A 57,671-nucleotide genomic window follows, 5' to 3' on the forward strand; every position below is an offset into this window, starting at 1 on the left:
GGAACCACCGCTCCAACTGCACCGCCCCGGCCGGCAACAACGCGTGCACCTGACTGCCCTGTGGCACGCCGGCGCGCGGTCCGTCATCGGCGTCCGACACGTCACGCTCGACCACGATCACCTCGTCGGCGTGGTCGCTGAGCACCCGTGCCGCCAACAGACCCGCGATGCTCCCACCGAGCACCACCGCCCGCCGCATGACCACGCGCATCCCCGACGGTGGCAGGGGCGTGGCGATCTCGTGGAAGAGCTGCGCCGACGACAACCGCACGAGTCCTCCTCGAACGCCCGGGACGACGCACCCGCCGCTCCCCTGTGCCGAGCATATGCGCCCGACCCCGACGTCGGCCACGTTCCACGACCGGCAACGCGCCACCGAAACCAACCAGCGCACGTGCGCCGTCTGCCAGGTCCACTGTGGAACCGGCGGCAGGTGGGCATCGTGGTCACCACCAGGTACCGCTGAGCAGGTGCCTTTCACATTCGTTCCCTACCTACGTACGGCGCCGTCGCCGGTCGTTGCGGTCCGGTTCACATCGCGGTGTGCGCCACGTTCACCTGGGCTCACTTGACTCGAATCGGGATCGACGCAGTGCAGTCCGGGGACCGGGATCGGTTGCAGTGGAAGGAGAGCAGCGTGGATCGTCGTACATTCCTGCGCACGGCCGTGGTGGGCACGGGCACTTCGGTGGCGTTCGGGTTCACCTTGTGGCCGGAGGCGATGGGGTACCCGGCGCGGACCGGCCCCAGCCCGTACGGTGCGCTCCAGTCCGCGGACGTCAACGGGATCATGCTGCCGCAGGGCTTCACCAGCCGGGTGGTCGCCCGTTCCAGCCAGACCGTGCCGGGCACGAACCACGTCTGGCACAGCGCTCCGGACGGCGGGGCGTGCTTCGCGAACGGCACCGGCTGGGTCTACGTGTCGAACGCCGAGCTGAGCAGCGGCGCGGGCGGCGTCGGCGCACTGCGCTTCGACAGCAACGGCAACGTCATCGGCGCCTACACCACCCTCTCCGGCACCACCCGCAACTGCGCGGGCGGCGAGACGCCGTGGAACACCTGGCTGTCGTGCGAGGAGACCGACCGCGGCTACGTGTTCGAGACCGACCCGTTCGGCGTAAAGCCCGCCGTGCGCCGTGACGCGATGGGCCGGTTCAAGCACGAGGCGGCCGCGGCCGATCCGGACCGCAAGGTGATCTACCTGACCGAGGACGAGAGCAACGGCGGTTTCTACCGCTTCGTGCCCACCACGTGGGGTGACCTGTCGGCCGGCAGGTTGCAGGTGCTCAAGGAGGTCAACGGCGTGCTGTCCTGGGCGAACGTGCCCGACCCGGACGGCGGCCCGACCCGCACCCGCAGCCAGGTCTCGGGCATGAAGGTGTTCAACGGCGGCGAAGGCTGCTACTACCGCAACGGGACCTGCTTCTTCACCACCAAGGGCGACAACCGCGTCTGGGCCTACAACGCGGTGACGAACACCATCGCCATCGCCTACGACGACAACCTCACCAGCAACCCGCCGCTGACCGGCGTGGACAACATCACCGGCGCCGCGGTGGGCGACCTCTACGTCGCCGAGGACGGCGGCAACATGGAGATCTGCGTCATCACGCCCGACGACGTCGTCGCGCCGTTCGCCCGGGTCACCGGCCAGAGCTCCTCGGAGCTGTGCGGCGTCGCGTTCAACCCGGCGGGCAACCGGCTGTACTTCTCGTCCCAGCGCGGCACGTCCGGCACCAGCAGCGGCGGCATCACCTACGAGGTCACCGGGCCGTTCCGCACGTCCCTGTGAGCTGACACCCGCACGGGGGCTACGGACCCAGGTGCAGGTGGGCGGCCCAGGTGTGGGGGTTCCGCGGATACCGTTGTCGCATGTGGATGGTCGCGCGGCGCACGGCGGCGGACACGTCGTCGGGATGGGTGGCCAGGTCCGCGTAGACGTCCCTGGCCACCTGCTCGGCCAGGTCGTCGGCGATCGGCCACAGCGTCCCGATCACGTGCCGGTAGCCGGCCAGTTGGAACGCCGACGACAGGTGGATCGCCTCGTCCACCAACGCGCCGCCGCTGGCGGTTTCGCACGCCGACAGGTACGCCATCCGGGCGCCCGCCGCCCGGATGGCGCCCAGGTCGAGCACGGACAGCGGACCGTCGGACAGCGCGAGGCAGCTCGCCGACGGGTCGGTGAACTCGGAGGTGGCGTGGCAGGCGAAGTGCGCGACGGACGCGCTGGGAAGTGCCGCCAGCACGGCCTCGCGGGTCGCTTGCGGACCGACCAACGTCATGGCGCGGCCCGGGATCGCGGCGGCGACCATCGCCGCCTCGGCCTCGGCGTTGGGCAGCGGTGGCAGGCCGTCGGCTTCCGGGACGGCGATCGCCAACGCCGTCGCGCGGGAGGGATCAGCGGGTCGGGCACGTGTCGCGGCCAGTGCGCGCAGCGTGGACACGGTCGACGACACCGCGAGGTCCAGGACGCCGTGATGGCGGCCGGTGGCGTCGTACGTCCCGGCCGCGTGCAACGGCAGCACGGTGAGCGGACCGGTCGGCAGCCACCACAGGCGTGGTGGTGTCCCGGCTCCAGCGCGTATGTCCAAATGGGACAGAACAGGTTCGGCGACCACGTTCCACAACCACGTCAGCACCTCGCGGAGGTCGGCGGCTGAGCCTTCGCCGCCGGGGCGGGTGGCGTCGATCAGCTGGTTGGCCCTCGCGGTCGCATCGGCACGGCTGAGGTCGGGAAGCGGGCAGACCTCGACCTCTCCCGTCGGTGTCAGGATCAGGGCGTCGCACCGGTGTCGACTGACGTTCACCGCGATCACCGGGCCGACGACCGCGAGGGCCGAGAGCGTCGGCGGGGCAAGGAAATCCGCCATGCCCGGTCGGGTGCGGATCTCGGCGATCAGGGCGTCCAGCTCGGCGGCCAAGTGGTGCCGGGCGTCGCCGGTCAGCCCGGTCCCCGGCTGGGTTCCGGCCGGGGTGTCCAGCGCGTCGCGCAGTTGTTCGAACCGGGTGGCCAGGACCGGATCGGTGTCCCGCAACGCACCCAGCTCGCCGGGCAGGTCCAGACTCCGGCCGAGCACCACGCCGCGGCCCTGCTCCAGCAGGCGCAGCGCGCCGGCCGGATCGCCCCGCCGGATCGCCACCGCCGCGGCGTCGCAGCCCACGCCGGTCATCGTGGCCAGCACGCGCTGCTGGTCGGCGCGCGCCTGGTGTCGGCCGGCGAGCAGCGGCAGCGCCTCGACCGCGATCCGGTAGCCGTCGGCGGCCTCGGCCCAACGCCCGTTGTCCGCCGCCAGTCCGGCGTAACGCGCCGCCGCCTCCGCGCGGTCGGACACCGGTGCGGCGGGAACCTCGGTCGCGGCGCGGAGGCAGTCCAGCGGCCGGTCGAGGTCGTCCGCGCCGCCTTCACGTCGGTGGCGCTGGTGCAGCGTGTTGCCGAGGTTGCGCAGGAACGCCGCGAGGTGGACGTGATCGGCCGGTGTCGCCCGCACGGCGGCGTCCGCGATCGCGACGGCGCTGTCGAGGTCGTCGCCAGTCACCCGATCGCGGGCGGACAGCGCGACCGAGAGGTTGGACAGGAACATCCCCCGGTCGGCGTGCCCGTCCGGGGTCGCGCGCACGACCTCCTGGAGGGCGACGACCGCGGCGTTCAGGTCGGCCGGGTCGCCCAGCAGCTCGTGGCGCTGTTGCAGGACCACAGCCAGGTTCGACAGCCGGACGGGGCGGTTCGGGTGCCCCGCGGGGGTGTCGTCGACCGCCTGCCGTGCCAGGTCGCCACCCTCGACCAGATCGCCGGGATCGCCCGCCGTGAGGTAGCGCAGGCACAGCGTGCCGGCCAGGTTGCCGAGCAGGTCTGCCCGGTGGGGTCGCCCCTCGGCCGTGGCCGCCAGGGCCGCGCGCCAGGCGTCGACCGCCTCGTCCAGGTCACCGCGGGCGCTGCCGGTCTCGAACCGCCGTTGCAGACCCGCGGCCAGCGTGCCCAGGACGATCGCGCGATCCGGGTCGTCGTCCGCGATGTCCGCGATCGCCTGCCGGGCGACGGTGATCGCCCGTTCGAGGTCGGCCTGGTCGCCGCGCAGTCGGTGCCGGTCGAGCAACGCCCTGGCCAAGCTGTTGCGCCGGGCCGGAAGCCCGGACCGGTACCCGGTGGAGTGCTCGACGGCGGCGCTCGCGGCGGCCACCGCCTCGTCCAGGTGCGCGGCCGTTCCCTCGCGGTCGTGCCGGATCAGCAAGGCCGACGCCAGCTCGTCCAGTGCGAGAGCCTTGTGCGGATGGCCGTCGGGTAACAGCCGCTCGACCTCCCGGATGACCGCGACGCCGGCGTCCAGATCGGCGACGTCGCCGAGGTGCTCGTAGCGGGTGCGCCGCACCAAGGCCAGGTTGTGCAGGATGTCGAGCCGTTGCGGATCACCGTCGCGCGCGGTCCGGACTGCCTCCTGCCCCAGTGCGACGGCCCGGTCGAGGTCCGCCGCGTCGCCGGACGCCTCGAACCGGCGCAGCCACATCAGTGCGACGTTGGACAGCAGCCGGGGCCGCTGGTCGGCCGGTGCCGCGTCCGCCGCGTCCTGACCAACCGCGAGCGCTTCGTCCAGGTCCGCCGGCGCGTGCGTCCGCTCGTGCCGGCCGAGCAACACCACGCCGAGGTTGGCCAGGAATCCGCTGCGGTTGGGGCTCTCGGCGGGCGTCAGCTCCACCACCTGCCGGGAAAGCGTGATGACGGTGTTGAGGTCGTCGAGGGAGTCGGTCGTGTACGAGCGAAGTTGGTACGCGGTCGCCAACGTGTTGATCCGGAAGGCGTGGTCGATGTGGCCGTCCTCGGTGAGCGCCACCGCGTCCCGCGCGGCCACGATCGACTCTTCGAGGTCGTCCGGGTCGCCGGTGGCGCGGTGGCTCAGCTGTAGCGCGATGCTCAGGTTGGACAGCCAGCTCGGCAGCTCCGGGTGGTCGGCCGGTGCGCCGTGGGCGGCGTGCCGGAACGCGGCGGCGGCGTCCGCCAGCGCGTCGAGGTCGCCGGTGTGCCTGCCCTCTGCCAACCGGTCGCGGCCGTACTGCCCCACGTCCTCGCGGCTGTGCGCGTCCGGCACGCCTTCGGCGGCGAACTCACCGCGCAGTTGCGCGGGAACGTGGCTCGGATCCACCTCGTGCACCCGGCCGAACAGGTCGATCGCCAGCACCAGGTCGGCCGTGGCCCGGTCTTCCGGCAGGGCCAACGCGCGATACCAATGCGTCCACGCCACGACATTCGCCACCCGGACATCGCTGTGGGCCGCGGGCAGGAGCCTGGTGGCCAGCTCGATCGTCCGGTCCGCCAGCACGATCGCCGGATCGGCGGTGGCGACGAACCGCTCCAGCCGTGCGGCGAGTTCGGCCCGATCGGGATCGTCACGCACCACAGCCCGCCTTCCTGGTCGTGGCCGTTTTGCGCGACACTGTCCGCCATGACAGCCGCCGACGTGGTCGCCCAGTTCTGCCTACAGCTCACGAGGCTACGCCGGTTGGCACGCGACGAAGGGCGGATCGCCGACCTGGACGCCCTGGTGGCCGACGCGGTGGCGGGCGCGGACGTGGCCGACCGGATGGTCGAGCTGAGCCGGCAGATCGGCGGCCCGGAGCTGCGCACGCGGGGGGCCGACTCGGGCGTTTTCGGCGGCGGGCCGTTCGGTCCGGGACACCCGGTCGCGGGCCGGTACGTCTGCCCGCACGGCCGGTGTGATCGGGTGGAGCGCCGAACGCCCGGCGGGCCGGTGCCGGAATGCCGGCTCGCCCCGGTGCCGCTGCTCTTCCAGGAGTGACGCCGTGACGACGCTGTTGACCACGTTGGCGACGAAGCTCGCCGAGAAGTGGATGACCCTGGTCGTGCTGCCCGGCCTGCTGCTGCTGGCCACGGCGTTCGCCGGGACCATGCTGAAGCACCGCCACGCGTTGGACGTCCGGCACCTGGTCGGTGAGGTCAACCGGTTCGGCAAGGCCGCGGGCGGCACACCGGCCGCGACGCTCGCCGTCATGCTGGTCGCCCTGCTGCTGGCGTCGGCCGCGGCAGGTCTGCTGGCCCAGGCGGCCGGTGCGGGCCTGCGGTGGCTGTGGACCGTCACCCCGCGCCATCCCGACCGGCTGCCGCTCGTGCTGCTGACACGTCGGCGACGCGACCGCTGGACGAAGCTGGACCGCGACTACCGTGCCGCGCAGGACGACGTCGACCAGGCCACTGCCGCCGTGGACGACGCCCGCGCGGCGCAGTCCGACTCGGTCGAGGTCGAGGAGCGGCGCCTGGCCCACGCGGTGGACGTCGCGGCGGCGATCGCCGCGCGCCGCAACCGGATCGCGTCCGCCCGACCCAGCCGCCCGACCTGGATGGGTGACCGGCTCGCCGCCGCGGAGACCCGCGTGCGCGGCCAGTACGGCCTCGACCTGTCAGCCGTCTGGCCCCGCCTCCAACTTGTCGTGCCGGACGCGGCGAGGGCCGACCTGCGTTCCGCCGCCGACGCCTGGAACCGCGCCGGCATCGTCGCCGGGTGGGGCCTGCTGTACCTGCCGGTCACGGTCGTGTGGTGGCCGGCGGCGCCCATCGGTCTGGCCGTCCTGCTCGTCGGCCGGCGTCGCGGCCGGGCAGCCGCCGCCGCACTCGCCGACCTCGCCGAGTCCGCCGTCGACCTGTACGCGCCCACCCTCGCCGAGCAGCTCGGCGTCACCGCGCCCGTGGGCGCCGTCAACCCCGCCCTGGGCAGGCGGATCACCGAACAACTCCGCAAAGGCACCTGACCACAGGCGCCCGGTGGCCGTGAACCCGGCGACTACGGCTTGTCCGCGACCTTGATCCCGCCCTCGATGATCTGGGCCTTGAAACCTTCGAGGATGCCCTGCAACTTCGCGTCGATCCGGCCACCCGACGTGGCGTAGCCGATGCCGTTCACCTTGAGGTCGAAGACCTTCGGCAGCGAGGCCAGGTCGTTCCTCGCGGCGGCGTTGAAGAAGTCGTACACCGCCACGTCGACACGCTTCAGGCTCGACGCGACGATGACATCCCTGTTGTCCGCCAGCGTGGGCTGGTTGTACTGGTCGGCGTCACACCCGATCGCCAGCACACCCGCCTGCTTCACCGCGGAGAAGACGCCGATGCCGGACGCGCCCGCAGCGGGGTAGAGGACGTCCGCGCCCTTCTCGATGAGACCTTTCGCGGCCTCGAAGCCCTTCGCCGGGTCCTGGAAGCCCGTGAAGTCGGTGGCCGGCGTGATGTACTTCTTCTCGACCACGACGTTCGGCGCGGCGGCCTTCGCACCCTGGACGTAACCGGCCTCGAACTTCCGGATCAGCGGGATGTCGACGCCGCCGACGAAGCCGACGTGACACTTCTTGCTCTGGTACGCGGCGACGACGCCGGCCAGGAACGCCCCCTCCTGCTCGGCGAAGACCAGTGGCGTGACGTTGGCCGCGCCCTCCACGGCCGAGTCCACCAGACCGAACCGGACGTCCGGGAACTCCGGCGCGACGACCTTCAGCGACTCGGTGTACGCGAAGCCGACGCCGACGATCGGGTTGAAGCCGTCGCGCGCGAGTTGGCGCAGGCGGGACTGCTTCACCGACTCGTCCTCGTTCGGGGAGGCGGAGAGCTCGCGGGTGTTCTCCCCCTTCACCCCCATGTCCTTGATCGCCTGGTCGAACCCGGCGGCGGCGAGGTCGTTGAACGACGCGTCACCACGACCACCGATGTCGTAGGCCAGACCGATCTTCAGCGCACTTCCGTCGACCTTGTCGCCGTTGGCGGCGCTGGTGTTCGAGGCGGCGGGCGAGGTGGCGGGCGAACTGGGCGGCGGCGCGAACTCGCAAGCGGCGCCGGCGACTGCGGTCGACCCGGTGGTGCCACCGGAGTCCTTCGCGCAGGCACTCACCACCATGATGCCGGTCAGCGCGATCGCGACAACAGCGGTGCCACGGACAGGACGGCGCACGGCTCGTCTCCCTCCCTGCTCGTCGAGCAGACACTCCCCCAACGCCCGATCAGGGCTTGAGCGACGGACCGTACCTTCCAGGCGGGACCGTCCGGGTGAGCGTTCACTTGCTGGGAACAGGATTGTTCGAGGCCGTGGTGGCTTGCCGAACGCGGTCGGTGACGACGTCGACCACGGATTCCGGTTACCGGGCCGCCCGCTGCGCCGGGATCCGCGACACGCCCGCCTCGACCGCGCAGGCCGCCTCGGTCAACGTCGGGCGCACCAACAGCCGCTGATCCACCCCTGTGACCTGCAACGGCCGTAGCACGGGGCGGCTGTCGGCCACGACGGCGAATACCGTGCCCAGCCGTTCGGCACGCGTGTTCGCGGCGATCAGGGCGGCGACGCCCACCGCGCCGACGAACGTCACCCCGGTCAGGTCCACCACCAGCCCCGAGGGCGCGCTGTCGAGCCGCGTGTCCATCCTGGCGCGGAACGCCGACACCGTGCCGAGGTCGATCGGCCCCGCGATCGAACAGAACTCCACGTCCTCCTCGGCGAGGTGGACCTGGGGAATCCGGGTGGTACCGCTGAGCCGGTTCGGCATGAGTGCGCTCCTTCGGGTGCCCCGGCACAGGACCGCCGGCGGACTTCTAGCCCGTTCAGGTGTATCAAGATCGGCCATACGGGGTACGTCTCGGATGGCACGTTACGGCGCGTCCAGGAAACGCCACAAGCCCTTCACCATGGCACCATCGAGTGACCCAACCCGCGCCAAACCCGCATTTGGCAACGCTCAGTGACGCCCACGCCTACCTGCCGGGGTACAGCCCGCCACTTGCTCAAGGATTCGGGTTGCGGGAGATTGCCCGCCGTCCTCGAAACCGACATCGGTGGGTGACACTCGCCAACGAAACGGAGGAGGATGCGATGCAGGCGATTCAGAAGGTCCGCCACCGACAGGCCGAGGTCAACGGCCTGGAGGTGTTCTTCCGCGAGGCCGGACGTCCCGGCCGGCCGACGGTGCTGCTGCTGCACGGGTTCCCCAGCTCGTCGCACTCGTTCCGCGAGGTCATGCCCGCGCTGGCCGACGTCGCGCACGTGATCGCGCCCGATCTCCCGGGCTTCGGCATGTCCGCGTCACCGACCGTCGACGAGTACGACTACACCTTCGAGAACCTCTCCTGGACGATCGAGAACCTGCTCGACCGGCTCGAGGTCGAACGCTTCTTCGTCTACCTGCACGACTTCGGCGCCCCGGTGGGCTACCACCTCGCCACCCGCGCCCCGGATCGCATCCGCGGCCTGATCGTCCAGAACGGCAACGCGCACGAGGACGGCCTCGGTCCGCAATGGGACACCGCCAAGGCGTACTGGGCCGATCCGACCGACGACAAGCGCGCCCAGCTGCCGGACTGGCTGAACTTTGCCGGCACCCGCGACCAGTACCTCGCCGGATTGCCCGAGTACCTGCGCTTGCTGCACCCGCCCGAGTCGTGGCACATCGACTGGGAGCGCATGAGCCGACCCGGCAACGTCGACGCGCAGTTCGCGCTGTTCAGCGACTACGCCAACCACGTTGCCCGCTTCGCCGAACTCGCCGAGTACCACCGGGCCCACCAGCCGCCGGCGCTCGTGCTGTGGGGACGTCGCGACCAGTACTTCGACGTCGACGAGGTCCTCGCCTACCACCGGGCCCTCGAGCGCGTGGACGCACACATCTACGACGGCGGGCACCTCCTGTTGGAGACGCACGCGGCCGAGTGCGCCGAGCTCATGCGGGTGTTCGTGCTCGACAACACCTGAGCCGATACCGGAGGCGCGAGTCGTCCCATGCGATGTCGAGGGTGAGCAGGGTCAGGTTCGCGCCGGCCCGACCGCAGCGTCACACAGGCCGTGCGCGCCGAAAGGCGCCCCTCTTCCGCACCCGCCAAGTCATCCACAGCAGCGATAGCACCGTGAGCAGAGCGAGCCCGACCATCGTGCCGACGGTGATCCTGGCAAGCGTCGGGTGCGTGAGCGAGGGCTTGAAGTCGACCTGGGCGGGCCGGTAGAGCGAGTGGTCTACCTCGCCGCTGTCGAGGAAGGTGGTGATCAGCCGGTTGCCTGCTTCCGGCTGGGAGGCCCAGAAGTCCGTGGTGTGCCCGAGTTCGGCCAGCACGACCTGGCGACCGTTCGGCAGGAACGGAACCAGTTCCTCGGTCGCGTTCCCCGGCGGGGTCGAGAAGTCGAGCGTGCCGCCGATGAGGAGCGTCTCCACCTCCGTGGTCCGCACTCGGCGGTATTCCTCGTCGTCGGATGCGGTCGGCCACGCGTCGCCGAGCGTGCCGCCGCCCCAGACGAACGACTTCGGGAAGAGGAGGTCGGCGGCGAAGCAGGAGAACCAGAGCCCGCTCGGGTCACCCTCGGCCGCGGCAAGCCACGAGTCCAGCGTCGTCTGGGCCGGTATCGATGCCGCCGACGTCGAGTCGAAGAGCCCGAAGAAGGCGGCTACCCACGCTCGGTCTGGCGGTCGTGCTCGGCGGAGGTGTGATCGTCGTCCACCACAATCCCGACCACACCACCGGCCAACTCGCCTTCAGCCCGATCTCCACATCGGCGACACCACCGTCAAGACACACATCACGCACATCCTCCAAAAACTCGACCTTCGGGACCGCGTCCAACTGATCGTGCCGGCATACCGGACCGGGATCGTCGAAGCCGGAAGTGACCGGCGAACCGGGGCCTATCCCGTGATTGGAGCGTGGGTTGGATGGCAGTCCTGTCTCGGGTGATCGCGCTGGTAGCGGTCGGAGTCTTGGCCGCGTGCACCTCGCGCGTCGGCGGCGTGCCGGTGGCGGACGGCACGGTGCCGCCCGCGGCCGAGGAGTTGACCGCCGAGTCGGTGTTCGACGACTTCACGATGGTCAACCCGTGCTCGCTGACCGAACCCTCGGTGTTCGAGAACTTCGGCAGCGCCGGTTTTGGCGCACCTGAGTCGACGCTCGACTACTGCACGATCATCGTGAAACTCGCGACCGGCGCTCAGGCGACCGTCAACGTCGGCCAGTTCGGTGAGCTGGAGGCGACACCGGAGCTGGAGGGCAAGCGGGTCAGGGACGTCGAGCGCGGGTTGTGGGTTGGGCAGCACAGTGACGACCCGTCGTTCTGCACGCAGCTGCTGGTGTTCCCGGACGGCGTGACGATGGAGGTGCGTGCTTACGAGTCCGCGGGTGAGGTCGACACGTGCCCGATAGTCGAGGCGGGCGTGGACTACGCGATCGAGGTGGTCCTGAATGACGGCGTCTCGCACCGGTCACCTGCCACGAACTCGCTGGTGTCGGTCGACCCGTGCTCGCTGATCGACGACAAGGACGTCACGGCGATTCCAGGCCTGCGTGGTGTGCGCGAGCCGGCTGACTACCCGGGCAAGCACTCCTGTTACTGGGATGGGGGAAAGACCGTCGGCATGGCGGTCACGTTCGGCGCCGGCCCGAAGCCGCGCGATGACAACGCGGAGTCCGTGGCCGGGCGACCGACGGTGGTGATCCCGGTCGAGGTGGAGGCGCGGTCGTACTGCTCGGTGAGGACCGCGCACATTCCGTTCACGGAGGTGAACGGCGTGGAAGACTACTTCGAGGTGGCGAGGGTTTTCGTCCGCTTGCCGCCAGGGCAGTCGGCCGCCGCCTGCACGGCTGCTCGCGCGCTGGCGGAAGCGGTGTGGCCGAAGCTCCCGCGCATGTGACATCGACTTGGTCACCGGTTCGGCCGACGTGCCGGCCTCGGTGGACGGGTGTTCAGTCGATCCGGAAGCTGTCCAAGAAGTCCTACGCGATGTCGATGATGATGTCGACTCCATCACTACTCCGACTGGTCGACCGTGATGACGACCTTGGCACGCGCGTGCTCCAGTTCGAGGTACCGGACGGCCTCCGGCGCCTCGGGCAGCGAGTAGGTCCGGTCGATGACCGGGACGATCGCGCCGGACTCGGCCAGGCCGGCGAGCGTCTCCAGGTTCTCCCTGTTCGTGTCCGAGTTCAGCATGACGAGGCGCTGGCGGACGAACCGCGACGTCAGCACGGCCTTGATCCCCAGGCCCATCGGGCCGACCAGGCTGCCGCCTTCGGACACCCCACCACCGGACAGCACCAGTGTCCCCGTGGGTGTCAGCACTCGCCGGAGATCGGCCAGCGAGCGGTTCGCCACCAGGTCGAACACGACGTCGTAACGCTGCCCGCTCGAGGTGAAGTCCTCCTTGGCGTAGTCGACGACGTGGTCCGCGCCGATCGACCGGAGCAGGTCCGCGTTGCGCGTGCTGCACACTGCGGTCACCTCCGCGCCGAACGACTTGGCGATCTGCACGGCGAACGTCCCCACGCCGCCCGACGCGCCGTTGACCAGCAGCCGCTGCCCCGGGCGGGCCTGCCCCAGGTCCCGCACGCCGATGAGGGCGGTATTGCCCGCCAACGGCATCGCCGCCGCCTGCTCGAACGTCAGGCCGGCCGGTTTGCGCGCCACCAAACGGTCCTGGGCGCACACGTACTCGGCGAACGCCCCATCGTCGAAACCGAGGTCCCCGAACACCTCGTCACCGGGCTGGAACCGGGTCACCCGCCTGCCCACGGCCTCGACCCGGCCCGCGAAGTCACGCCCACGGATCCGCCGCTTGGGACCGGACCACCCGAACGCCGCCGGCATCACCACCCTCGCCAGGCGCGGGTCGCCGCGCATGATGTGCCAGTCGGCCGCGTTGACCGACGCCGCGTGCACCCGCACCAACACGTCGTTGTCGCCGGGCGTGGGCTTGTCCACGTCCGCCAACCGTAAGAGGTCGGACGAGCCGTACCGGTCCTGGACGATCGCCTTCATCGTGGCCTCCGTGACATACGGGTTCTCAGCGAGACAGGCCGGCCTGCCGGAAGCGTCGGCGCTGGCGGCCACGCTAGGCGAGCGACCACGGTCCGGACATCAGGGACGAACCCTAAGGGGCACACGGATTTTCACCCGGCCGTGCCGGAAGGCCTCCCTGCGGCTGCGATCAGGAGGGCCAGGAGCAGAAAGCGGCCGGAGGTCGTGTAGCTCATTCGTCGAGCGGGTCCCAGTGGTTGGCGTAGCGCAGCAGCGACCGGGCCAGGTCCGGCTGGGTCGCCGCCCAGGTGGTGTCGAACAGGTACCACTGCTGGTACCCGAACGAGTCGCCGCAGTGCATGGCGAGCTGGGCGAGGTGGTCCCCGACCTGGAGCAGGGAGTCCTGGGGGCGGCGATGGTCGGTGTACTCCCCCGCCTCGATGATCTCCACGGCCCGGCGGTGGGCGGCGACGTGCTCGTCGGGCAGGTCCGCCCAGGGCCCGGCGTTGAGGTTGAAGCCCGGCCACCGGTTGCAGCGGTCGAGGGTGGGGCCGAGGGTGTCCTCGTCGGGCGCGATAAGCGCCCGCAGCACCCGTAGCTCGGGTGCCCACTCTTCTCCCGCGTCTGCGGTGCGCAGGTGCCGGGCGAGTGCGGGCAGTGCGACGCCCGGAAACGCCGTCGGCTGGGAACAAGCCAGGCTTTCGCCGTCGTAGAAGGTGAGGAACACCCCGTAGGTGGTGGCGTCGTCGTCGCCGGACAGACCGGAAAGTGTCGTCGACACGTCAGGGGTGAACGGTCGCGGCGGGCCGGCCCGGTCCGGCAGCGGCCAGTCCTCGTGCACCAGGTAGGCCAAGCGGTCGGGTGCGGTCCGGACGATGTCGTCGTGGAGGAAGAAGTAGGCCAGTTCCACTTCGTCGTCGTCGGTCCGCACCCGCAGGCCGTGCTCGCCGAGCCGGATGTAATCGCTGCCGCCCTCGACGTACAGGTGCTCGTGCAGCAGGATGCGCAGCTGCTCATCACTCTCCGGTCGGGGCAGGTTCAGGTCCCGCGCCTTCTGGAAGATCGAGTTCAGGCCGTAGACGTCCACGCCCAACTCGTCCTCGACCCAGCGTCGTGGATCCTCACACCCCCATCCCCGTCGGAACCAGGCAAGCGCCGTCTCGTCCGGCAGCCGACGCACCAACTTGCTCAGCGGGCCTTCGTAGTGCGACCGATATACGAAATACACGACCGAACCGTACGACACCCCACCGACAAGGAACGCGGTCAGGCGCGGTCAAGGCTGGTCGGCGCCAGCGCCAGCCAGGCGATGAACAGCAGGAACACCAGCACCGATCTGATCAACCACCCGCCCACGGTGATCGTGCGGTCCGCGGTCCGGCGCATCAGGTTGATCACCGTGGCAGCGAGCAGCGCGGTCACCAGCACCACCCGAAGCGCCCGGACTCTTTCTTGACCGACTGTTCCATTAACGGCTAGGGTTGGCACGTGGCCAGGTCCAAGGAGTTCGATCCCGACGTCGCGGTGCGCGCGGCTATGGAGCTGTTCTGGCGCAAGGGGTACGAGGCCACGTCGATGCAGGACCTCGTCGATCACCTCGGCATCGGCAGGGGAAGCATCTACGGCACGTTCGGCAGCAAGCACGAGCTGTACCTGCTCGCGCTCGACCGGTATGCCGAACAGACCGGGGATGACGTGCTGGAACAGTTCTCACAGGGCGGCTCGGCACTGACAGCGGTGCGGGCACTGGTGCGGTCGTTCGCCGAGCACGCGCTGTCCGACACGGAGCGCAAGGGCTGCCTGGTCACCAACACCGCGGTGGAGTGCCTGCCGGGAGACGTGGGCCTCACCCGGCGCGTCGAGTCCAGCCTTGACGGACTCGAGACAGCCATCGCCGGTGCGCTCGTCCGGGCCCGCAACCAGGGTGATCTGGCCGAAGACAAGAATCCACGCGCGCTGGCCAGGTTGATCGTCACCCTGATACAGGGACTCAAGGTGATGGCCAAGGTGCCGGACCCGCGCAGGATGCGGGACGCCGTCGACCAGGCGTTGACACTGCTCGACTGAACCACGTTGCGGTACCACCGCTCCCGACTCCTTGTCGGCTGCGGTCAATCTGGAATGATCATTCAAGAACTCGGAGTGAACATGACGATGCGCAGAAGGACGATCCTCGGCGCAGGTGCTGTTGGCGGGCTGTTGGCGGCGAGTGGTTCGTCGCCGATGGCTTCCGCCGGCTCGGCGCCTGATGACCGCGCCCTGGTGAACTCGCTGCACGGCGGATTCCGGGAAGGCTACGCCACGGTCAACGGGGTGCGGCTGCACTTCGTCGTCGGTGGCCGGGGCAAGCCGGTGGTGCTGCTGCCCGGCTGGCCGCGTACCTGGTGGGAGTTCCACAAGGTGCTGCCGGAGCTGGCCCGCAACCACCGGGTGATCGCCGTGGACATGCGTGGCATGGGCCGTTCCGACAAGCCGGCCGGTGGCTACGACAAGAAGACGATGGCGGCGGACATCGCGGCGCTGGTGCGGTGGTTCGGCTACGACCAGGTGGACGTCATCGGCTCGGACATCGGCGCGATGGTCGCGTTCAGCTTCGCCGCCAACCACCGGGACCTGCTCCGCAGACTCGTGTTGCTCGACGTCGCGCACCCGGAGCAGGGCATGTACCAGCTCACGCTGCTACCCCGACCCGATCAGACGTCCCACCTGTGGTGGTTCGCGTTCAACCAGGTGCGCGGCCTGCCGGAGCAACTGCTCGCCGGCCGCGCCCGCGTGCTGATCGACTACCTGTGCGACAACGCGCTGGTCAACCACGACGCGGTGTCGGAACACGACCGCGAGATCTACGCACGCGCCTACAACACCCCGGACGCCATCCGCGCCGGCAACGGCTGGTACCAGACGTTCGCGCAGGACATCGCCGACGACGACACCTACACCCCGATCACGGCCCCACTCCTGGCCCTGGCTGCCGAACCCAACCACCCCTACCTCGCCCACCTGCTCCCCGCCAAGGCCACCGACTACCAACTGACCAAGGTGGAGAACACCGGCCACTACCTCATCGAAGAACAACCCGCCCAGGCCCTCGCCCACATCATTCCCCACCTGGCCTGACATTCGTCCACAGTGGACGGTGGCGCGCTATTGATCTTTGCCACTCGACGTTCGCACATGTTGCGCCCTTGCCGTACTTGGATGTCGCCGAAAAGTCGCGGTACGGTCGGGAGCGCTCCCAGATCGCTTCCTCCACTCTGCTCGAGGAGCTGAAACATGTCGCGACGGCGTTGTCGCACGGCCACCATCCCGGCCGGCCTGCTCGTTCTGGCCCTGTCCGCGTTCCTGTTGCCCTCGGTGTCGGCGGCCGGCACCGCCGCAACCGGCACATCCCACACCCGCGCGGTACCACTCACCGAGTTGACCGTGGCATCCGAACGGGTGGCTTCCGGCCTGCGGCGTCCGATCGCGATCACCGGGCTGCCGGACGGCCGGATGCTGATCGCGGAGAAGGAGGGCACCGTCCGCGCCTACCACCCCGACACCGGTCTGGCGGCCGAGCCGGTGCTCGACCTGACCGCCCGGATCGACACGTCGGACAACGAGCGCGGCCTCCTCGGTATCACGCCCGCGCCGAACTTCGCGCGGACCGGGATCCTGTACGTGGCCTACACGAGCCAACCGGCCGGCGAGCTGACCCTGGCGCGCGTGGCCATCGGCGCTCCTGAGCGGGTGCAGGTGCTGCTCACCCAGGAGCACGCCGAGTACGGCAACCACAACGGCGGACAGGTGGCGTTCGGCCGCGACGGCTACCTCTACTGGTCCCTCGGCGACGGCGGCCACGCGTACGACCCGTTCAAGGCGGGTCAGGACCTCGGCACCCTGCTCGGCAAGATCGTGCGGATCGACGTCAACCGCACGTGCGGGGCGAAGCCCTACTGCGTCCCCTTCAGCAACCCGTTCGTCCGCGTGCCGGGCGCTCGGGCGGAGATCTGGCTCTACGGGCTGCGCAACCCGTGGCGGTTCTCCGTCGACCCGGTCGACGGCTCGCTGTGGATCGGTGACGTCGGCCAGGGCCTGGTCGAGGAGATCAACCACATCCGCCCGTGGCAGGGTGGGGCGAACCTCGGCTGGTCCTGCCGGGAGGGCACCCCGGTGTTCGACCCGCAGCAGTGCCGGGCGGGCGGGCGGTACACCGACCCGGTCTTCGAGTACGACCACTACAACGGCAACTGCTCGGTGACCGGCGGCGTGGTGTACCGAGGGTTCCGGACCCCGGCGGCGTGGGGCACCTACGTCGCGAGCGACTACTGCTCGACCACTGTGTTCGCCGTGCGTCCCAAGCTCGACGGCAGCTACGAGTCCGCCACGATCGGCAACTTCCCCACCCAGCCGACCGCGATCGGCACCGACGTGCACGGTGAGCTGTACGTGCTCAGCGACCTCCCGGGATACCTGAACCGAGTGCGGTTCGAGCGGGTCCAGCCGGCCGCTGACGGCGGGGTGGCGAACCGTCGTGCCACACGCTGAGCTGGAAAGCGTCAGTGGCGGGCGTCAGTGGCGGGCGTCAGTGGCGGGCGTCAGGTTGGGCGTCAGGGAGACGGCCGGTGGTGTTCGGGGGAAGTAAGGGGGCTGGGGCGGCGCCGTGGCGGCGTTGACGTCGGCCGTACTCGGTGATGGCTTGCCACAGGTCACGTCGGTCGGTGTCGGGCCAGTAGTCGGGGGTGAAGTACAGCTCTGCGTAGGCGGCGTGCCAGGGAAGGAAGTTGGAGGTGCGCTGTTCGTTGCCGGTGCGCCACAGCAGGTCCACGTCCGGCATGTCGGGGTGCGGCAGATGGCGGGCGAAGTCGTCCGGACCGATGAGGTGGGGATCGATTTCGCCCGCTCGGGCGGCCTGGGCGAGTGCGGCTGCGGTCCGCGTGATCTCCTCGCGGCCGCCGTAGTCGAGGCAGATGGTGAGCGTCAGTCCGGTGCGGTTGCGGGTGCGGTGCTCTTCGCGCCTGATGGCGTGGACGAGTTCCTCGGGCAGTCTGTCGGGACGGCCGGACCAGCGCTGGCGCACGTCCAGGTCACGGAGGGGGCCCTCGTCGAGTTCTCGTCGAACCCCGTCGAAAATCGCTGTGACTTCCTCTGTGTCGCGTTTCCAGTTCTCGTTGGAGAACGCGTAGAGGGTCAGGTGGCGCAGACCGATCTCCAGGGCGCCGAAGACCATCTCGTGCGCGGCGGCGGTGCCGACGCGGTGGCCTTCACGGCGGGGCAGGCCGCGCTGCTCGGCCCAGCGGCCGTTGCCGTCCATGATGATCGCCACGTGGCTGGGCATCCGGTCGGCGGCGATCCGCGGGGGCCGAGCGCCTTCGCGGTGCGGTGGCGGGGGCCGGAGCCCGGTGCCGTCGTCCGCCAGGCCCGGACCGTTCACGTCCACCACGGAGGGCCGGGGATCCGGCACGGTCAGGGAGGTCAGGCTCCAGGCCAGGATCGAGCGGAGGCGGGCGGGGACCAACACCCGGGCGCGGGCCGCGACAGAGGGACGCGGGGGGCGTTTCAGCAGGGCGGGGCCGGCCGCGTCGATGGCGTCGAGTTGCAGGCGCATCAACTCGGCCGCCGTGTCGAGCACGGTGGCGACGCCGGGGTGCATTCCTCTGGTCATGGCGGGTCTGGTCACCCGTCGGCGGGCCTGGGCCGTCAGCTCGGCGATCAAGGCCGCCACGGCCGGGCTCCAGCGGCGTTGGGCCAAGTCGGCCTCTGCGCCGGGAAAGGGCTCCAGGGCTTCCAGCGGCACTAGCAGGCGCCCCTGGTCGAGGTCGGTGCTCAGGTCGGTGAGGAGGTCGGTGAGCTGGGCGCCGGCGACGAAGTCCTCGTAGTCGGCGTGCCGGTCCAACCGCAGCGTCATCGGCGCACCGGCCTGTTCGAACATCTGCCGCACTTGCTCGACCCAGGGCACGATTTCTTCGTTGCTCCAGGCCCTCAGCGCGGCCCAGTCGGCGAAGCGCAGACCGTGTGCGTCGTCCCGTGTCCTGGCCATCGCGCCTTCCAGGCTGGACAGGTCCAGACGCCACCGCCTCGCCGCGTCCACCAGGGCGTACCGGATCGGGTCGGTGCTCGTGCCCACCGCCAGATCGTGCTTCAGCGCCTTGGTCCAGGCCTCGACGCGGGCCGCACGCTGAGCCGGCTCCACGTCCGGTTGGTCCGCCAGGTCGTCGAGGACGCTGGCGGTCGCCCACAGGGCCCAGCACGCCGGGCGCAGCACGGCAGGCATGAGCTGGATGATGGCGTGGATCGCGGGATCGTGCGTTCGTGTGGTGCGGCGGCACAGCCGGTACGCCGTCCGCAGGGCGGGATCCTCGCCCATCAGCGCACGGGCGGTGGCTCGGCCCTGCCACGCGGGCGTGGCCGCGTCGAGGGGGGCGGGGGTGGGCTGCGGGTTTGTGCGCATCTCGGGATCGGTACCTCAGGGTGCTTTCGTGTCGGACGGCGAAGCCGATGGGGCGGCGCGGCGCTGCGGCCTGACCACACGTCGACGGTAGGCATGATGCACGTCCCCCCGGACCTCCACGCCCACTTCCCCCATATACTTGGACCAACCGCGGTCAAACTTCCCAACGATCACGGCGCGGGGACGATACGAGCCCCATCCCAACGGTACGGCGTCGGCGGGCGTCGTGTGCGGATCTCGTCTAATGGTGCGGTCGCGGTCCACGGCGACGTCTATTGACGCGGCATGATGACCAGCCGCGCTACCCCGACTGGCTTACCCGGGCGTGCGGCCGAACTCCCGTGTGCGGAGCGTGACGTCAGATACGGGACAGGGAAGTGCCGTGTCCATTGTGCACTCAATCCGGGCGAATCACCGCTCGCCGCTTGGGAACGGCTCGGCAGTGGTCAACCATGAGATGGACCTCGACCGACGACGAAGGACCACGGAGTGACGGCGATTGAGGAAGCGCCAAGGTCGAAGGCGGACACACCGGGCACTGCCGCGGTGATGTCGGCGGGGCCGCGCCTGCTCACGCCCAACGGCTCTGTACTCACCCCTGAGCGCGAGTTGGTCGAGTCGGCGGATGGTGAGCTCCGGAGCGGGCTCCCCGCAAACATCCGAGAGATGCGGGTGCCGGCGTCGGGTGCCAGCCGGCTCGGTCGCCCGTTCACGCAGGACGTGGACGCGCTTGCGGCGGACGTGTCCGCCCCGGAGCAACCAGCGCCGGCTGCGCGGCCCATCACGAGCGGGACATGACCGGCGCGGTCGACGTCCTGGTGGCCGGAGCCGGTCCGGCGGGCGTCGCTGCGGCGCTCGCGGTGGCCCGTGCGGGTCACGATGTCCTGCTGGCCGAGGCAGGCCGGTTCGACCGGCGGCGACCGGGCGAGACCTTGTCGCCGCTCGCGGTCCGACTGCTCGAGCGCCTGGGTCTGCCGGTGTGCGGTGTTCCGAGTTGGGCTGCCGAGTCGGCCTGGGGCGCCGCCGCGACTGCCGAGGCGTCGTTCCTGCTCTCCCCACTGGGCTACGGCATGCACGTCGACCGGCAGGACTTCGACGCCGCCTTGGCCGGCGCTGTGGAGGACGCCGGTGCACGAGTTGCGCTGGGCGCACGGGTCACCGACTGCGAGCCGACCGCCCAGGGGTGGCTGGTGACGCTGAACGGCCGGCCCGTCCGGGCCCGAGCGGTGGTCGACGCCACCGGCCGCAACGCCTCGGTGGCCCGCCGCCTCGGTGCGACGTGGACCAGGTTGGACCACCTGGTCGGCGTCGCCGGGTACTTCGCGCACGAACCGGTCGATGGCGGCACCAGCCTGGTGGAGTCCGTCCGCGACGGGTGGTGGTACACCGCCCCGGTGCCACCCTCGCAGCGGGTCGCCGTGTTCGTCACCGACGCCGATCTCTGCCGCTCCGGCCGCTACCGCGAACCCTCGGTGTGGACCGCGGCGCTGGAGCGGACACGACACGTGGCGGCTCGGGTGGCCGGCGGGTCGCGGATCGGTCCGCTGGAGGTGCGTTCGGCCGCGTCCGGCGTGCTGTCCGACGCCGACGTGACCGGTCGGTGGCTCGCGATCGGTGACGCCGCGATGGCCGTCGACCCGCTGTCGGGGAGCGGCGTCGAACGCGCGTTGCGCACCGGATACGCGGGCGGCGAGGCGATGTCGCACTGGCTGGTCGCCGACGACGGCCCGCCGAGCGACCACCGCGCGACGCTCGACCACGAGCTGACCGAGTACTTGGCCGCCCGCGCCGACTACTACCGGCTCGAACAGCGTTGGGCTGACAGCCCTTTCTGGCGGCGACGCAACGCACCTGCTCCGCCGAGCACCACCTGACCACGCCGACCAACAACTACTCCGCCGGCAAAGTGTCGTACGACAAGGCGCTGACGGAGGCGATCCTCGACGGCACTTTCGTCTGCCACATCGCGTAAGTGAAGGACGTCTGGGTCGTCCGAGCCGATCGTCGAGTCATCCGTCGTGTCGTGTCGTGAACCGCGTGCGGTAGAACGGATTGCCCAACTCGCTGGTGCCGGTCGTGCGGACCTGGACGACGTCACCCGCCGTGTCACCGGTCGTGAACGGTCCCTCCACGATGGTCGTCGGTCCACTCGTCGCGGGTCGGGTCGTGTCCAGAGACGGAACAGCGACACCGTGGGCACCATCGGCGTGCGACGCACGGGCGGTGAGCGGGGAGTCGGTGACAGCGCTCACCTCGTACGGCAACGCCGTGTCGCCGGCCGCGATCCGGACCGACCACTGGCCGGTCCTCTCGTGCCGTTGGCGCCAGGTCTCCAGCGGTAGCTCGAACTGCATTGTGGTACTGCCGTCGACGTGACGGGTCAGCGTCACGTCCTCGCTCGTCCCGTCAATCCGCACACCCCCGGGTGAGGCGAGTTCCAGGCGCGGATTGGACGCGACGGGGGTGCGAACGGTGACTTTCACGCCCTGGTCTGTCTCCGTCAGCAACAGCGGCCAGGTGTGTTCTCGACCGGGGTCGACCACGCCACGCCCGTAGAGGGCGAGGTCGGCCTCCATCAACGCCAGTTGGGTGGGGGTCCGCCATACGTCTGCCGCGCCGAACGACGCGGTTTCGGCTTCGGCAGCGGGATTCGCCCACACCTGGTCGGCGGCGGGAAGGATGGTCGCCGCCGGCGGCTCCTTGCGCTGGGTTTCGAAGTAGCCCTTGGCGGCATGGACGACGAAGCCTGCGTAAGACCAGTACTCGCGCCACGCATCTCTACCATCGATTCCGCGTTGCCAGTCCTGGTACGGCGAGAGGTCGTCCGATTGGACGCGCACCTGGTTGGGGTACGGCACGGGCCACCAGTTGTCCCGGCACAGGGGGACATCGAATTGCCAAGGGTTGTACAGCGACGCCGTCAGCTGACCGGGCGCCACCGTGTCCGCGAGCCGCAGCAACTCGTACGGCTCCTTCCAGTTCGCTCGACTTTCCACGAAGCTGCCAACCTCGACACCAGGGTTGAACGAAGCGCCGACGGCGGCGTCCAAGGCGGCGCGGTCGAGACCTTCCGGGGTGATCGTGGTGTCCGGTCGTGGGGAGTCGTCGGTCCAGTCCCGGAGGAACCTGTCTTTCCGCCACAGCGTCATGACCCGGTATTGCCGCGTGGTGAGACTGACCAGGTTGAGCTTGGGCATCTTGGTGTCGTCATGCTCTCCGGGCTTGCGGAGCCATGCGTAGATCTTCCTGCGCTCACTCTCGCCGTAGACGGGGTCCGGCCAGCGGGTGTGGTGGTAGCCGTTCGCCTCCTTGTTCACCGCCCACATCGTGCGCGCTCGTTGGAGGATCGGGTGGACGTCCTTCTCGTACGAGGGGATGTCGGTGTCGGGGAGTGAGTCGTCCGGCAGGACTTCCACGACTTCCAGGATCCTGTCCCACAGCGTGACCACGCTGTCGAGCTGAGGGGCGTACTTCGGCGGTCCGGTGACCACCCACGCGCGGAGCACCGGTGGTGTGGCCCCCGACGACGTGATCGTGACCTTCGCGGTGACCTCCCCGTCAGACGTGTCGTCGTACCTCTGCTCGTCGCTTCCGCCCGCGATTCCTTTCCCACCGAGGAACAAGAGGTTGCCTCGCTCGTCGGTGCGCAATTCGCCCAGGTAGACGTCGACGGGTTGCGTGCCGACCGTGAACTTGCCGACGATCTTCTTCGCCGCGGACGCGCCCTGACCGCGCCCGCTGATGCTCACCTTGCCCGGGTCGATGACGTGGTCGTCGCCGGCCTTCCGGTTGGCGACGCCGACAGTCCATTCGATGCCGACCTGGTCCGAGTGGGTGAGTTCGATGGATTCCGTGCCAGCCTGGTTGTACCCGAAGCACCTGAACCGGGCGGCTTGGCGTTTGATCCGGAGGCTGCTGTCCTTGAACTTGCCGTCATGAGGCGCCGGCGGAACACCGGGCAGTTCGGGGCCGATGAAGTACTCGCTGTCGCTGTCGCCGACCCTGGCGATCCCGATGGCCGGGTGAATGCGGACGGTCGCCACCTGTGAGATGTCCATGTCGTCGCCCCTATCGCACCTGTGCCCTGAATTCCGGTCCGTATACCGCGGCCTGCTTCTTCTGCTTCTCGATCAGCCGATCCGCGAGTTGTTCCAGTTTGATCATCTCCACTACGGCGTCCTTCAGCCGCGCAGGGTTTTCCGGCTTCCACAGCGCCACCACAGTGGTCAGCACGGCGTGGTACTGCTCGTTGAACGCGTCCAGTTCCGAGCGGACCGATGCGGCCGCGTCGGACCAGCCGCCTTTCGGCACCTCGGGCATGGGGTGGACCGCAGGTCGGGGGACGGGGTCACCGCTGAACGCCCACTTCCCGGGCGCGGTCTCGACGATGCGCTTCCCGTGCCACACCTCGCCGAAGCGGTAGTAGTGGGCCATCTCGGCGTACTCGCCGATCGTGGGGGAACTGGTGGTGCCCTCACCCTGCTCCGTGATGAGGTCGATGGCTTTCACCATCTGGTCACTCGTCCCGATCGCGAACACCTCGTCGCCGCCGATGCGGCCGGTGACCTGGACGCCGGAGGGCTGGGCCGGGAAGTGCTTCCGGTAGGCCGTCTTGATCGCGGCGTAGAACTTGCCTATGGTGGGGTACTTCTCGGCGCGGGCCAACGGATTTTCTGGCTTCTCGATGGTCATGAACGTCTTGAGCACGTCGTCCTGCTGCTCGGCTTGGGCGCTCACACCTTTCAGACACACGGTCAGACCCGAATGCACGTTTCCGGGCAACCCGGTCACCGGATACGCCGGCGCGTGCAGTTCAGGCGTCTTGCCCAAGTTCGTCATCAGGTTGCCGACCATCGCCATGTGGAACATCTCCTGCCACACGATGCCGCGGATCGCGTCGGCGACATCACATCGGCGGTCCTTGACCGACCACAGTGCGTACAAGTACGGCGGAATGGTGGCGTACTCAAGGTCGAACGCATGCCCCAACGCCGTCTTCAACCATTCCTTGTCGTGTTTCGCCGGGTCGACGGACAGTAGGCCGGGAATGTCGAGTTCCGCTGTCGTGGTCATGGAATTCCCTCGAGTCGGCAGGACGGGCGGCTCACGTCGCCTGTCGTTCCGATGCTCCGCACCTGGTCAAAACCGCGCAACGACCGCATGCGGACGCCACCTGACCAGGGCACGACGTTCACTCGGCGGTGCGAGACAGTTCGCTCCGATCCGGCGCGCAAACCCGACTTCTGGGCGATATTCGGCCGCAGGTCTGGAGCGGAAGTGCCGGATGTCGTCACATTCTTGCCGATATCGCCACTCGATCGTGCGGTCAGCACCGGTGAGTGGCATCGGCCAAGATCGATGTGACGTCCCGAAGCGAGCTCTGCCCGATCGAGTAGACGACCAGCTCGCGTCGGTGACACGGGTTGCCCTGACTTGCGATCAGTGATTCCAGCCGCCACTGTGGACGGTAGAGATCTTCCTCGAAGGATCGCGAGCTCAGGCGGAGAATACTCCACCCCGCAGTAGCCGACATGCATTACATCATCGACCGGCGCGACGGCTGTGGTGGACGCGGCCCTGCCGGTCGACTGTGACGCCGATGGAGAAGCGAGGAGAGGTCGAGGTGGACAAGCGGGCGAGGGCGCCTCGTCCACTTGAACTGGCGGAGCCGCTCAAGAGGTTCCGCGAGTTCGCCTACGACAATCCGGAGATCTACGTCTTCTTCATGGACATGTTCGAGCAGTTGTCCCACAAGCCGACCTCGACCGGATATCCCCGGGTCAAGTCGTTCGACGACATGTTGCAACTCATCGACAAGGTGATCAAGACTGTCCCCGAGTACAACCGGACAGGACTCGTCGGATTCCCGATCAACGGGATCCTGAACTGGGCCATGGGAACACCGGCCGGATTCGCGGCGTTCCTGGAGAAGAGGGTGAACGAGCAGTTCAAAACCATCCTGGACAGCTGGGCGGAGTACTTGGAATCGGCAGCGTCGCGCGATGGCCTGAAGACCGGCAAATGGTTGGACGAGGATGCGCTCAAGGTCATGTCGGACAAGGATGACACCGGCAAGGTGGTGGTGGAGTTCAAGGATCTCTTCACCTGCGATCCGACCAAGCCGTATTACGGCTTCACATCATGGAACAACTTCTTCACGCGGGACTTCCAAGACCCGGCAGAACATCGACCCATCGATGCCGGTGACGACGTCGTGGTGAGCGCGTGCGAGGCGTCTCCCTATCGGTTGAGCAGGAATGTGGAGCTTTACCGGAATTTTTCCGTCAAAGGGCAGCCGTATTCACTCGCACACTTGCTCGACACCGCACACAAGGGAAACGGGGAGCCCGGCGCGAGCGATTTCGTCGGCGGCACGGTCTACCAAGGTTTCCTTCAGGCGCTCAATTACCACCAGTGGCACAGTCCGGTCAAGGGAAAAATCGTCGCGTGCCGCAAGATCCCGGGCTCGTACTACTCAGCGGCGCCCTCGGCACTGTGCGACCCGGCGGCGCCGGACATCTCGCAGGGGTACATCGCCCACGTCGCCACCCGGGTGTTGATCTACATCAAGGCCGAGAACGAGAAGATCGGCACACTGTGTTTCGTCGCCATCGGCATGGCCGAGGTTTCGTCCTGCGTGATTAATGAGGAGATCAAGCCCAACGCACCGGTGGAGAAGGGGCAGAAGCTGGGCGAGTTCCGGTACGGCGGCTCGTCGCACTGCCTCGTCTTCAATCCCGAAGTCAAGCTCAAGTTCATCGACAATGTCGAGAAGATCGATCGTGACGCACCCACGACGGTCCGGGTCAACGCCAAACTGGCGACGGTCCAGGCGGGCTCGAACTGACCTGGGGACTCCTGGTCGCCTGGAACGGCCTGCTGGAACTCGTAGTGCCCGTGCACCAGCGGTGCGTTGTCCGTCTCGCTGCCGATGCACTCATGAGCTTCTTCACCTTGGCGGGCAGGTCCTTCCGGCCGGGGTCGTCCGCGGTGGCTGGGACGTTCATGTCCGTTCTCCCGTCCCGGCCGTCAGGACCGGTTGTTGTTGGGTGATGCAGTGCGCTCCCCCACCGGCGGCGAACAGTCTGCGTGCGTCGACCGGGACGATCTCGCGGCCCGGATACACCTCCGCGAGAACCTCTGCCGCCTCCTCGTCGGCGGGGTCGTCGAAGGTCCCGACGATGACCGCGCCGTTGCAGACCACGTGGTTGACATAGCTGTAGTCCGACCAGCCGCACTCGTCCCGCAGTGTCCTCGGCGCGGGCAGCCGCCGGACCTCCAACGGACGGCACTCGGCGTCCGTTGCCTGCCTCAGCACGTCGATGGCCCGGCGGGAGACCTCGTGGTCGGGGTGTTCGTCATTGCGCTGGTGGTGCACCAGCACGCGGCCCGGCTCGGTGAACGTGGCCAGCAGGTCGACATGGCCCCGGGCGCCGAACTGTCCGTAGTCGGCGGTCAGCCCGCGCGGCAGCCAGATCACCTTGCGCGCGCCCACCGCACGGGCCAACCGCGCCTCGACCCGGTCCCGAGCCCAGCCGAGGTTCCGGTCGGGATCCTGCATCACCGTCTCGGTGACCAGGAACGTGCCCTGTCCGTCGGTGTGCAGCCCGCCGCCCTCGGCCACCAGCTCCGAGCCGATCACCTCGGCGTCGACCAGCTGCGCGACAGTACGCGCCACCTGCGCGTCGGCCTCCCAACTCGCCCACTCCTGCGCGCCCCAGCCGTTGAACACCCAGTCCACCGCGCCCAACCGCGGCTGCTTCTCGTCGCTGAGCACGAAGGTCGGGCCGATGTCCCGCATCCAGGAGTCGTCCAACCGGGCCTCCCGCTGCTCGACCCGCGGGTCGAGCAGCCGCCGGGCGTGCTCCCGCTCCCGTTCGATCACCAGAATCGTCACCGGCTGGAAGGCGACGATGGCGTTGGCGACCGCCGCCCACGCCTCCCGGGCGGTTTCCGCCTCCTCCGGAGTACTGCCCAGCGTGTAAGCCGATGCCGGCCAGGCCATCCACGTCCGCTCCTGCCTACGCGTCTCCGCCGGCATCCACCAACCCACACCATCAGCCACTCTCTCGGGCCAACACCCGGAACCTTGAACGCGGGGGCGTCAACACGCGACGGTCGCGCCAATGGACGCGTGGATGTCGATTGCCCTGCCGTTGTTTCATCCACCAGGCTGGTGCTGACGGCCGAGACGCTGCGCGTCGACCTGGACTCGTCCACAGGCGCGTTCCACGGCGGCGCGACCGGCATCCTCTACGGCCTCGGCGACCCCGGCGTGCCCTCGCGCGACCTGATCGCGGGCATGAAGCCGCGGACCATCGCGCGGCTCGTACGTCGAAGGCCTGGGCAACACCGGCACCTTGACCATCCCGCGCCCGGCCGGGTTCGGCTCCGGTCAGTACAACCTCACCGTGGCGTACGCCCAAGCTGACAAGAACACCGGCCACCCGTACAACACCGACACCGTCACCCGAACGCTTGTCACCACAGAGGAAGGCGGCGACGCGACCAGCGCGCCGTACCGTCACAACTACACCTGGGACGGCTTCTGGCCGGAAACCTCACCACTCGACCTGGTCACCGACAACGGCTCCCTCACGTTCGGCAACCCCACCGGTTCGGGCCCGAACGTCGACTGGCTCCAACTCGCCCCGCTCGTCGTGGCGAGCTCGGTGAAGCCCCGGCGCTGAGGTCACCCCAGCACGACGGTGTCTCAGGCGAGTTCGAGTGCCGCCTGGCCGCCGAGCGACTCAGCTGTCCCAGGCCGGGCTGGTGTTGGGCGGGTAGGGAGAGCTGGAGGCGCCCTTCACCCAGCCGTCCACGTCCTGCCCGTCCCATTTCAGCAGTGTCTCGGCGTTCCGGACGCACATGCCGTAGTCGAGGCTCCCGAACAGGCGGCTGACGGTGATCTGCTGGTTGAGCTGCTGGTACCCCTTGCCTGTCTTGTACTCCATCTGCACGGTGGTCCGGAGCCGCCCGAGGCGCAGATCCCCGTTCACCACGGTCAGGACGCCCTGCTGCACATTGCTGTTCTTCTGCTGCTGCCCCTTGTTCTCGACCGCCAGCTGGCCGATCTTCTTGAAGGAGTTGATGACGCCGGTGAGCGCGTCCGGCGTCACCAGCCCTCCGATCAAGTCGGTCACCGCCGAGATGGCCGGCGCCAGGGAGAGGGACGAGATGGACACGCTGCGGCTGTCGCCAGTGATGTTGGCGAGGAACGGCATCGTTCTGAACTGGAGTTCGAAGATGATCCACCGAATGAGATCGAACAGCGTGGATGACTGATCGAAGCCGGCGGAGTCCTGGGTCTTGCGCAGGATGGTGGCGGCCACGGACTGCCATGAGCCGAAGGACTCCAGCGGCCCCAGGCTGGGCAGCCCGCTGTTGTCTCCGCCATAGGCGTTGCCGACCCCTGTCTCCTGGTCGCTGTCGGCCAGCACGCGACCGTCGGGTCCCAGCAGCCCGAGCTTCGCCAACACCTCCCGCGGCGGCGCCTGTCTGACCTCCGCCCACATGGCGATCTCCAACGCTTCCTGCCGCGCCTGCTCTTGAGTCGGACTGCTCACGGTCGTCCTCCGGCACTCAGGATGCGCGCGCGGCGTACTGCTCACGCGACTCGCAGATCAACCGCTCGATGTCCTCCACCGTCTCCACCTGGGGGATGGCCTCGAAGCCCAGGTTGACCTGGAAGCCAAGCTCGATCGCGCCCAGCAGGCGGAAGAGCTTCATGGAGTCGACCCCTGGCAGTTCCCTCACCATGGTGGAGTTTTCGATCTCCTCGGGACACTCCTCGCCGCTGAGTTCCAACTTCTCGCGGATCAGGGAGTACAGCTGCTCTCGCTCTTGGGGGGTCAGACGGGTGTTCATGGGCTGCTCCTCGTCGAGGTGTGTGGATGGTGTTCAGCTCGCGCGGGAGCGCGCTCCACCGTGGAGAGCTCCCTCGAGATATTGCTGCCTTGTCTTGCTCCGCTTCACCTTGCCGCTGGACGTCTTGGGCAGCTCCCCCGGCGCCAGCAGGAGGATCTCCGCCACGGGCAGGGAAAGCTTCGTCTGGACGTGGCCGCGGACCTGCCGCGCCACCGTGGCGGCGTCCCGCCCGCGGAGCTCGGCGACGATCACCACCTCCTCGGTGATCCGGCCTGGCCGGGTGAAGGCCACGACGTTGCCCTTGCGCAGGCCGGGCACCTCGGCCGCGGCCCACTCCACCGTCTGGGGGTCGTGATTGCGCCCGTTGATGATCAGCAGGTCCTTCTTGCGGCTCGTCACGTAGAGGATGCCTTCCGCCAGGTATCCGCAATCCCCCGTGCGCAGGCCGTGAGCCGTGAAGCTCCGCCGGGTCGCCTCCGCGTCACCGTGGTAGCCCGCGGCCACGCTCGGCCCCTGGAAGACCACCTCGCCGATGTGCCGCTCCGGGAGCGGATTGCCCTCGTCGTCCACGATGAGGATCCGGTGACCCGCGACGGGGCGTCCGCAGGGCACGAACGCCACCTGCGACCCGGGGATCTCCGCCGCCTCCGAGGCGGGTCGCGCGAGGCCGCTCGCGTGGTAGGGCTCCTTCTGGATGACGTCCAGGGCGAACGGAACCCCGATCTCGCTGAACGAGATCGCGAGCGTCGCCTCTGCCATGCCGTAACACGGCACCACTGCACCCGGCCGCAGCCCCGCCGCCGCGAAGTGCGCCGCGAAGGAGCGCAGCGTCTCGGGGTGGTTGGGCTCTGCGCCGCAGCCCACGACCCTCAGGCAGGACAGGTCCAGCCGCTGGAGCTCCTCCGCCGAGGTGTGCTTGACGGCCAGCGCCAGGCCGAAGTTGGGCGCGAAGGTCACGGTCGCGCGGTGGCGGCTCACGGTTTCCAGCCAGCGCCTCGGTGAGAGCGCGAAGCGCAGCGGCGAGAGGAAGGTCACCGGGCAGCGCGCGATCAGCGGCGCCAGCACGAAACCGACCAGCCCCATGTCGTGGTGCATGGGCAACCAGCTCACGCCCCGGTCTCGCCCGCGCTCGAGGCGAAGGGCGCTGATGATGGCCGCGCAGTTGGCGAGCACGTTGGCGTGCGTGACCCGCACTCCCTTGGGTGCCGCCGTGCTCCCCGAGGTGAACTGCAAGAACATCACGTCCTCCGGGAGGATCGCCTCCGGCTGGGGCGCACTCCCGACCAGGGGCTCGGCGAAGAACTCCTCCGAGACGACAGCCTCCAGGCCCTCGACCGCCTGGAAGAGCGGTTCGAGCGGGTCCGCCAGGATCCGGGGCGTCAAGAGCGCGCGGGCTCCTGCCGCGCGGAGGATGTGGGCGGCGTCCTCGCAGTACGCCTCGAACTTGCCGAAGCCCATGGGCGGGTACATGGGGACCGGGATGACGCCCACCGAGACCGCGCCCAGGAAGGTGAGGACGAACTCCTGCTCCTCGGGGACTATGAGCGCGATGCGCTCCCCCTTGCGCAAGCCGCTCTGGAGCAGCAGGCGCCCCCGGCGCAGTGCCTCCCGCGACAGCTCCGACCAGCTCACGAAGTGCTCGCGCCCGTCCGCTCGGATGAACGTGTAGCCGCTGTCCGAGTGGCCGAGGTTTTCGGCGAGGACCCGGGTGAAGGTCGAGGCCGTCGCTCCCTCTGGAGGCAGCGCTTCGGTGAAGAACATGGGACCTGCCTGGGGTGAAGGGCTCCCGGGGCGGCAGCCCCCCGCGTGGACAGGCCGTCCACGCGGGGGGCTCACACCGGGAGTCCGGTGGATGGCAGAAAGGTCTTGAACCGGATTACTGGTTCCAGGCCGGACTCTGGTTGGGCGGCTTCGGGGCGCTGGCCGTCTGGTTCTCCCAGTCATCCACGTCCTGGCCGTCCCACTTGAGCAGCGTGGCGGAGTGGCGCTGGCACTTGTCGAAGTCGAGCACGCCGTAGCCGCGGTAGACAGTGAGGCTCTGCTGCAACTGCTCGTACCCCTTGCCCTTCTTGTACTCCATCGACACGTCGGTCCGGACGGCTCCGAGGTAGAGCGCGCTGGCATGGCGCGACAGGACCCCGACCTGCTGGTTGGTGTTCTTCTGCGACTGCCCCTGGTTCTCGAGCGCCAGCGTGCCGATCTTCTTGATGGTCGTCACGATGCCTTCGAAGTTCTGCGGCGTCATGAAGTTCTGGATCAGGTCCGACACCGCATCGACCGCACTCTTCAGGGAGAGCTTGGTGATGGACGCGTTGCGGTTGTCGAGCGTGTACGTCAGGAAGAACGGAATCGTGGAGAACTTCTCGATGAATTTGCTCCAAGCGACCGGGTCGAAGGTCGCGCTCCCCGGGTTGAAGCCGCTGAGGGTCACGGCCTTGTGCACGATGGTGCTGCCAACGGACTCCCACGAGCCGAAGCTCGACAGAGACCCCAGGTCGGGCAGCTGGCTACCGTCTCCCCCCGCCTTGTTGCCCACCGCCTGGTCTTTGTCCCCGGAGTCGAGCTCCGTGAGCGCGGCCCTCGTGGCGGCGTCCAGTTCGGGGGGAGGCAACTCCCACAGCGCGACCTCCACGGCCTCTCGGCTCAACTGGGACTGGCTGATCTCGGTCATGACTGCTCCTTGTCTACGGGTGAGGTGCTACACAGCGACACGAGACGACGTGTCAAGAGAGGGCTCGGGTGTCCAGGCAGGGCTGTCATTGGGTGACACGGCGTAGCTGTTCGTGTTGCGAACCCAGGCATTCACTTGGGTACCCCACGTGAGCAGCGTATTGGCGTGGCGAATGCACTTGTCGAAGTCGAGCACGCCGAAGCCGCGGTAGATGTCGAGGGTCTGCGGCGGCGCCTCGTACCCTTTGCCCTGCTTGTACCGCATCGCCACCGTGGTCCGGACGGCTCCGAGGTAGAGCTTGCCGACATTGCGCGAGAGGAGCCCGAGCTGCTGATTGCTGTCCTTCTCCGGCTGCCCTTCGGTCCGGGTCGCCAGCGCGGCCATCTTCTTGACGGCCGTCTTGACGTCTTCGAAGTTCTGCGGCGTCATGAAGTTCTGGACCAGGTCCGACACCGCATCGACGATCTTGTCCAAGGCGAGCGGGGAAATGGACGCACTGCGGCGGTCGACCGTGTACGTCGCGAAGAATGGAATCGTAGAGAACCTCTGGAGGAACTTGTTCCACGCGACGGGGTCGTAGTCCAGGCTCCCCGGGTTGAATCCGCTCAGGGCCGCCGTCTTGAACAGAACCGTGCTGGCGACGTTCTCCCACGAGCCGAAGCTCGACAGAGGACCCAGGTCGGGCAGCCCGCTGCCGTCTCCCACGTCAACGTTGCCGACCACCTGCTCCTGGTTCTTGGAGTCGAACTGCGCGAGCGCGGATGTCATGGCGGCGTCGAGCCGGGGGGAAGGCATCTCCCACAGCGCGATCTCCACCGCCTCTCCGCGCAAGTGGGACTGACCGATCTCGGTCATGACTGCTCCTTGTCTACGGGTGAGGTGTTACACAGCGAGACGAGACGACGTTTACTGCCCCAATTAGGTGGTTGCAGGAATCTCAAGCCGCCCCACCAGCCGGAGCACCCGCTTAAGATCCTCCGCCTACCGAGGGATACCGGGGAAGACCGTTGCCACGAACGCCGTTGAATGCATCCGTCCCAGCGCATATCCAACGATCAAACACACACCACCCGTTTTCCCCGCCCCTGGCCGGACTTCACCAGATTGGGTCCCCACGGGCCGCTTCACGGCGACGCTGTGCAATGTCACGTCGCGCACGGTCCTCGACCGTGTGCGATTTTGGCCTCATGTGCGTGCATGTGATCATCTCAGGTTTGAGATGCGCATTCCGGGAGGCACCCGGATGGAGAGTGACGTGATCCAGGCGAGTATCGAAGCGCTATGAACGCGAGAGCGACCGCTCATCGCGCCGAAGTGATCACTCGACTACAGGTTGATCATCGCGATCGAGGTTGAGGGCGCACACCGGTTATCGCCCGCGGAGCCTGAGCTGCTGCGGTTGCGGGTGGTGGCTGCGCTGGAGTCCGTGCCAGGCGCTCGTGCCATCGCATGAGGGGGTGGCGTGTGACCAGTCGGTGCCGGCGCAGTAGCCGGGGGCGCGTCAGTGCGGCGAACGCGACGACCCAGGGCCGCTCGCCGAGCAGCCAGACCGCGGCCACAACGGACGGCAGCGGCCCGGAACCGCGGGCGAGCGGGTACACCACGGCCACGTCGCCCACCCGGTATCCCCGCTGCGGCAACACGAAGTACTCGAGGTGGATGCCCCAGCACGCGCGAACGCCGCACTGAGTACGGGCAGGATCGCTACCGGGTGCACCCCCTCACCACGTCATCACCCGATCGTCGTCTTGACCGGCACCTTCACGTCCGGGGACACGCCGTTCTTGCGGGACGGGCCAGTCCGCGCGTGGGTCGCGTACATCGTCAGCCCCACGAACGAGAGACCGCCGACCAGGTTCCCGATCACGGTGGGGATCTCGTTCCAGATGAGGTAGTCGCCGAGCGAGAAGTCGCCGCCGAGCATCAGGCCGGACGGGAACAGGAACATGTTGACGATCGAGTGCTCGAAACCCATGTAGAAGAACACGATGATCGGCATCCACATACCGATCACCTTGCCGGACACGGAATTCGAGATCATCGCGGCGACGACGCCGGTGGACACCATCCAGTTGCACAGCACACCGCGGATGAACAGGGTCAGCATCCCGGCCGCGCCGTGCTCCGCGTAGCCGAGGGTCCTGCTCTCCCCGATCTCGCCGAGCCGCTGCCCGACCTCGTTCGGCTCCACCGAGAACCCGAAGGTGACGATCACCCCGATCATGAGCGCGACGACGAGCGCGCCCGCGAAGTTGCCGACGAACACCAGCGACCAGTTGCGCAGGACCGTGCGCAGCCGAACACCGGGCCGCTTGTCGATCCACGCGAGCGGAACGAGCGTGAAGACGCCGGTGAGGAGGTCGAAGCCCAGCAGGTACAGGAGGCAGAACCCGACCGGGAAGAGCAGTGCCCCGACAAGCGCGTTGCCGGTCTGCACGGTGACCGTGACCGCGAACGCGGCGGCGAGCGCGAGGATCGCACCGGCCATGAACGCCCGGATGACGGTGTCGCGTGTCGACATGAACGCCTTGGCCTCACCGGCGTCGATCATCTTTCGGACGAGCTCCGCCGGGTTGACGTAGGTCATGGAAACGTCGCTCCTTCGGTTGGACTGGTGATGGAGTCTGAGCACGGGAGGTGTCCTCGCTGTGACCGCTGTGCGACCACCACATCACGTCGGGCGCACTCCTGGGACGGGTGACTTCGGCGTGATCGTTTACATCGCCGCAACAAACCTGCGGAAGTCTGGGCGCACGCCGCGACCGAGGAGAGATCGTCATGACCCCGATCATGAGCAAGTCCGACGCCGCCGACCTGGTGGTCGCCGCACGGGTGCGCAAGGGCCTGACCTGGGCGCAGATCGCGGACCAGCTCGGCGCCCCGGTCGTGTGGGTCACCGCCGCCCTGCTCGGACAGCACCCGATGACACCGGAACAGGCCCAGACGGTCTGCGGTCTCCTCGACCTGGACGACGCGGTCGCGGAAAGCCTACGGAGCCAGCCCGCACGCGGCACGGAGCCGGCCATCATGAACGACCCGACGATCTACCGCTTCGTCGAGGCGCTGTCCGTCTACGGGCCCGCGCTGAAGGAGCTGATCCACGAGGAGTTCGGCGACGGCATCATGAGCGCGATCAACTTCAAAATCGACATCGCGCGCCGCCCGGACCCCGACGGCGACAGGGTGGTGGTCACCTTCGACGGCAAGTTCCTCGACTACCGATGGTGACTGAGCCCCACTTCGCCACCTGGCCGAGCACCACCGGCCCACAGGCCACAAGCCGCCGCACCGCGAGCACACCCCATCACCAGAACGTCAGCGCCCCGACCGCAGAACCCACGGGCGGCCCCAGCCCCAGCCACGACACGACGGGCGCGTCGGCACCCAAGACCGCCCGTCGCCGCGTCCTCCGGACAGGGACCGCAGCCCTGACCGTGTCCAGGTCGTACGCACAGCCGTCACGAAGTGATCGTGACGGCGACCTCGTCGAAGCTCTTCCCGATCGTCGCACGCACCCGGACCGTGCCCGTTCGGGTGCCGATCGTCAGCTCGCCCGTCGTTGCGTCGATGCGGCAGCCGAGGGCGGCGCCGACGATCCGGTAACGGATCGGCGCGCCGGTCGGCGTCGATTCGGCTGTGATCGCAACGGTATTCGGCGCTCCGGGTGTCGACACGGCCACCGTCGGAGTGGCCGCCTGTGCGTTGCGCACTGCCGCCACGCCGGTGTAAGGGTCGGTGTGTTCGACACCGTTGGCGTTGACGAAGAACTCGGGGGCGCCGGGGCTGGTTTCGCGGAGCCCTCGAACGTGCTCCGGTGAGGCGAACGCGTCGCGCCACGCGTTCGTCGGAACCTCGAGTGAGCGCAGGTCCTGGGTGACGCTGAAACTGGCGGACTGTATGTCCGCCGGAGCCGGGTTGGAGGTGTTCGCAACGAATGGGCGAATATTGATCGTAGCCCGGCCGATGGTGACTTCGTCATGGCCGATCATCTCCCCGGACGAGTCGATCCCCCAGCCCTCGGTGACCCTCGACGGGTGGTTGGTCTTCAGTATGAACGGCCCGAAGGGCGTGTCGGGCATGCGGTGCCGGGTATTGATGGGGTCGGGCACGGCGGGGAAGAACTCGTTGACCAGGCCGCCTCGGCACCCGGCGCCGGAGCCACCGCCCTGCGCCGCGAACGTGTGCCGGAAGTTCGCACCGTAGCTGTGCGCCTCGGCACCGCCGGTCTCGCTCGTCGACGCGATACTGCCCGGTGCCATGATCAGGAGCACCTCGGCGGTGTCGGCTGCGCCGGAGCCCCCGGGATCGTCAGCGCGGATGCCGATGATGCCGCCCTGCTGCGTGGCGCCGAGTGTCACCCGCCCGGTGGTGTCGATGGTCGTGCCCGAGTCGATCGCCGCGGTGCCCGCGACCAGCGACCAGGTCACTGTCTGGCGTGACGGCACCGTGCCCTGCAGGGTTACCCCGACAGGCATCGGCACCGAGATCCGCCGGTTGTTCACGCCCACCGGGCCGACCGTCACGGATTGACGTTGCACGGCGAGAATGCCGCTGACCGCCCGATTGCCCGCTGTACGTTGCAGCGCAAGGATGTTCGCGGCCGGGCCGACCAAGGCCGGCGACTTGCGCGGACCTGCGCGATGGACCGGCGTCCGGTGCACGGGCTGGAGGTCGAACGCCATCTTCCCAGGTTAGGCGGGGGTGGGTCGGGCGACAATGCCCGATGGGGCGAGTCTCGCTGCCCGATCGGGCAGTGTCACCCGACTGACCTCGACTTGGTGTTCAGCGTGTTCCTCGTTCGTCTTGATCCGCTGATGGCCGCCGGACTATCGAGGGCCGGACGGTGTGGACGCTTAGAGTGGATGGGTGGATGATGCTGCGGTTCGCATGGCGCTCTCGGTGGCGAGGGCGGCCGAATACTGCGGTTGCTTCGAGCCGGGCGACTGGCCGGACCTCGCGGTCAGCATGCTGCTCGAAGGCAGCGAAGATGCCGAGATCGCCGAGTTGGCCGGCCTGAGCCGCCAGGTGAGCGGGTGGGACACAGAACCGCTGGTGGCCGCCGCGTGCGAGCGGCACGGGGTCTCGACATCCGGCGCGGACGAGTCGACGAATCTCATGGCCCGGTTGATGGCAGACGAACTCCGCGCCCGGCCCGCCTCGGTCACCTCGCCGATGATCCGCCTGCTGGCCCGGCTCGCGCCCCCGGACTTCGAGTCGGACCTGGCAAACCAATGCTTGGGCGTGGAGGAGTACCTGGACTGCGATTGCGTCCAGGTCGACCCTGTTCTCGAGGCGGAACTGGGACTGTTGCCGACACTGCGGCTACCTGCACCCGTGGTCCGAACACTCGCGCGGCCATTGCGCTCGACTCTCCCGGCGGCTCAACCCCCTCGTGGGCATCGCGGGCCCTAGCCAACGCATTCGTGGTCCGCCGGGTGTGGACCACCGCTCCCATCGGACACAGCGCAACCGCGAGTGCCAAGCCCGACAACGGGATGAACGTAGCGAGCGGCCAACGCGCTGTCATGCCGCATAGCGGGGCGTTCCGTCTCGTGGGCAGCGGCGGTGTTCTGCATGACCGACTGCCTGATCCTGTTTCAGCGCAACGCAAAACCTGAGCTGCGACGACCAGCGGTGGCCGGCAGCCAGGTGCCGGCCACCGCTGGTCGCGGCGCGGTGGGTGCTATCCCAGCGACGAGTCGATGTGGCTGGCCAGTTCGGCGGGCGACGGGTGCGCCCAGACCTCCGCCGGGGTCAGGACCACGTCCAGGTCGACGTGGAGCCTGCGGGTGAAGGCGACGGCGAGGAGCGAGTCCAGCCCGAGGTCGGTGAACTTCGCGTGGGCCGCGACGGCCGAGGGTTGGGTGCCGAGCAGGGTGGCGAGCGCGTCCACCACCGCCTGCTCCACCATGCGGGCACGGGCCGGCCCAGGCTGACGGCCGCGCAGGTCGAGCGGCGTGTCATCGCGGCGGGTTGCCTCGCCGGTGCCCAGCTCCGCGAGGAGCGGGCTGTCGAGCGCGTGCGGGAAGGCGCGGTACAGCAGTTCCGGTTGGTAGTCGAACACTCCGGTGTTCACCCGTTGGTGTCGAAGGAGCGCGGTCAGCGCGGCGAATCCGTCCGAAGTGGACAGGGTGTCGAATCCGCGCACGGCAAAGTCCGTCGCACGCCCCGCTTCACCCCACGCTCCCCAGTCCACCGACAGGGTGGGCAGTCCCCGATCCCGTCGCCACCGGGCGAAGGCGTCCACCCAACAACCGGCCGCCGCGTAGTTGGCCTGGCCCGGGTTGCCCAGCACCGCCGACATGGACGAGAAGACGACGAACCAGTCCAGCGGCAGCCCTTCGGTGGCGTGGTGCAGGTTCAGCAGGCCGGTGACCTTCGGGTGCCACACGCGGGCCAGCTTGTCCGGGGTCATGGCCGTCAGCGGCGCGTCGTCGAGCACCACGGCGGTGTGCAGGACGCCCCGCAGCTCCGCTCCCGCCGCCGCGACCAGGCGTCGGGCCGTCTCCGGGTCGGTCACGTCGCCGCGCACGACTTCCACCTCACATCCGGTGGCCGCGACCGCGTCGAGCACGGTGGCGGCGTCGGGAGCGAGGTCACCGCGACCTCCGAGGACGACGCGACCGGCGCCGGCTTCGGCCAACCAACGGGCCGCTTCCAGGCCCAGGCCGCGTGTGCCTCCCGTGACGATGTAGGCGGCGCCCTCGCGCACCACGTTCTCGGGGGTGGGGGCGTGGACACGTATCCGCTGCCCGACCGCGGGAAAGGTGAGCGCGATGCGGCCGATGAGGTCGCCGGAAGCCAGAGCCCTGAACGCTTCCGGCGCCGCGGTCAGCGGTACGACCCGAGCGGGCAGCAGGGGCAGCGCGCCGGCCGCGATCTCGTCCAGCACCCGCAGCATCGCCGCGCGGAACACGGCCGGCTGCTCGTTCGCGGTGAGCACGAGGTCCAGGGCGGTGTAGGTGTTGCCGTGCCGGAACGTGCCGAGGTCCACGCGCGCGCCGTCGTACAGGTCGCGCTTGCCGATCTCGACGAAGCGCCCGGTCGGGGCGAGCAGGTCCAGGGACGCCCGCATGGCGGCTCCGGTCAACGAGTTGAGCACGACGTCGACACCGCGGCCGCCGGTGACCTCACGCACCTGCTCGGCGAAGTCCAGCGCCCGCGAGTCGAACACGTGCTCCACGCCGTGCTCATGCAGGTAACGGCGCTTGGCCTCGGTGCCCGCGGTGCCGATGACCACGGCGCCCAGCAGCCGGGCGACCTCGATCGCGGCGAGCCCGGTGCCGCCGGCGGCGGAGTGCACCAGCACGGTCTCGCCTTCCCGCAGCCGGGCGAGGTCGTGCAGCGAGTGCCACGCCGTGACGTAGGTGAGCACCGACGCGACGATGTCGACCGGGTCGAAACCGTCGGGGACGCGCGCGGTCAGGTCGGCGCGGGCCAGGCAGTGTGAGCCCATCGACCCGCTGCCGTCCGTGATCACGGACGTGACCAGGTCGCCGGGCTCGAGATCGTCGACACCGTCGCCGACCGCGAGCACCACCCCGGCGGCGTCGGAGCCGAGAGCGGGCGGAACCCCGTCGTCGGTCGGGTAGATGCCCAGCGCGATCAACACCTCGCGGAAGTGCACGGTGCACGCCTGAGGGCGCACCAACACCTGCCCGGGACCGGGTGCGGGCAGCGGCTCGTCGGTCGCGACCAGGCGCAGCAGGTCCAAGCCGCCGTCGGGGTGCGCGCGCAGGGTGAACTCGTCCTCGCCGACGACCGCGTCGACCTCCCGGTTGCCCTGCGGCGGCCGGGCCGTCAGCGGGGCGCGCGCCAACCTGGCCACGTGCCGCTGCCCCGCGCGCCACGCGACCTCGGGCTCGGGGGTGCCGGTCGTCAGCTCCGCGACGACGTCGGCCAGGTCCTCGGCCGTGCCGGTGTCACCGTCGATCCAGCTCACCGCCGACTCGGGCTGCTCCACGCCGGCCACGCGCAGCAACCCGCCCAACGCGCACACGCCGGGGTCCACCCGGTCGTCGTCGAGCACGGGTCGCGCGTTGCGGCTGACCAGCCAAAGCCGGGTGGGTGACGTGTGCCGCCCGTGCTCGCGCAGGAGCGCCGTCACGTTCGTCACCCGGTCCAGGTCGTCGAGGTCACCCGTGGCGCACCACACGACGGCGGCCGCTCCGGGCTCGGGGACCGCCGCGGTGTCCCGCTGCACGGTCACCCGCAGCCCGGTAGCCGCGAGCGCCGCCGCCACCCGGTCGGCGATGCCGTCGTGATCGCCGGGTTCCCCGACCACGACCCAGTCCCCGGTCCGGGACGTGACCGGCTGCTCCGGCAGGGGGAGCTGCGACCAGGAGATCTCGAACAGCCTGGAGTCCAGCCGCGCGTGCACGGTGGAGGTCCGGGTGTTGCGGACCAGGGTCACGTCCTCCAGCGCGCCGACCCACTCCCCCGCCTCGTCGTAGAGGTCGGCGCGACCGATCGCGGTGGTGCCGTCGTCGCACGCCTCGGCACGGACCCACGTGATGCGCCCGGGGTCGGCGGGCAGCACGACGTCACCGATCGCGGTGGGCAGCCAGGGTCCGCCGTCGTCCGCCTCACGGCCGCGCACCAGGCAGGCGGCGACCGACAGCACGCACCCGTCGAACAGCACCGGGTGGATCCGCGGCGCCCCGGTGCGGATCTCCGCGTCGACGGGCACGTCGAGCCGGGTGACGCCGTCGTCGGTGGTGGCGGTGATCGAGTGGAAGACCGGTCCGGTGTCCAGGCCGATCCGGCGGAACGCCGCGTACAGGTCGTCGGACGCGGCCGGCGCGTCGGGCACGCGCAGCGCCGGGCGGACGTCGACCGATCCCTCGTCGCGGGTGGCGGTCGCCGCGGCCACCCGGTCCCACCCGGCGCCGGCGCGCTGGACGATCTCGAAGTTCACCCGGCGACCGCTCTTGGTGGCCGCGACCTGCAACGGCACGGACGCGGCCTGCGGCAGCATCCGCTCGAACCGCACGTCGGTCAGGCGGATCTCGTCCAGCGGGCAGTCCAGCACGGCGGTGGAGGCCGCCAGGACCAGCTCGACGTACGCGGCGCCGGGCACGAGCGGCGTGCCGTGCAGCGTGTGCTGCGACAACCAGTCGACGCGATCCGTGCCGAGGTCGGCGCTCCACACGTGGCGCGTGCCGTCCTCGGCGTCCGGATCGGGCACGGCCGACCGCTCGCCCAGCCACATGTGCGCCGCCGTGCCGCGCGCCCGGTGCTCGTGCTCCTGCCAGTACGGGGAGCGGTCGAAAGCCGTGGGCGGCAGCGTGGTCCGCGCCCCACCGCCGTTGACGGCGACGAGGTCCACCGGCACTCCGGCCACGTGCAGGGCGGCGGCGGCGCGGCACATCGCCTCGTGCCCGTCCAGGTCCCGCACGAGGGAGCCCGTCGTCACCACCGGCACCCCCACCGCCTGCGCGTTCTCCTCCACCGCCTGCGTCAGCAGCGGGTGCGGCGACAGTTCCAGGAACACCCGGTGCCCGTCCTCCAGCAGTGCCCGGCACGCCAGGTCGAAGCGGACCGGCGCGCGCAGGTTCCGCGCCCAGTAGGCGCTGTCGAAGACCACCTGCTCCCGCGAGCCCAAGGCGGTGGAGTAGAACGGCGCGGTCGCCGGGGCGCCCGACAGCCAGGAGGTCCGGGCGGCGATTTCGTCCAGGATCGGCTCGACCTGCGGGGAGTGGGCGGCCACCACCACCGCGATCTGCTTGCAGAACACACCGCGGTCCTGCCAGCGGCGCAGCAGATCCGCCACGGCCGGGCCGTCGCCCGCGACGACGGTGGACGCCGGCGCGGTCACCACCGCGACGGACACGCCGGTGACGTCGGCGATCTCGGCCTCGACCTGCTCGACGGGCAGTGCCACCACGGCCATGCAGCCGCCCGCGACCCGCTGGAGCAAGGACGATCGGGCGAGCGTGATGCGCATGCCCTCCTCGGGGGTGAGGATGCCCGCCGCCACCGCGGCAGCCGCCTCGCCCATCGAGTGACCCACCACGGCGGCCGGGCGCAGTCCCCGGTCCCGCCACATCTCGGCCAGCGCCGTCTGCACCGTGAACACCATCGGCTGGACCAGGTCCATCCGCTCCGGGTGCTCGCCGGAGGCCAGCAGCCGCCGCACCGGAACGCCCTCCGCGCCGGCGACGGCGTCGAGCCGGTCGACCGCGCGGGTGAACGCGGGGTCGTGGTCGAGGAGGTCGCGGGCCATGCCGGCCCACTGCGAGCCGTGCCCGGAGAACACCCACACCGGCATGCCGGGATCGGTGGTCGCCCCGGCGACCACGTCGGGGTGGTCCTGTCCCCCGGCCAGCTCGCGCAGGGCTCCCACCAGACCCTCGCGGTCACGTGCGACCACGCAGGCGCGCGAGGACAGGTGGCTGCGGTGCGCGGCGAGCGTGTGCGCGACATCCGCCAAGGGGTCGGTCGCCGCCTCCACGTGCTCCGCCAGTCGGCGTGCCGTGGCGGCCAGCCCGCCCGGTGAGGCGGCCGACACCGGGTACACCGCCACCCGGTCCGGCCGGGTGGGCGGGCGGTGGACCGGCGTCGGCGCGGGTGGGGCCTGTTCGACGATGGCGTGCGCGTTCGCCCCGGTCACCCCGAACGCCGACACCCCGGCGCGGCGCGGCCGATCCGGGCTGTCCCACGTCGTGGTGCCGGTCGGCACGAAGAAGCGGGTGCCGTCGGCGTCGATCCGGGGGTTCCACCGGGTGAAGTGGAGGTTCGCCGGGATGGTCCCCCGCTGCACCGCCAGCGCGGCCTTGATGAGCCCGAGCACACCGGCCGCGCTCTCCGGGTGGCCGACGTTGGTCTTCAACGAGCCCAACGCGCACGGCTCGCCGGACCTGCCGTAGGTGTCGGAGAGCGCGGCGAACTCGATCGGGTCGCCGACCGCGGTGCCCGTGCCGTGTGCCTCCACGTAGCCGATGTCGCCAGGGGTGACGCCCGCGGAGCGCAACGCCGCCTTGATGACCTCGCGCTGGGCCGCGCGGGAGGGCTGCGTGATGCCCTGCACCCGCCCGGCGTGGTTGATCGCCGTTCCGCTGACCACCGCCAGCACGTGGTCCCCGTCGCGCCGCGCGTCGGCCAATCGCTTCAGCACGACCATTCCGCAACCCTCACCGCGCACGAAGCCGTCCGCGCTCTCGTCGAAGGCCGCGCACCGCCCGCGCGAGGACAGCGCCCCGGCGCGGGCGAACCCGATGAGACCGCCCCACTCCAGCTGCACGGTGGCGCCGCCCGCCAGGGCCAGGTCGGACTCGCCGTTGTGCAGCGAGCGGCACGCCAGGTGCACCGCGATCAGGGAGGAGGCGCAGGCGCCGTCCACCGCCAGGGACGGCCCGTTGACGTCGAGGATGTAGGAGATCCGCCCCGGCGCGCCCGACGGGACCGCCGAGATGCCGTGGTACACGTTGAAGTCCGCCAGCGTGAACCGCTTGGCGTAGTCGGCGCCGGAGATGCCGATGAACATGCCGGTCCGCGATCCCGCCAGCGAACGCGGGGGGATGTTGGAGTCCTCCAGCGCTTCCCAGGTGGTCTCCATCAACAGCCGGTGCTGCGGATCCACGCTGGCCGCCTCGCAGGCGGGTATGCCGAAGAAACCGGGGTCGAACTCCTCGATGTCGTCGAGGAAGGAGCCGCTGCGCAAGGCGGCCGAGTCCGCGAGGTCGGCCGGGACCACGCGCTCGGTGTCCGACCATCTCGCGCCGGGATCCGAGCCGATCACGGCGTCGCGCCGGTCCAGCAGCAACTGCCACAGCCCAGCCGCCGACGTTACCCCGCCCGGTGTCCTGCACGCCGTGCCGATGATCGCCACCGGCGTCTGCCGCGAGGTGCCTGGAATGTTTTCGTCCATGCCATTTTCCTTTCGTGGCCTTCGGTTTCGGGTGGGAACAACGGGGGGTGACTCACCGTGGGTTCGTCGCGGGCGCGCCACGTGGGAGATTGCCGTGGCCGGACTCAGGCGAAGAACTTGAGCGCCTTGAGGGCCGTGCGTGCGATCGGCGTGCCCAGCAGTGCCGGGATAGTGGTTTCTCCGCCAAGGTACGAGTCGAGCCCACGCCACGCCACGGGCGTGGCGGTCAGCGCGGTGTGGAACAGGGTGGGGCGCTTCGAGAACACGTCCATGACGTCACGGGAGGCCCGCATCTCGACCTCCAGGATGGAGCGGACCGCGCCGGTGTAGGCGGCAAGCGCCCGTTCCAGGTCCGCCTGCTGCGACGCTCTCGCGATGCCCGCTGCCGCGTCGCCTGCCCACAGGCCCGAGCGCAGCGCGAAGGAAATCCCTTCCCTGGACCACGGATCGCACAACCCGGCGGCGTCACCGGCCACGATCGTGCGGCCACGCGCCAGCGGCGACCCGGGGTGGCGGCACCTCGTGAGGTGGCCGGTGTCGTGCAGCGGAGTCCGGTCCGCCAAGCGATGGCGTTCCAGGAACTCCCGCATGTACGCCTTCGTCGCCTCGCCCTGGCCGCGAGCGGCGACCACACCGGCCGTGCAGATGTCGCCCTTGGGGAAGACCCACCCGAACGAACCGGGCAGCGGCCCCCACTCCATCAGCATCCGGCCGCGCCACGCCGCCGCGTCACGCGGATCGACCGGCACCTCGACCTCGAGCGCCAAGTCCACCTGCTCGCAGCGCACCCCGACGTGGCGGCCCACCCGACTGGCGCTGCCGTCCGCGCCCACCACCGCGCGTGCGCGGATCCGCTCGCCGCCACCGGTGCGCACGACGACCTCGCCCGGCACGTCCTCCAGCGCCGCCACGGCGGTCCGGTCCCGCACCACGGCACCGGCTTCGGCCGCGGCCTTGGTGAGCGCCGCGTCCAGCTCGTCGCGGAACACCATCCTGCACCGGACTGCCGCGGTGGAGCCGAAGGTGCGCTCACGGCGCCCCCGCAGCCCGAACGTGATCGACTCGACCTCGTCGCGGATCGTGACGCCGAGGTCTGCCGGCAGGAACGCCTGCGAACACCCGATCAGCCCGCCGCCGCACGTCTTGTACCGCGGCACGGCGGCACGTTCGAGCAGGAGCACGTCGCACCCCGCTTCCGCCGCTACACGGGCCGCGGTCGCGCCGGCCGGACCCGCGCCGACGACCACCACGTCCCACGGCTTCCCGTCTGATCCACCCGCTGTCATCCGATCACCGTCCACAATGGAGAGAGGGCACGATTGGGCACCCCGAAAGGGTCACAAGCTCGTTCCGCCCGTGGTCCGGGCGATCGCCGTCACCCGCTCAACGGTCATCGGGCGATGGAAGCGGCGATCGGCTGGAACGTAACAACGACATGGAGGTCGGCGCTGAACCGACGAGGACAATGAAGCCGGTAGGGACCGGTGAATCGTCAAATCGGGAGTTCTGACATCACTCTGCGTGATGCGGAAATGTGCGGTCGAGCGCGGTCGAGCGCGGTCGTCCGGTGGCCGCGGTCCACCAGGACTACCGCCGTCAGGTCATCCTCGCGGTGGGCAGTACACCGTCAGCACCGGACCGGCCGGGCTGACCACCATCACGCACGTGGCGGTGAGCACCTGGCCCGCGACTGCGTCGTAGCCCGTCCGGCCGTTCACCGGCTCGGCGTTGGCGTGGGTGGCCGACAGCAGCAGCCCCGCTGCGACCAGACCGACCGCTCGTGTAATGCGATTCATGTCATCTCCTTCGTTCGCTCCACCGCACTGTTCGCAGTGCGGGGTCTGGTGGCGCCGTCCTCCTTGGACGGCGAGGCCGCCCTGCCGCGCGAGCCGCGTGGCCGGGCAGCGGGGGGCGGCACGGGTGCGGAACACTCCGCCGGGCATTGCGACAACTGCGTGCACAGGATGATCGGACCGGCGAGCGACCGCACCGCGAGCGACCCGTCGGCGTGACTGCTCAAGGTGACCATCGCGTGCTCCCGGACCTCCGGGGTGTGCCGGGTGTGGTCCTTGGTGCGCCGGTGGAAGGCCGCGAAGCCGATGACCGCGAACACCGCCAGCCACACCAGGCCGATCAGCGCGTGGGCTGTCGCCCCCCGGTCGGTGAACCCGGCGACGGCGCCGGCCTGCATCGCGCCGTAGGCAAGCAGGAACCTCATCAGGTCGAGGTCCGACGCCGGGTTGGTGATCGGGTTCTGCACCATCGCGTCGACGAGGCTGATCATGATGATCACGAACATGCCGGCCAGCTCGTTGGACACGACGAGTCCCATGACGATGCCCAGCCCGCCGTAGGTCAGCCCGCCGATGAAGAGCCCGAAGCCGAGCAACCAGGGCTGCACCGGATCCCAGAACACCGTCATCAACACGCCCGCGTACAGGGCGACCAGACCGGCCATCAGCAGCAGCCCGACCGCCTTCGCCAGCAGCAGGCACCACCTCGGGTAGCCGGCGTACACCAGCCGTTGGTCGAAGTCGCTCGACCGGCGCATCGACGTGAACATCATGAACCCGACGATCAACGTGACCGCGTTGATGCCGCCGGTGATCATGGCCAGTTCGTTCGCGTCGACCCGCAGCGCGTTGCGCAGCACCCAGGAGTGGAAGTCGATCGGCTCCCCCGGGATGATCGAGGACACCAGGGCCAACCAGAACGGGATGAAGAACACGACCAACCCCAGGGCCAGTCGGTTGCGGGCGTGCTGCGCGATCTCGAAGGCGATCCCCTTCAGCAACAACACGTGCCACGTCGTGCGGTCGTCGAGAGACGCCCACGCGTCCTTCACCCGTTCCGGCAACGACCGCGCTGCGGTCACGTCGCCGCCGCCTTCCTCGTCCTCGGCACGGGCAAGGGCACGGATGGCTGCTCCGCCACCACGCGGCCCGCCCGCAGTCGGGACATGCGGTCGAACCGCTCCAGGTCGTGGGCGATGTGCGAGATGACGAGCACGGACTGGCCGCGGTCGCGCAGCTCGCCGGTGATCGACCAGAACGTCAGGTAGTTGTCCCAGTCGAAGCCCTGGTACGGCTCGTCCATCAGCACGACGCCGGGGTCGTGCATCAGCGCGAGCACCAGGTTCAGCTTCTGCCGCGTGCCGCCGCTGAGGACGCCCGCCCTGGCACGCCGGTACTTGGCGAGGTCCAGTCGCTCCACCAGTTCTTCGGCGCGGTCCAGGCTGTCGAGGTGGTAGGCGCTGCGGAAGTAGCGCAGGTGCTGGTCGACGGTCAACTCGTCGTTGAGCACGATTCGCTGCGGGCAGTAGCCCAGTCGATCGCGGTGCGCGACCGAACCGCGGTCGGGTTTCAGCTCGCCCGCCAGGATCCGCAGCAGGGTCGTCTTGCCGGCGCCGTTCTCACCGATGATCCCCATGATCTCCCCTGGCCGCAGGGCGAAGTCGACGCCCTCCAGGACCCGTCTCGGACCGAACGCCTTGTGCACGTCGACCGCTTGCAAGGTGAAGTCCTCAGTGGACACGAAGATCCTTTCTCGCGGTGCGCCGCGCTCAGCGGTTCCGACAGGTGGCGGCGGTCGCCAGCTCGGTCAGCGCCCGCTTGACCTCCGGCGCCACCGGCGCGACGTCCAGCACGGCCAAGGCCCGTTCCGCGCGCGAGCTGATCAGACGCTCCACATCGGCTTTAGCCCCGGTCGCCACGATCACCTGGCGCAACCGCTGGGCCTCGTCGTGGTTCAGATCGGGTTTGCCGTGCAATGCCACGATCAGCTCGCGTTGAGCGGTCGTGGCGTGCTTCCACGCCAGGGCCATCAGCACCGTCCCCTTGCCCCTGCGCAGGTCGTCCAGATCGGACTTGCCCGTCACCTCCGGGTCCCCGAACACACCCAGCAGGTCGTCACGCAGCTGGAACGCCTCGCCGACCGGCCGCCCGTAGGCGCGGCACACGTCCAGGGTCCGCCGGTCGGCGCCACCCAGCACCGCACCGACCCGCAGCGGCAGTTCCACGGAGTACCGCGCCGTCTTCATCCGGACGACCCGCCACGCGTCCCGCAACGGGTTGTGCGACTCCGCGGCCAGGTCGAGGTACTGGCCCGCGATCAACTCGGTGCGCATCACGTGCAGCAGCGCGGCGGCCTCGCGACGACGGCCCTCCTCCAGCGCCGCCTCGGCGAAGACCTCATCCGACCACACGCAGCACAAGTCCCCGAGCAGGACCGCCGTGCTCATACCGAACCGCTGGGCCGACCGCCAGTTCGCCGGCGCGTTGAAGTGGTCCGCCAGCATCCGGTGCACCGTCGGCTTGCCCCGGCGGACCTCCGCGGAGTCCACGACATCGCCGTGGATCAACGCGAAGGAGTGGAACAGCTCCATCGCCACCCCGACCCGCACCGCGACCTCGTCGTCGACCTGGTCGCCCGCCGCAGCCCACCCGCAGTAGAGGAACAACGGCCGCAGCCGCTTCCCGCCTTCGATGAAGTCCCGCAGAGCGTCGATCAGCGGTGGCAGGCACATGTCCGGCGCTGTGCGCACCTTGTAGTCCAGGAATCGGTCCAACGCGGTGTCCACCCGGTCGCGTACCCGGTGCAGGTCGAGCTGATGCGCCCTCGCCAGTCCGGCGCGCTGGTCGGTCAAGGTGCCGATCGTCATGTTTCCTCCACTTGCATTGACTCTGCGAAAACGGCGGGGACGACGTGATGACCTGCGACGAACCGAATCCGGGAAAGCCCTTCCCGGCAATATCCCGGACAACTCGAAAATTAACAGCACGTCCGGGAGCGCCGCAATCGCTGCACGCCCCGACTGCCCGTTCGAGTCAGTGATCCATGCGCTGAGCTGCGGTTATCGAGAACAGCCCGTCACGAGGCCGTGGCCAGCGGCGTTTTTCTCCACGCTGCGCAGCACACCCACCGATTTCACTTGCCCACACCTACCCATCAGTGTAACGCCGGACTCCCTATCAGTATGAAAAGCGGCGTCCGCGGTTGATGAGGCGCTGGATGGTGTGGCAGTTTCGAGTCGATCCGTTTTCCCGACTTTCCGCGCGGGGCCATTCCTTCACTTCCCACACATGGGGGTCGCCATGACCGACGCCGGATCCGGGCCGCGCACCGACCCCGTACGGCGGATGACCGCCATGCCTCCCCCTGCCCGAGGACCTCCCATGACTCCCTCGGGCGTACTGCACGCATCGCTCATCACCGCCGCCACGTCGACCGACCGGCGAGGAGCGGCCCCTCACGACCCGACCACCACCTGGTGGCGGGCCGGCTACGACCACGACACGAAGGAGTTCCTCATGAAACGTGCTGCGACCTTCCTCGCCGCGGCAGCCGCCTTGGCGCTGTCCGCGGTGTTCTCCGCCGGAACTGCGTCGGCGACGACCTCGGCGGCGACCTCGGCGGCGAACGAACCCACCACCGTCGACACACCGGAAGACGATCACGAGTGGGAGCGCTACCGGGACTACCCGAACTACCTCCTGTGCGAGAGCACCGGCGCCACCGGCGTCGTCCTCGGCCGCTGGGACGACTGGTGGTGCGACGACGACGACGTCCTGTGGGTCAAGAGGTGATGTGACCTGACGTCCTGACACCCCACCCATCGACCGCGAATCGGTGGGTGGGGTGTCAGCGGTGTGGTCCGCTGCTTTCCGGCGGCTGCTGATCCGCACCGACGCCGCCCACGGGTTCGTCGACTGGCTGCACGCAAGGAGATTGGGCTACGGCGTAGGAAACGGCGGGTCTCGTGGGCGAGTCGGTCAGCGTTGGCGTCGAGCCAGATCCGGACGGCTTTGCCGCGGTGGACCGGGCGCCGGTCGCACCGAGACCCGAACATCTCAGCAGCCTGCCGATAGCCCCTCCACCTACCCGACCTCCAGCGCTGCCACCACCCGCAACCGCAGCACCTCAGGGGCCACGGGCAGGCGGACACGGTGGAGCAACCGGACACCGCCGCGGCGGCCGAGGACGAGCCGCAGCACACCATGTTCACCGAGCACCCCGACGCCGACCGCGTGATGCTGCCCCGCCCGCACGCCGATCTGCGCCTGCCCTACGACCAGGTGCTGTACGCGCGCCGGACCCACCGTGACCTCACCGACGACCCGGTGCCGCTGTCGACCCTGGCCACCCTGCTCTCGACGGTGTTCGGCCCGACCCAGAACCCGCACCAGACCTCGTAACCGCCGCCGGGCGCCGGCACGACCTGCCCGGCGATCACCACGGTCCAACGCGAACGAGCGGCGGCGAACGGCGTAAGGCGGGATGGCCGCGGTCGGACAGCGTGATGACTTGCGACAGCCGGGGTCATTCCCCGGCGGGTACGACGCCCTGTCCTCGTTTCTTCCGTTTCGACGCGCGCGTCGGACTCGACCAGAACGTGTGTGCCGGCTGGACGCCCCGTCGGACACGTTGAACCTGTGGCTGCCGCGGTCCGCTCAGGTCCGCGGCGCCACCCTCGACAGAGCCTGGACGGGTGACTCGTTCCGGTGCAGTGCCGCGACGACAACGGACTCGGCGAGCGCTGCCAGCTCCTGTCGGCTCGCCGACGAGCGGGCGGGCAGGTCGGGCATCACCTCCAGCTCGATGACCAGGTCGCGCATCGCGCACACGCGGCGCATCGAATCCCAGAACTCCACCTCGCCGACGAGCGCCGGGGCGCTGGTCGGGTGCCCGCCGGTCAGGAAGCGCAGCGCTACCGGGCGCACGGCGGCTCCGGCGTCCAAGGCCGCCTGGAACGGAGCGTGGCGGAAGTGACCGGTGTCCACGCCGCATCGGGTGGTCCCTTCGGGGAACACCGTCACGGCGCTGCCGTCGCGCAGTATCCCGGCGAGCCGGGCGACGGTGCCGGGCAGCGCTGACAGCCGTGTGCGGTCGATGAAGACCGTGCCCGCCGCCGCGGCGATCCAGCCGAGCAGCGGCCAGCCGCGGACGTCCACGTTGGCCAGCATGGTCGTCGGCCGCACGGCGTTGAGCGCGATCACGTCCAGCCACGAGCGGTGGTTGCACACCACGAGCAGGCGCTGCCACCGCGCGGGCTGCTCGCCGCGCACCACGAGCCGAATGCCCATGGCCCGCAGGGCGAGGCGGGACCACGCACGGTCGACCGCCCGGCGCGTTCGGTGGCCCAGCGCGGGGTAGAGCAGCGAGATCAGGATCCGCAGGGCGATCATCGCCGCGGTGGCCGTCAACCGCACCGTCGACCGCGCCGCCCCGATTCCCGGGTGCTCGTGCGGACAGGGCAGGCAGTGCGCGCCGCAGGGGGAGGCGGGCATCCAGGGGTGACTGGCCGGCCGCGTGAACACCGCGTCCTCGTGCATCAGGCCGGCTCGCCCAGGAAGAACCGGAGGTAGCGCTGATCGACGCGCTCCAACGACAGCAGCACGAACAGGTCGGCGCCGTCGAAGTCCGGATCGTGCGCCGGCCTGCCGCACACCTGGGCGCCCAACCGCAAATACCCTTTGAGCAGAGGCGGAACCGTGATGCGCGCAGGGCGGGTGACATCCTCGGCCCGCCACTCCTGCCGCGGGTGGACCCTATGCTCGTACTGGGCGTAGTGCTTGGCGCGCACCAGGTCCCAGACACCCGCCGCCTGTCCGCCGCCGTCGCGGAGTGGCACCGTGGCGCACCCGGCCAGGTACCGGTGTCCGCTGTGGACCATGTAGCGCGCGATGCCCGCCCACATGAGGCCGACCACCGTGCCCGTGCGGTGCTCGGAGTGGACGCAGGCACGGCCGGCTTCGACCAGAGCGGGCCTCAACGGGGCCAGTGCGGTGAGGTCGAAGTTCGTCTCGGAGTACAGGCGGCCCGCCCGAGCGGCCCGGTCGGGCGGCAGCATCCGGTAGGTCGAGACGACCTCGCCCGTCGCGTCGTCCCGGATGAGGAGGTGGTCGCAGAACTCGTCGAACTCGTCGATGTCCCGGCCCGGTGGGGAACCGTGCAGCCGCGCGCCCAGTTCCTCGGCGAACACCAGGTACCGCAGGCGCTGCACGGCGTCGACGTCCGCGGGTGTGCTCGCGACGAACAACGAGTACCGGCCGGTCGCGACCAGCGGTTGCGCGTTGCCGACAGGAGTGTCCGCCAGCGGTGGCGACTGTGCCATGGCCTTCGGCCCTATCTGCTCAGGTCCCACCCGGGACAACCCGTTCCCCGACCGGCCGAGGGAATCGGCAGTCAGGGCAGGTTCTTCTCCAAGGCGGCCACGTACGCCTTCATCAGGTGGTCCCGCATCCCGTCGCCGGCGGGGGCGAGCGGGTCGGCCATCATGCCCTTGCCGCGGTCGAGCAGGTTGGACACCGCGGGCATGGACTCGCGGACCCGGCCGGAGGAGTCGATGTAGCGCAGCGACGCGACGTGGTGGAACACCGGCTCGGGCGGGACCTGGGCGACGATGTCGTTGTTGTTGACCACCCGGAACGTGCGCCCTTTCAGGGCCTTGTCGTAGGCGGAGGCCAAGGAGCGGTCGCAGGTGCGGGGCTGGCCGAAGGTGTAGACGCCCTGGGCCGAGAGCCTGGGGTCCTCGAAGTGCAGCCAAGCCGCGGCCAGCATCGCCAGCCCACCACCGAGGCTGTGCCCGGTGAACCACACAGTCTGCTCGGCATCACGCAGCTCCTCCACGGCCGCGAGCACGGACGGCATCACCGCCCGCAGCGCCTCGGCGAACCCGTAGTGGACCAGACCGGTGCCCGCCGGACCCGGCCACGGCGGAGTGGTCGTATCCGACAGCCAGTCCCGCAACTGGACCGGCTCCGTGCCGCGGAACGCGGTGACGATCATCGTCGGACTGGCCATCGTGTACGCCTGGGTGTCGCTGAGCGCGAACGGCGGCGAGAACGTCGAGTGGTGGTGGCGGACCCGGTCGAACCCCCACTCGGCGGCGGTCGCCTCGATCTGTTCCCGGTCCTGGTAGGCCAACTCGGCGGCCTTGGCCATGCAGTACGCCTGGCGGGCGTCGTACCCGGTGGCCTGGTGGTTCAGCGTCGGCGCAGACATCATCCATCCTCACGAAGGCAACAGGTCGCATGGCGGCGACGATCCCGCCCGCACTTCCTGCCTACCTGTGCCCCTACCCGACCCACCACCGCACAGCCGGTCCTTCACCCCACCGAGGCGCTCTCTCACCCTGTTCGTGTTCACCAAGCGGAATCCGAACCGGTCGGTGACGCGTCCCAACGCTCCTCGGGGCGGCCGGTCTGCATCCGATCAGGTCCTCGGGCATGACGCGCTCCTCGCTGTCGCCCAAGGTGGGCTCTCCTCGCTCCCGTACGTCCGTTCGTTGGTCGAATCGGTTCGACCAACCGAGAGACCGTTGCGCTGCGACTTCCAGTAGCCGTAGCGTCTAAACCGCTCGAACCGGTTCGACTCTTGTCCCCCACCTTCCCCGGAGTCCCCATGGTTCAACGGCGAACTCTGCCCTTGGCGCTGGCCGCTGTCCTGGCCGCGTGCGCCCTGTCCCCCAGCGCCGCCTCGGCGGCCACCGACACCCTGACCGTCGACCTCGGCGCCAGCACCGGCGCCTTCCACGGCGGTGCCGCAGGTTCCCTCTACGGCGTCTACGGCCCCGGCGTGCCCAGCGACGCCGTGCTCGCGGGCTTCTACCCCAAGACCCTGTCCACCAAGTCGCAGGACGGCCCGCAGCACCCCGGCGCCGACGCGCTGGAAGTGGTCGAGCCCTTCGTGGCCAACGGCGGCCGTGACGTCTACATCTACATGACCGACGTCTACCGGGGCTTCCCGTACCAGCGGCAGCCCGGCCAGGCCGGTCGCGACGACTACCGGACCAAGATCGAGGCCCAAGTCCGCCAGGTGGTGGGGTCGCCGCACCGTGACCACATCGTCTACGTGCCCTTCAACGAGCCGGAAGGCAACTTCTACGGCACCGGCCAGCACAGCTACGACAAGGTCAGCTGGCTGCGCGACCCACGCGCCTACTTCGAGGAGTGGAAGCAGCTCTACGACCTGATCAAGCGGCTGGACCCCGGCGCCCGCATCGCCGGACCCAACACCAGCGTGCTGTACGACCAGGTGAAGGGCTTCCTGGAGTACTGCAAGGCGAACGACTGCATGCCCGACGTGATCACCTGGCACGAGCTCTCGTCGCCGGACAAGGTGCGCAACAGTGTCGCCAAGTACCGCTCGTGGGAACGGGAGCTGGGCATCGGTCCGCTGCCCGTCAACATCAACGAGTACGCCTACCGCTACCACCTCTCGGTGCCCGGTCAGATGATCCAGTGGATCTCCGCGCTGGAAGAGTCCAAGGTGGACGGCGACCTGGCGTACTGGAACATCGACGGCAACCTCAACGACTCGGTCGCCGAGGCCAACAAGGCCAACGGCCAGTGGTGGCTGTTCAACGCCTACGGTCGGATGAGCGGCGACACGGTCCGCGTGACCCCTCCGAACCCCGGGCAGCAGTACACCCTTCAGGGCGTGGCCACGGTCGACCGCGGCAAGAGGCAGTCGCGCACCATCCTCGGCGGCGCGGACGGCTCCGCCGACGTGCGCTTCACCAACGTCGACCGCGGTCTGTTCGGCGACCGGGTGCACGTCACCGTGGAAGAGATCCCGTGGACGGGGCAGCTCGGCGACTCCCCCGCGCCGCGGCGGCTGCTCGAGACCGTGCGCACCGTGGCCGGCGACGGCAGCCTGGTCCTGCCGTTCACCGACCTGAAGGAGATGTCGGCATACCAGGTGATCATCAGCCCGGCCGGCCGCGGCACGACCGCCGGGGCGAGCACGCGGTGGCAGAAGACCTACGAGGCCGAGGATGCCGCGCACACCGGCACCGGCTGGAGCCGCAACGGCCCCGAGGGCAGTCCGCGCAACGTCGGCAAGTTCGCCACCTCGAACCTCTACAACGTCGGCGGTCTGCGCACCGGCTCCGACGTAGTGCTCACGTTCGACGTGGAGGTCCCGGAAGCAGGCGCCTACGACCTCAGCGTGTTCGCCAGCAGCTATTGAGCCGAAAGTGTTCGGTTGCCTACATGATGGCGTAGCGGACGTGTGGGGCACGGAAGTAGCCGCGGACGATGTGCGGTTGGCGTTGGCGGCGGCGTAGGAAGCGTCGGGATTCGTGGGCGAGGCGGTCGACGGTGTGGGCTCGGGAGGCGTTGACGTTGCGTTTGAGGTCGGCGTTGAGCAGTTCGTCGGGGTTGAGTTCGGGGCTGTAGCCGGGCATCAGGTGCAGCTCGACCCGGTCGGCATTGCTTCGATGGACCGGGTGCCGGTCGGCGACGACGTGGACCTTCCGGCCGGCCTGGCTTGCCACGCGGTCGAGGAACGCGGTGAACACCGGTGCGGTGAACCGCTCGGTGAACACGGTGAACCACAGCGCGCCGCGTGAGGCGACGGCGGACATGACGTTGACCCGCAGGCGTTTCCCGGTCACCCGCATGATCGGCGTGCGGCCCTTCGGCGCCCAGGACCGGCCTGGCGGTGCGGCGTCGGAGTGCAGCCCGCACTGGTCCACCCACGCGATCGCCGCACCCTCCGATTTTGCCCGTGTCTCGATCGCCGGGTACTGCTCGTCCAGCCACGCGCGCACCGCGGCGGGTTGCTGTTCGTAGGCGCGTCGGGCCGGGCGTTGCGGGGTGAATCCGTGGCGGCGCAGCCACAGCCCGACGCCCTGCTCGGTCATGTCGACCCCGACGACCAGCCGGATCAGCTCGACCACCGCCTGGCGGGTCCACAGCGGGCCGCCGATCAGCAGCTCCTCGGGCGTGTAGTCGGCCATGGCCGTGAACAGGGTGCCCCGATCCGCCGCATTGATCAGTTCGGCGGGGCCGGGCCGCCCCGTGCGGGTCGCCAGGCCGTCGCGACCCTCCCGCCGGTAGGCACGCCACCAGGTGCCCACCGAGCGCTCCGAGACTCCGAATACCTCCGCGGCCTGCCGATAGCCCTCGACCCGACCGGACTCCAGCGCGGCCACCACCCGCAACCGCAGCACCTCACGCTCTGCGGGCGACAACCGGTGCGCACCCTCTAGCCTGAACCGACTTTATCGAGCCACAGGATCGGGTATCGGTTCAGAATGGTCACCAGAACCCACGCGAAGAGGCTCTGGAGCGAGGCTGCAATCACGCAGTGCGGAGTGCGAGGTCCCCTTGCGAGGGGCCGGGCAGGTGCGCGCGAGTCACGCAACCTCTGATAGGGCATAGTGTCCTGCGGTGTCATCGGCCGATGTCGCCTGCCTATGGAGAAGGTGGCAGGAAGTGACGTCGCGCTCACGTGTCCGATGGGCCCGGACCGCCGTGTTGATCGCCTTGGCCGGGGGCACGTGCGCGGTGTCCGCGACACCCTTGGCAGGCGCCCCGGCACCCATCAGCATCCTGAGCGTGTCAGCCGAGAACGTGAAGCCCGGCGACAAGGTTCACGTTCAGTTCCGCGTCACGAACAACGGGAGCGGGGCGGACACGGCCATCGTGGTGGTCGGTGGCGGCCTGCAATGCACCACCGGGTGTCGGGCGGAGCCGAACCTCAAACCTGGCCAGAGCCAGGACTTCCAGGCCACCGTCGTCGCGCCCGAGGTGAACGCGGGCGAGACCCTCGGTGTCAACATCTCGGTCGCCGTGCGGCTCGGCGGGCAGAACAGCTCCGACTACAGGATGGTCTACATTCACGGCGCGGGCGCGACGCAACCCGATGCGGACAAGCCGTCGTCTGATGCGGACAAACCGTCGTCCGAAGTGGACGGGGTGTCTGGCTGGGTCCGCGACACCAGCGGCAAGGCGATCGGCGGCGTGGCCCTGACCGTCCAGGACAGCGCCGGGCACGAGTACCGCACGACCAGCGACCAGAGCGGCCGGTTCTCGACCAAGTCGGGCGCCGGCAAGCCGATCGCCGAGGGCCAGATCACGGTCGACGCGGCCCTGGACGGCTATCGCGCCACCCGCACGACCGTACGGGGCTCCGCGGGTGACACCGTGACCGTGGAGCTGACCTTGGCCGCCGTGGCCACGCCGGCCGAGACTCTGCCGTCGCCCACTGCAACGACGGCAGCGGACCAGACTCCCGAGTCGAAGATCAGCGCAGCCGCAGCGCCACCCCCCGCTCAGGAAGCCGGCAACGACGAGCGCAGCGGTTCGCTGCCATTCATCCTGGGCGGCCTGCTGGCCGCCGCCGGCCTCGGCGCACTGGCCCTGATCGTAAACCGCCGCCGGAACACGCCGGACGGGCCGGCTCCGCACGCGGCGACTCAGCCGACGGCGCCGGCCGGAGCGGGCATGAGCGACGCACCGACCGTGGTGCTGTACACGAGACCGACGGCCGACGGGTTCCCCGGCCCGTACAGCGGGCCCACTCAGGGCGACAACCAGCAGCGCAGCGACGACCCATACGGCGGGCCGGGCCTCTAAGTACTTCAGCCGTACCTGCTGGATCCTGATCGTCATCGCCCCGGTGTGAAAGGGCCGCTGTTCAGGCCGTCTGTTGCCGCTGCCGGTAGGTGCTGCTCTTGGTGCGGTTACCGCAGGTGACCATCGAGCATCAGCGACCTGCGCCACTGCGAGAGACGTCGTATAAGTACCCCCGACTCCGAACTTCGTGGCGGCACACGATCGTCTGCTTTCCACGGCCGGCGGTCCCGCTTCGGTGGCGATCGTCAGAACGGCTCCTCCTCGAACTTCGACAGCCGACGCTTGACGGCCTTCTCCGGCAGCAGGTGCCGCATGCCGTCGCCTACGCGCTGCGCAACGGCCTGATCTGACCGACGGCGCACCTGAGCCGCCGTCGACTGAGCGAAGAGGACGACACCAACAACGGCGGCACCGGCGAGGGTGACGGTTCCGCGATCCGGATCGGCTCCACCTCCTACACCAAGGGAGTGGGCGCGCACGCCGACTCCGCGGTGCACGTCTACCTCGGACGCGCCTGCCAGCGGTTCGAGGCCGAGGTAGGGGTGGACGCCGAGGGCAGGGAGGACAGGGGCAGCGTCCGCTTCCAGGTCTACGGCGACGGCCGGCTCCTGGCCTACACCGACGTGCTGCGCGGTGGCGGCGCCCCGGTCTCCCTCTCGGTGCCGACCAACGGCTTCCACACCTTGGAGCTGCGCGTGACCGACGCCCGTGACGG

Annotated in this window: 48 protein-coding genes and 2 pseudogenes (2 of these 50 cut by a window edge); 19 read left to right on the forward strand and 31 right to left on the reverse strand. The window is 69.5% G+C overall.

Annotated elements, in window-relative coordinates; all coding sequences use genetic code 11:
- On the reverse strand, positions 1-271 hold the beginning of the coding sequence (locus F4560_RS13755) for an FAD-dependent oxidoreductase (protein ID WP_221483481.1). The gene continues 1,142 nt to the left of window position 1, outside the view; only the first 271 of its 1,413 coding nucleotides appear in the window; it begins with the start codon at positions 269-271; its stop codon lies off the left edge, out of view.
- Between the two features lie 366 nt (positions 272-637).
- On the opposite strand from F4560_RS13755, the gene F4560_RS13760 reads away from it, so the two are divergent.
- The gene (locus F4560_RS13760; protein ID WP_184920127.1) at positions 638-1,792 is read left to right on the forward strand and encodes an alkaline phosphatase PhoX; all 1,155 of its coding nucleotides are present in this window, start codon (positions 638-640) and stop codon (positions 1,790-1,792) included.
- 19 nt (positions 1,793-1,811) lie between these two features.
- Here the strand turns inward: F4560_RS13760 and F4560_RS46135 are convergent, their stop codons facing one another.
- Complete coding sequence (locus F4560_RS46135; RefSeq protein WP_184920129.1) at positions 1,812-5,387, reverse strand: CHAT domain-containing protein; 3,576 nt, start codon at positions 5,385-5,387, stop codon at positions 1,812-1,814.
- A 48-nt stretch (positions 5,388-5,435) separates the two neighbouring features.
- Here F4560_RS46135 and F4560_RS13770 point away from each other — a divergent pair, with 48 nt between their 5' ends.
- Both F4560_RS13770 and F4560_RS13775 read left to right on the forward strand, forming a co-directional pair.
- Entirely contained in the window at positions 5,436-5,789 is a 354-nt protein-coding gene (locus F4560_RS13770) for a hypothetical protein (RefSeq protein WP_184920131.1), read from the forward strand.
- Between the two features lie 4 nt (positions 5,790-5,793).
- Entirely contained in the window at positions 5,794-6,756 is a 963-nt protein-coding gene (locus F4560_RS13775) for a hypothetical protein (RefSeq protein WP_184920133.1), read from the forward strand.
- Between the two features lie 32 nt (positions 6,757-6,788).
- Here F4560_RS13775 and F4560_RS13780 read toward each other — a convergent pair whose 3' ends face one another.
- Both F4560_RS13780 and F4560_RS13785 read right to left on the reverse strand, forming a co-directional pair.
- Complete coding sequence (locus tag F4560_RS13780) at positions 6,789-7,943, reverse strand: BMP family lipoprotein (RefSeq protein ID WP_312869300.1); 1,155 nt, start codon at positions 7,941-7,943, stop codon at positions 6,789-6,791.
- 184 nt (positions 7,944-8,127) lie between these two features.
- Positions 8,128-8,532, reverse strand: coding sequence for an STAS domain-containing protein (locus F4560_RS13785; protein ID WP_184920135.1), 405 nt, complete (start codon positions 8,530-8,532; stop codon positions 8,128-8,130).
- Positions 8,533-8,855: 323 nt separating this feature from the next.
- On the opposite strand from F4560_RS13785, the gene F4560_RS13790 reads away from it, so the two are divergent.
- Positions 8,856-9,731 (forward strand): alpha/beta fold hydrolase, encoded by an 876-nt coding sequence (locus F4560_RS13790; protein ID WP_184920137.1) that lies wholly within the window; start codon positions 8,856-8,858, stop codon positions 9,729-9,731.
- 79 nt (positions 9,732-9,810) lie between these two features.
- Here F4560_RS13790 and F4560_RS13795 read toward each other — a convergent pair whose 3' ends face one another.
- Entirely contained in the window at positions 9,811-10,356 is a 546-nt protein-coding gene (locus F4560_RS13795; RefSeq protein WP_246478403.1) for an alpha/beta fold hydrolase, read from the reverse strand.
- On the opposite strand from F4560_RS13795, the gene F4560_RS46140 reads away from it, so the two are divergent.
- Both F4560_RS46140 and F4560_RS13805 read left to right on the forward strand, forming a co-directional pair.
- The gene (locus tag F4560_RS46140; protein WP_312869848.1) at positions 10,250-10,702 is read left to right on the forward strand and encodes a response regulator transcription factor; all 453 of its coding nucleotides are present in this window, start codon (positions 10,250-10,252) and stop codon (positions 10,700-10,702) included. The two genes, F4560_RS13795 and F4560_RS46140, sit on opposite strands and share 107 nt — an antisense overlap.
- Entirely contained in the window at positions 10,681-11,652 is a 972-nt protein-coding gene (locus F4560_RS13805; protein WP_184920140.1) for a DUF3558 domain-containing protein, read from the forward strand. The genes F4560_RS46140 and F4560_RS13805 overlap by 22 nt, the downstream gene beginning before the upstream one ends.
- A 116-nt stretch (positions 11,653-11,768) precedes the next feature.
- Here the strand turns inward: F4560_RS13805 and F4560_RS13810 are convergent, their stop codons facing one another.
- From F4560_RS13810 to F4560_RS13820, 3 genes are all read right to left on the reverse strand, one after another.
- On the reverse strand, positions 11,769-12,776 hold the full coding sequence (locus F4560_RS13810; RefSeq protein WP_184920142.1) for an NAD(P)-dependent alcohol dehydrogenase: 1,008 nt from the start codon (positions 12,774-12,776) through the stop codon (positions 11,769-11,771).
- 211 nt (positions 12,777-12,987) lie between these two features.
- Positions 12,988-13,983 (reverse strand): hypothetical protein, encoded by a 996-nt coding sequence (locus F4560_RS13815; protein ID WP_184920144.1) that lies wholly within the window; start codon positions 13,981-13,983, stop codon positions 12,988-12,990.
- Positions 13,984-14,021: 38 nt separating this feature from the next.
- Positions 14,022-14,177 carry a hypothetical protein gene (locus tag F4560_RS13820; protein ID WP_184920146.1) on the reverse strand — a complete coding sequence of 52 codons (156 nt, stop codon included), beginning with the start codon at positions 14,175-14,177 and terminating at the stop codon, positions 14,022-14,024.
- A 66-nt stretch (positions 14,178-14,243) separates the two neighbouring features.
- Between F4560_RS13820 and F4560_RS13825 the strand changes: the two genes are divergently transcribed.
- From F4560_RS13825 to F4560_RS13835, 3 genes are all read left to right on the forward strand, one after another.
- Positions 14,244-14,822 carry a TetR/AcrR family transcriptional regulator gene (locus tag F4560_RS13825; RefSeq protein WP_184920148.1) on the forward strand — a complete coding sequence of 193 codons (579 nt, stop codon included), beginning with the start codon at positions 14,244-14,246 and terminating at the stop codon, positions 14,820-14,822.
- An 81-nt stretch (positions 14,823-14,903) separates the two neighbouring features.
- Entirely contained in the window at positions 14,904-15,872 is a 969-nt protein-coding gene (locus F4560_RS13830; protein WP_184920149.1) for an alpha/beta fold hydrolase, read from the forward strand.
- A gap of 156 nt (positions 15,873-16,028) precedes the next feature.
- Positions 16,029-17,282, forward strand: a complete 1,254-nt coding sequence (locus tag F4560_RS13835) for a PQQ-dependent sugar dehydrogenase (RefSeq protein WP_184920151.1) — start codon at positions 16,029-16,031, stop codon at positions 17,280-17,282.
- A gap of 37 nt (positions 17,283-17,319) precedes the next feature.
- Here the strand turns inward: F4560_RS13835 and uppS are convergent, their stop codons facing one another.
- Positions 17,320-19,185, reverse strand: coding sequence for a polyprenyl diphosphate synthase (gene uppS, locus F4560_RS13840; protein WP_184920153.1), 1,866 nt, complete (start codon positions 19,183-19,185; stop codon positions 17,320-17,322).
- A gap of 794 nt (positions 19,186-19,979) precedes the next feature.
- Between uppS and F4560_RS13845 the strand changes: the two genes are divergently transcribed.
- Complete coding sequence (locus F4560_RS13845; RefSeq protein ID WP_184920154.1) at positions 19,980-21,059, forward strand: tryptophan 7-halogenase; 1,080 nt, start codon at positions 19,980-19,982, stop codon at positions 21,057-21,059.
- Between the two features lie 135 nt (positions 21,060-21,194).
- Here the strand turns inward: F4560_RS13845 and F4560_RS13850 are convergent, their stop codons facing one another.
- Together F4560_RS13850 and F4560_RS13855 are read right to left on the reverse strand one after the other, a co-directional pair.
- Positions 21,195-23,243, reverse strand: a complete 2,049-nt coding sequence (locus tag F4560_RS13850) for a LodA/GoxA family CTQ-dependent oxidase (protein ID WP_184920156.1) — start codon at positions 23,241-23,243, stop codon at positions 21,195-21,197.
- 10 nt (positions 23,244-23,253) lie between these two features.
- Positions 23,254-24,186 carry a ferritin-like domain-containing protein gene (locus F4560_RS13855; RefSeq protein WP_221483482.1) on the reverse strand — a complete coding sequence of 311 codons (933 nt, stop codon included), beginning with the start codon at positions 24,184-24,186 and terminating at the stop codon, positions 23,254-23,256.
- 598 nt (positions 24,187-24,784) lie between these two features.
- Between F4560_RS13855 and F4560_RS13860 the strand changes: the two genes are divergently transcribed.
- A complete protein-coding gene (locus tag F4560_RS13860) occupies positions 24,785-26,032 on the forward strand; it encodes a phosphatidylserine decarboxylase family protein (RefSeq protein WP_221483483.1) in 1,248 nt (415 codons plus the stop codon).
- A gap of 156 nt (positions 26,033-26,188) precedes the next feature.
- Here the strand turns inward: F4560_RS13860 and F4560_RS13865 are convergent, their stop codons facing one another.
- On the reverse strand, positions 26,189-27,226 hold the full coding sequence (locus tag F4560_RS13865) for an agmatine deiminase family protein (RefSeq protein WP_184920162.1): 1,038 nt from the start codon (positions 27,224-27,226) through the stop codon (positions 26,189-26,191).
- A gap of 319 nt (positions 27,227-27,545) precedes the next feature.
- On the opposite strand from F4560_RS13865, the gene F4560_RS13870 reads away from it, so the two are divergent.
- Positions 27,546-27,875: a carbohydrate-binding protein gene (locus tag F4560_RS13870; protein WP_184920163.1), complete on the forward strand. Its 330-nt coding sequence runs from the start codon at positions 27,546-27,548 to the stop codon at positions 27,873-27,875.
- 60 nt (positions 27,876-27,935) lie between these two features.
- On the opposite strand, the gene F4560_RS13875 is transcribed toward F4560_RS13870, so the two are convergent.
- The 7 genes and pseudogenes from F4560_RS13875 to F4560_RS13900 all read right to left on the reverse strand — a co-directional run bounded on the left by F4560_RS13875 (position 27,936) and on the right by F4560_RS13900 (position 34,310).
- A complete protein-coding gene (locus tag F4560_RS13875) occupies positions 27,936-28,751 on the reverse strand; it encodes a hypothetical protein (RefSeq protein ID WP_184920164.1) in 816 nt (271 codons plus the stop codon).
- A 16-nt stretch (positions 28,752-28,767) separates the two neighbouring features.
- Positions 28,768-29,052, reverse strand: coding sequence for an acyl carrier protein (locus F4560_RS13880; protein ID WP_184920165.1), 285 nt, complete (start codon positions 29,050-29,052; stop codon positions 28,768-28,770).
- 33 nt (positions 29,053-29,085) lie between these two features.
- A complete protein-coding gene (locus F4560_RS13885) occupies positions 29,086-30,813 on the reverse strand; it encodes a fatty acyl-AMP ligase (RefSeq protein ID WP_184920166.1) in 1,728 nt (575 codons plus the stop codon).
- A 115-nt stretch (positions 30,814-30,928) separates the two neighbouring features.
- A complete protein-coding gene (locus F4560_RS13890) occupies positions 30,929-31,723 on the reverse strand; it encodes a hypothetical protein (RefSeq protein ID WP_184920167.1) in 795 nt (264 codons plus the stop codon).
- Positions 31,724-31,750: 27 nt separating this feature from the next.
- The gene (locus F4560_RS13895) at positions 31,751-32,578 is read right to left on the reverse strand and encodes a hypothetical protein (RefSeq protein ID WP_184920168.1); all 828 of its coding nucleotides are present in this window, start codon (positions 32,576-32,578) and stop codon (positions 31,751-31,753) included.
- Positions 32,579-33,249: 671 nt separating this feature from the next.
- Positions 33,250-33,366 (reverse strand): annotated as a pseudogene (locus F4560_RS44445) (EamA family transporter); the annotation flags it as partial.
- A gap of 89 nt (positions 33,367-33,455) precedes the next feature.
- Complete coding sequence (locus F4560_RS13900) at positions 33,456-34,310, reverse strand: formate/nitrite transporter family protein (protein WP_184920169.1); 855 nt, start codon at positions 34,308-34,310, stop codon at positions 33,456-33,458.
- Positions 34,311-34,501: 191 nt separating this feature from the next.
- Here F4560_RS13900 and cynS point away from each other — a divergent pair, with 191 nt between their 5' ends.
- On the forward strand, positions 34,502-34,951 hold the full coding sequence (cynS, locus tag F4560_RS13905; RefSeq protein WP_184920171.1) for a cyanase: 450 nt from the start codon (positions 34,502-34,504) through the stop codon (positions 34,949-34,951).
- Between the two features lie 230 nt (positions 34,952-35,181).
- On the opposite strand, the gene F4560_RS13910 is transcribed toward cynS, so the two are convergent.
- Complete coding sequence (locus tag F4560_RS13910) at positions 35,182-36,405, reverse strand: hypothetical protein (RefSeq protein WP_184920173.1); 1,224 nt, start codon at positions 36,403-36,405, stop codon at positions 35,182-35,184.
- 184 nt (positions 36,406-36,589) lie between these two features.
- Between F4560_RS13910 and F4560_RS13915 the strand changes: the two genes are divergently transcribed.
- The gene (locus F4560_RS13915) at positions 36,590-37,135 is read left to right on the forward strand and encodes a hypothetical protein (protein WP_184920175.1); all 546 of its coding nucleotides are present in this window, start codon (positions 36,590-36,592) and stop codon (positions 37,133-37,135) included.
- A 271-nt stretch (positions 37,136-37,406) separates the two neighbouring features.
- Here F4560_RS13915 and F4560_RS13920 read toward each other — a convergent pair whose 3' ends face one another.
- From F4560_RS13920 to F4560_RS13945, 6 genes are all read right to left on the reverse strand, one after another.
- Positions 37,407-43,592, reverse strand: coding sequence for a type I polyketide synthase (locus tag F4560_RS13920; RefSeq protein ID WP_184920177.1), 6,186 nt, complete (start codon positions 43,590-43,592; stop codon positions 37,407-37,409).
- A 104-nt stretch (positions 43,593-43,696) separates the two neighbouring features.
- Complete coding sequence (locus tag F4560_RS13925; RefSeq protein ID WP_184920179.1) at positions 43,697-44,878, reverse strand: geranylgeranyl reductase family protein; 1,182 nt, start codon at positions 44,876-44,878, stop codon at positions 43,697-43,699.
- 315 nt (positions 44,879-45,193) lie between these two features.
- Positions 45,194-45,388, reverse strand: coding sequence for a hypothetical protein (locus tag F4560_RS13930; protein WP_184920182.1), 195 nt, complete (start codon positions 45,386-45,388; stop codon positions 45,194-45,196).
- Positions 45,385-46,467, reverse strand: a complete 1,083-nt coding sequence (locus F4560_RS13935) for an ABC transporter permease (RefSeq protein WP_184920184.1) — start codon at positions 46,465-46,467, stop codon at positions 45,385-45,387. The genes F4560_RS13930 and F4560_RS13935 overlap by 4 nt, the downstream gene beginning before the upstream one ends.
- Positions 46,464-47,126, reverse strand: coding sequence for an ABC transporter ATP-binding protein (locus F4560_RS13940; RefSeq protein WP_312869301.1), 663 nt, complete (start codon positions 47,124-47,126; stop codon positions 46,464-46,466). The genes F4560_RS13935 and F4560_RS13940 overlap by 4 nt, the downstream gene beginning before the upstream one ends.
- Positions 47,127-47,154: 28 nt before the next feature.
- Positions 47,155-48,252, reverse strand: coding sequence for a polyprenyl synthetase family protein (locus tag F4560_RS13945; RefSeq protein WP_184920186.1), 1,098 nt, complete (start codon positions 48,250-48,252; stop codon positions 47,155-47,157).
- 514 nt (positions 48,253-48,766) lie between these two features.
- Here F4560_RS13945 and F4560_RS13950 point away from each other — a divergent pair.
- Complete coding sequence (locus F4560_RS13950; RefSeq protein WP_184920188.1) at positions 48,767-49,177, forward strand: hypothetical protein; 411 nt, start codon at positions 48,767-48,769, stop codon at positions 49,175-49,177.
- Positions 49,178-49,537: 360 nt separating this feature from the next.
- Complete coding sequence (locus tag F4560_RS13955) at positions 49,538-49,786, forward strand: hypothetical protein (protein ID WP_184920189.1); 249 nt, start codon at positions 49,538-49,540, stop codon at positions 49,784-49,786.
- Between the two features lie 255 nt (positions 49,787-50,041).
- Here F4560_RS13955 and F4560_RS13960 read toward each other — a convergent pair whose 3' ends face one another.
- From F4560_RS13960 to F4560_RS13970, 3 genes are all read right to left on the reverse strand, one after another.
- Positions 50,042-50,923 (reverse strand): lysophospholipid acyltransferase family protein, encoded by an 882-nt coding sequence (locus tag F4560_RS13960; RefSeq protein WP_184920191.1) that lies wholly within the window; start codon positions 50,921-50,923, stop codon positions 50,042-50,044.
- A complete protein-coding gene (locus F4560_RS13965; protein ID WP_184920193.1) occupies positions 50,923-51,705 on the reverse strand; it encodes a GNAT family N-acetyltransferase in 783 nt (260 codons plus the stop codon). Before F4560_RS13965 ends, F4560_RS13960 begins: the two co-directional genes overlap by 1 nt.
- Before the next feature lie 71 nt (positions 51,706-51,776).
- A complete protein-coding gene (locus F4560_RS13970; protein ID WP_184920195.1) occupies positions 51,777-52,595 on the reverse strand; it encodes a lipase family protein in 819 nt (272 codons plus the stop codon).
- Between the two features lie 399 nt (positions 52,596-52,994).
- On the opposite strand from F4560_RS13970, the gene F4560_RS13975 reads away from it, so the two are divergent.
- Positions 52,995-54,563, forward strand: a complete 1,569-nt coding sequence (locus F4560_RS13975) for a hypothetical protein (protein WP_184920197.1) — start codon at positions 52,995-52,997, stop codon at positions 54,561-54,563.
- Positions 54,564-54,582: 19 nt separating this feature from the next.
- On the opposite strand, the gene F4560_RS13980 is transcribed toward F4560_RS13975, so the two are convergent.
- Entirely contained in the window at positions 54,583-55,569 is a 987-nt protein-coding gene (locus F4560_RS13980) for an IS630 family transposase (protein WP_184920199.1), read from the reverse strand.
- 316 nt (positions 55,570-55,885) lie between these two features.
- Between F4560_RS13980 and F4560_RS13985 the strand changes: the two genes are divergently transcribed.
- On the forward strand, positions 55,886-56,956 hold the full coding sequence (locus tag F4560_RS13985; protein ID WP_221483484.1) for a carboxypeptidase-like regulatory domain-containing protein: 1,071 nt from the start codon (positions 55,886-55,888) through the stop codon (positions 56,954-56,956).
- Positions 56,957-57,017: 61 nt separating this feature from the next.
- Here F4560_RS13985 and F4560_RS46540 read toward each other — a convergent pair.
- Positions 57,018-57,086 (reverse strand): annotated as a pseudogene (locus tag F4560_RS46540) (CGNR zinc finger domain-containing protein); the annotation flags it as partial.
- Between the two features lie 247 nt (positions 57,087-57,333).
- Between F4560_RS46540 and F4560_RS13990 the strand changes: the two are divergent.
- Positions 57,334-57,671, forward strand: partial view of an NPCBM/NEW2 domain-containing protein gene (locus tag F4560_RS13990; RefSeq protein WP_246478406.1) — the 5' portion only. It continues 475 nt past the right edge of the window; the window shows 338 of its 813 coding nt (coding positions 1-338); its start codon is at positions 57,334-57,336; its stop codon lies off the right edge, out of view.

This window comes from Saccharothrix ecbatanensis (genome assembly GCF_014205015.1).
GTDB lineage: Bacteria > Actinomycetota > Actinomycetes > Mycobacteriales > Pseudonocardiaceae > Actinosynnema > Actinosynnema ecbatanense.

Excerpts from the sequence above, each read along its gene's own strand:
- F4560_RS13805 (WP_184920140.1), top strand. The coding sequence starts at position 10,681 with ATGGCAGTCCTGTCTCGGGTGATCGCGCTGGTAGCGGTCGGAGTCTTG.
- F4560_RS13965 (WP_184920193.1), bottom strand. The coding sequence starts at position 51,705 with ATGGCACAGTCGCCACCGCTGGCGGACACTCCTGTCGGCAACGCGCAA.
- F4560_RS13885 (WP_184920166.1), bottom strand. The coding sequence starts at position 30,813 with ATGTTCTTCACCGAAGCGCTGCCTCCAGAGGGAGCGACGGCCTCGACC.
- uppS (WP_184920153.1), bottom strand. The coding sequence starts at position 19,185 with ATGCGCACAAACCCGCAGCCCACCCCCGCCCCCCTCGACGCGGCCACG.
- F4560_RS13925 (WP_184920179.1), bottom strand. The coding sequence starts at position 44,878 with ATGACAGCGGGTGGATCAGACGGGAAGCCGTGGGACGTGGTGGTCGTC.
- F4560_RS13785 (WP_184920135.1), bottom strand. The coding sequence starts at position 8,532 with ATGCCGAACCGGCTCAGCGGTACCACCCGGATTCCCCAGGTCCACCTC.
- F4560_RS13810 (WP_184920142.1), bottom strand. The coding sequence starts at position 12,776 with ATGAAGGCGATCGTCCAGGACCGGTACGGCTCGTCCGACCTCTTACGG.
- F4560_RS13890 (WP_184920167.1), bottom strand. The coding sequence starts at position 31,723 with ATGACCGAGATCAGCCAGTCCCAGTTGAGCCGAGAGGCCGTGGAGGTC.
- F4560_RS13920 (WP_184920177.1), bottom strand. The coding sequence starts at position 43,592 with ATGGACGAAAACATTCCAGGCACCTCGCGGCAGACGCCGGTGGCGATC.
- F4560_RS13770 (WP_184920131.1), top strand. The coding sequence starts at position 5,436 with ATGACAGCCGCCGACGTGGTCGCCCAGTTCTGCCTACAGCTCACGAGG.
- F4560_RS13790 (WP_184920137.1), top strand. The coding sequence starts at position 8,856 with ATGCAGGCGATTCAGAAGGTCCGCCACCGACAGGCCGAGGTCAACGGC.
- F4560_RS13835 (WP_184920151.1), top strand. The coding sequence starts at position 16,029 with ATGTCGCGACGGCGTTGTCGCACGGCCACCATCCCGGCCGGCCTGCTC.
- F4560_RS13970 (WP_184920195.1), bottom strand. The coding sequence starts at position 52,595 with ATGTCTGCGCCGACGCTGAACCACCAGGCCACCGGGTACGACGCCCGC.
- F4560_RS13930 (WP_184920182.1), bottom strand. The coding sequence starts at position 45,388 with ATGAATCGCATTACACGAGCGGTCGGTCTGGTCGCAGCGGGGCTGCTG.
- F4560_RS13845 (WP_184920154.1), top strand. The coding sequence starts at position 19,980 with ATGACCGGCGCGGTCGACGTCCTGGTGGCCGGAGCCGGTCCGGCGGGC.
- F4560_RS13900 (WP_184920169.1), bottom strand. The coding sequence starts at position 34,310 with ATGACCTACGTCAACCCGGCGGAGCTCGTCCGAAAGATGATCGACGCC.
- F4560_RS13850 (WP_184920156.1), bottom strand. The coding sequence starts at position 23,243 with ATGGACATCTCACAGGTGGCGACCGTCCGCATTCACCCGGCCATCGGG.
- F4560_RS13950 (WP_184920188.1), top strand. The coding sequence starts at position 48,767 with ATGACTCCCTCGGGCGTACTGCACGCATCGCTCATCACCGCCGCCACG.
- F4560_RS13880 (WP_184920165.1), bottom strand. The coding sequence starts at position 29,052 with ATGAACACCCGTCTGACCCCCCAAGAGCGAGAGCAGCTGTACTCCCTG.
- F4560_RS13960 (WP_184920191.1), bottom strand. The coding sequence starts at position 50,923 with ATGCACGAGGACGCGGTGTTCACGCGGCCGGCCAGTCACCCCTGGATG.
- F4560_RS13860 (WP_221483483.1), top strand. The coding sequence starts at position 24,785 with ATGGAGAAGCGAGGAGAGGTCGAGGTGGACAAGCGGGCGAGGGCGCCT.
- F4560_RS13865 (WP_184920162.1), bottom strand. The coding sequence starts at position 27,226 with ATGCCGGCGGAGACGCGTAGGCAGGAGCGGACGTGGATGGCCTGGCCG.
- cynS (WP_184920171.1), top strand. The coding sequence starts at position 34,502 with ATGACCCCGATCATGAGCAAGTCCGACGCCGCCGACCTGGTGGTCGCC.
- F4560_RS13830 (WP_184920149.1), top strand. The coding sequence starts at position 14,904 with ATGACGATGCGCAGAAGGACGATCCTCGGCGCAGGTGCTGTTGGCGGG.
- F4560_RS13895 (WP_184920168.1), bottom strand. The coding sequence starts at position 32,578 with ATGACCGAGATCGGTCAGTCCCACTTGCGCGGAGAGGCGGTGGAGATC.
- F4560_RS13910 (WP_184920173.1), bottom strand. The coding sequence starts at position 36,405 with ATGGCGTTCGACCTCCAGCCCGTGCACCGGACGCCGGTCCATCGCGCA.
- F4560_RS13945 (WP_184920186.1), bottom strand. The coding sequence starts at position 48,252 with ATGACGATCGGCACCTTGACCGACCAGCGCGCCGGACTGGCGAGGGCG.
- F4560_RS13975 (WP_184920197.1), top strand. The coding sequence starts at position 52,995 with ATGGTTCAACGGCGAACTCTGCCCTTGGCGCTGGCCGCTGTCCTGGCC.